We start from the raw sequence: 57,671 nt of genomic DNA, 5'->3' as shown, positions 1-57,671 counted from the left end.
ACAAAGTAGCTGCTGACCTGTATCGTTCTTTTGGCTTTGAGGAAACAGGAGAGATGGACGGTGAAGAACTTATAGCAGTTTTGAAATTGTGATAAAGAAAAAGTAACATGGGGAGGACATGATGGCGGATTTTTCTATAAATGAGATGCAGGAAATGCAGAGGCTTCTGCAGGATAAGTATAAAGATAAATGGGAACCTATTGGGCCAGAGACCGGGAAGAATAAGCTGCTGTGGATGGTTGGCGAGATAGGTGAAGTGGTGGATATCGTCAAGAAAAATGGTGGCACGAAAGCGTCAGAAGATCCTCAGTTGAGAGAACACCTCGTTGAAGAAATGGCTGATGTTCTCATGTATTACAATGATGTTATGCTCTGCTACGGAATTACAGCCGATGAGCTGAAAAAATCCTATGAGCAGAAATTTGAGAAGAACATGAAGCGTTGGTAATTTCATGTTTGATTCATGATAAGCGGATGAGGATAGAGGATGAATAACTGTAGTTGGTGTAATCTTACGGACGAAGACAGGAAATATCTACTGTATGAGAATCAGTATTGGTCAGTATACCTTGCAGATGAGCAGGATTATGTTGGACGATGTATCGTTGTTTCAAGGAGGCACTGTGCATCTTTAGCAGAACTGGATAGCACAGAATGGGAAAGTCTCAGAACAGTTATTCAGATGGTTGAAGGCTGTCTAAAAGAAGTCTTAGGCGCGGATGTTTGTAACTGGAGCTGCCTGATGAATGATTTTTATAAAACGTCAGAGCCTGATCCACATCTTCATATGCACTGCAGACCGCGATTCGGGAAGCCAGTGATTATCAATGGTAATGAATATACTGATGAAGAATTTGGCCATCATTATGCACCTCGTAAGAAGACGCAGCTACAGGATGCAGATAGAGAGAGTCTATTTGCGATATTAAAACAGAGGTTTGGAACATGAAAAGAAAATCCGTTGATCCTAAATTTTCCATGTGTGTTCAGCCATCGTTTATTATTGGAACTAACAATGAGGATGGTTCACATAATTTTGCGCCTATAACATGGGTTAGTGCTACCTGTGAACAGGGCGATGAATATCTGCTTGTTGTGAGCATGTTTGGAACGAAGAAAACCAAGCAGAATGTTATACGAACTGGCGTATTTAGCGCGAATCTCGTAAACACACAGATGCTGCCACTTATGGATTACTTCGGCACCAAGCATGCCAAGGATGGAGATAAGAATGGTATCACGTATAGTGTAAGTCGTGGAGCTGTTTTGGATGTTCCAACCCTTGATGAAAGTCCATGGGTATATGAATGTGAGGTGGCAAGATCAGTAGAAACAGGAGATTCAACGACCTTTTTCTGCCATATTCGAAATGTTCAGATGGACGAGAAGCTCTCACCAAAGGATACCTTCGATATCGATCTGACAGTATTGAATCCAGTTATATACTCAGGAAAATATCATAGCCTTGGCAAACTACTTGGAGAGATTGGTGATTTTTCAAAATGAACCACTAACCCCGTCCCCTAGGACCATTAGGAGAAAAACAAATGAGAAAAGAATTTACGGCAGCATTTAGCGGATTTCCAGATCATCATTTTTCGGAAGAAATAGCAGATAGGCTACGAAAAGAGCTGACTGACAGGAAGAGTATTGTTTTTATCACAGCCTGTCCACTTGATTATGCGCAGAATGACGATGATTGCGATGGCATGCATGAAATGTTTGTTGAGCAGGGGCTGGCGTTTGAGAAGCACTGCGTGATAGATAATCGAACAGAACCATCTGTGGCCAAAGAGCTGGTGGAGAAGGCAGGCTGTATATTCCTTATGGGCGGCGGAGCATGCGAGGATCAACTTAATCTGATTCGGGAAAAGAACTGCTATGAGGCGATTCTTAATTCTCATGCTGCTATATTCGGTGTCAGTGCAGGTTCAATGAATATGGCAAAAGATACCGTGGATTTCTTTGATTCCTTTGAACCCTTTGATGGACTGGGATTTACTGACTTTACAGTTAGTTGCCATCATGACCCTGAAGATAAGTGGCGCTTGGAACAGACACTTCGAATGTCTGAAGACCGCGTGGTGTATGCTATGGAGGATATGAGCGCATTCTTTATAAAGGATGGGAAAGTAGACATTGTCGGAAATATCTACCGCGTAGAGAATAGAGAACTTCGATTACTTACAGAGAAAGTGGACCACTAACCCCGTCCCCTAGGACCAAAAATTATGTTAAAAGATAAAGATATACGAGAACCGCTTTTTGACTTCCTGGAAGATACATATGGGAAGGTTCGAATAATTGAAGAAAAGACTATGGGCCGTTCAAGGGCAGATATTGTGATGGTAACAGAAAAGAGCCTTTTTGGCATTGAGATTAAAAGTGATGCTGACACCTATGCAAGGCTTTCGTATCAGGTCAAAGATTACGACAGATTTTTTGACAGCAACATAGTCGTTGTGGGCTCAAGTCATGGAATGCATATAAATGAGCATGTTCCGGCGCATTGGGGCATTATTACTGTAGAAGAGGCGGATGGAGCACTGGATTTTTATATGCTAAAGAAACCTTCTCGGAATCCCAGTGTTATGCTGGAAAACAAGCTCAAGATATTATGGAGACCTGAGCTCTTTCAGATTCAGCAGAAATATGGAATGGCCAAGTATAAGGAAAAGAGCAAGGACTTTGTAATAGGCAAAATCTGCGATCTTGTTCCTGATACCATTCCTGAGAATGAGCTTTCTGAGACTATCAGCAATATTCTCTTTGAACGTGATTACAATCAAGTGGAGGAGACTCTTACTGAATACAGGAAGAGTGAGTTTCAGAAGAAGATAGAGAAAGAGACTGATTCCAAGAAAAAGCTTGAGCTTATGATGGAGCAGACTGAAAAGAGTAAAAACTTTGCCAAAAGAAATCGTAAACGGCGAAGACGTAGATAGATATGGAAATTGGAGGAGAATGTATGAATGACAGACTGAGGGCAGGAGGCCCGGATTACAATCGTTGTCTTGTAAATCTGTCAAATTCCATTTTAAAGAATTTTGGGGCTGAAACTACTGCAAATACGCTTGATATAGCAGATAAATATCTTGATAAAGGCTACAAGAACGTGATAGTTCTTTTGCTGGATGCCATGGGAGATTCTATTGTTAAGAAGCATCTCAAGGAGGATGGCTTTTTCCGCTCGCACCTAGTAGATACATATTCTTCTGTTTATCCGCCTACAACGGTTGCTGCTACAACATCGCTCCTTAGCGGCCTTTATCCCAACGAGCATGGATGGCTTGGATGGGATGTGTATTATCCTCAGATAGATAAGAATGTTACAGTGTTTAGAAATTTTGAGCAGATTACTGAGGAGACTGTGGAGTCAGAACCTGTTCAGGCGGCTGATTACAACGTTGCTAATAAATACACTCCATACAAACAGATTCAGGCCAAGATCAGTGAAGCAGGCAGCAGGGGTAGTACTTCAATGCCTTATATGGAGCCTTACCCTAAGACTTTTGATGATGTTCTGGCTAGGGCAAAGAACCTGTGTGAGGATCCTGGAAGACAGTTCGTTTATATTTATTGGGATGAGCCAGATTCAACTCTGCATAGAACCGGAACTACGAGCGAGGAGTCGCATGCTGTGCTGGTTGATATTGAGGAGAAGGTAAAAGAATGGGCAGCAGGGCTTTCAGATACGCTTCTTTTCGTCACTGCTGATCATAGCCATATTGATAGTAAGAACCTGTGTCTTATGGATTATCCAGAGGTGCTTGATTGCCTTGTTCGCATGCCTTCGCTGGAGCCTCGCACTATGAGTTTTTTTGTAAAAGAGGAATATCAGAAGGCGTTTCCTGAGATATTTAGAAGGAATTTTGGGGATGACTTCATTCTTTTGACGAGAGAAGAAGTCCTGGAAGAGAAGCTGTTCGGGCCAGGAGAGGACAGACCTGGGCTTTCGGATAGTATTGGCGACTATGTGGCTCTGGCAACATCTGATACTTCAATCTACATTACACATAAGGGCGCTCAGACAATGCCTGGTGCCCACGCAGGCCTGACCGCAGAGGAGTCAAGAATTCCGCTGATTGTTGTGGAGAGTTGAGAATGTTGTTAGATGGTGGAAGCTGACGAAGAAGCTGACGGAGGTGGCAACTTGGCATCGGAAATCAAGAGAAAATGAATTTCCGTTGTCTCGAGTGAACCGGATATGGTTGGCTAGGCATCGAAAATTAAGTAAAAGTGAGTTTTCGGTGTCTTGAGTGGGCTGTATTAGGTCGACCAAGCATCGGAAATTGAGAAAAAAGAAATCCCGATGCCTAGAGTAGATGAAATCTTACTGGCTTGGCAACGAAAACTAGAGAAAGTGAAAATCCGATGCCGGAAAGGATTGAAATTCGAACGAAGCAGCATCGAAAATCAAGAAAAACAAAAATCCCGATGCGGTAGATGGAAGCAAATAGGATTATATGCTTCAGGAAGGATATATAGAAAGGAACATAAGAGCCTACAGCGTATTTAAGGGTGAAGATTGAATGATGATAGAAACAGAAAGACTCATACTAAGAGAGTATACTTTGGATGATTTTGATGCGTTATATGAAATAATGTCTGACGCTGAGACGATGCAGCATTATCCGGCACCGTTTGATGAGGCAAGGACGAGACGCTGGATTGAATGGAATCTGGACAACTACGCCAAGTACGGATTTGGACTATGGGCAGTTGTTTTGAAAGAAACAGGCGAGTTTATCGGAGATTGTGGAATCACAATCCAGAATATAGACGGAGAGAGCTTGCCTGAGATCGGATACCACATTCACAAGAAGTATTGGCGAAGAGGCTATGCCAAGGAAGCAGCGCAGGCAGTCAGGGACTGGGCTTTCGAGAACACAGATTATCCATCATTGTATTCCTATTGCAAATATACAAATGAAGCATCCTACAAGACAGCAGAAGCAATAGGTATGCATTTTGAAAAAGAGTACCCTGACGAGGTTAACAAGATCACTCATGTTTCAGTGATTCACAGGACATAACAACTATGGATGAGCTTTAATAGGATGCGGATACATTTAGAAATTGGGATATGACAATGGAGGGATATACTATTGGACAAATTTCTTGAAGATGCTAAGAATCTGTATAACTTAGAGGGATATGTAATCAGTAAAGTGCCTGGACATGAAGGTGGGCGTAATCTTGTTTATGTATGCGACAGAGAAGGGAAAACGGAATATGTATTAAGGCTTTCGATTCTTGGCGACAGAAGTGCTGAAGAGTATTTGGCTGAAGCAGAGTTTGTGCATTATCTCGCAGAAGCTGGCGCTCCTGTGGTAGATGTGATTTCTTCTATAAACGGAAAGCTTGTCGAGTCATTTTATCAGGATGAGAATGAGTGTTTTGCAATACTCTTTTCATATGCAAGGGGAATGCTGATTTCAGATAATGGCTACAGATACAGAGATGGTGCGCCACTTTCGGAGTATTTCTATAATACTGGAAAAGCGCTTGGAGCTATTCACAGATTGTCTAAGGAATACAAGCCTGAGAACAAAAGACCTGAGTACTTCGACAAATATAACGTGGAATATATCAATGCTCTGATACCTGATGAGTATAAAGAGCTGAAAAAGGTAATAGGAGAGCGCTTGGAAAACTTCCATAAGCTTCCTATGAATAAAGATGCTTACGGACTTGTTCACTTCGACTTCAGCGACGGAAATTATCATATAGACATGAATACCGGAGATATCACAGTCTTTGATTTTGATAACTGTATGTATTGCTGGTACATGTTTGACCTTGCTAATCTCTGGATCCATGGAACCGGATGGTACCAGAATGAGCCGGATCCTGAGAAACGCATGGAAGGCATGAAAAGATATTTTGATACAGTGCTTGATGGCTACAAGAGCGAGACAAACATTTCTGACGAGGAGCTTTCAAATCTACAGCTGTTCATTGATATGGTACTGATCGAGAATATAGTCGATGAATTTGAGTGCAGCGCTCGCGAAGGAGAAGAACTTGATCCTGAAGATATCGAAGACGCTACAGAATGCTTGATAAATAATGTGCCATTTGCGGGATTTGGGGAATAGTAGATTTTTTTGAAGAGGAGAATATGCACAAGTTAATAATATTACGAGGAAATTCAGGCAGTGGAAAAACAACAGTATCCAGGGAATTACAAGGTATGTTTGGACGCAACACTATGCTGATTTCTCAAGATGTAGTTAGAAGAGAGATTCTTAACGTTAGTGATGGAATTGATACTTTGGCGCTGCCCTTGTTAAAAGAGCTATTGAAATATGGCAGCGAACACAGTGAAATAGTGATACTTGAAGGAATAATGGTGGCGGATTGGTACAAACCGTTATTTGAGCTTGCCAATGACTTGTATGGTTCAGAGGTTTTTGCGTATTATTTTGATATTCCTTTTGAGGAAACTTTAGTCAGGCATCAGACAAGACCAAAACATAATGAGTTTGGTGAAGAAGCCATGCGTAGTTGGTGGGTTGAGAAAGATTACTCAGATGTATTGGAAGAAAAGTCTGTAACCGAAGAACTTAGCAAGGATGATATAGTTAAGACAATATATGAAGCAGTAATTGGGAGTTAAAGGAGTATCTATGTCAGATAATGCACTTGTATATATACATGGAAAAGGTGGTACAGCCAGTGCTGCTGGGACTTTTAAACCTCTTTTTCCTGAATATGAGATATTCGGTTTTGATTACAAAGCAGAAAACCCATGGGAGGCGGAGCCTGAGTTTAGGGAGTACATTACAGCGCTGTATAAAGAATATGGCCCACTTACTGTTATTGCCAGTAGTTTAGGAGCATACTTTTTGATGATTTCGGGCGTTGGCAGCATGATAAAGAAAGCGTTCTTTGTTTCTCCTATTGTTGACATGGAACGTTTGATAAAAGATATGATGGTTGGGGCAAATGTTACAGAGGAAGAACTTAAAGAAAAAGGTATTATATCGATTTCCGAAGATATGATTCTTTCATGGGACTACTTAAGCTGGGTAAGGGAACATCCGGTTACATGGAATGTACAGACCTGTATTTTATATGGTGAAAGAGATCATCTCCAATCAATAGATACAATGAGGGGATTTGCAGAATCTATAAATGCTGATCTTACCGTTATGCCAAATGGTGAGCATTGGTTTCATACAGAGGAACAGACTGAATTTAGGGAGAAGTGGCTTAACAAAAGTAAGTAGTTCACACAAAATCCTTAGGCGCTATTGGAGGATAAGAAGATGGATAGAGAAAAAGCGAAGGAATTATTTGAAAAATACTGTAAGAAGTTAAGAATATCTCCACAGTGGGATGTGAAGTTGGAATTTGTAGAAGACCCGGATTGGCGAAAGACGGGAGATGTTCGAAGAAGAAATCTTTCAATGAATTATATGATGGGTTGAAAGACCTTGAGTAGAGTTCGTGAAAAAACTTTTTTCAACTCAACTAGTGATAGAACAAACTAAAAATACTATCGATTGTATCATACAAAATCTGTGCCTATAATCTGATTATAGAAAAGAGATGGCCATTCCTTTATAGAAAAATTCAACACTGGGTTGAGGAAGGATTATATATGATAGGCAAACAGATTAAGTATTTTAGATTACAAAAACAGGCAAAGCAGGAGGAGCTGGCTGAGTACCTCGGGGTATCGTATCAGGCGGTTTCCAAGTGGGAGACAGGAGCAAGTGCCCCGGATATATCCCTGCTTCCAAAGCTTGCAATATTCTTTGGTGTCAGCATCGATGAGCTTTTTGAGCTTCCTTACGAGGAACAGATGCAGCGCATTGAGAACATGATCTTTAACGAAAGAAGAATTCATCCTGATACATTCAGGCAGGCAATCAGCTTTTTGGAAGATAGGCTTAAACAGGATCCAAAGGATATACGAGCTATTGGAAACCTTGCAAGTATATACAATCACAGAGCACGTAGTGATCACGAACTGGCTTCGGACTATGCACAAAAAGTATTGGAGATGGATCCGGATGATAAGGGCGGATGGGTTGATTTCCTTGAAGCTAATGGTGGTGTCTGCGGCGATGAGTGGTATGATAATCATTTTGAAGTGATTCGCTTCTTTAAAGAACTGTTAGAAAAACATCCGGGAAATTATCGATGCCTGTACGCTCTTTTGGAAAACATGATTGCCGATGGTCGATATGATGAAGCAATTCCGTATATTGAGCAGATGAAGAAAGCCAAAAAGAATCATCAGTATCTCTTGTACACAGGCGATGTGGCATTTGGGAAAGGCCGTTTAGAAGAGGCAAAAGAAAACTGGGAAGCAATGGTAAAAGAGTTTCCTGATGTGTGGCAGGCATTTTGTGATTTGGGCGATGGATATGTCAAACTTGGCATGTATGATAAGGCTCTGGAGGCTTACGAAAAGTCTTTTGACATGCAGGAAAAGCCCAGAATCGCTGAAGGTCTTTGCTCAATGGCGCAGCTCCATGAATCACATAAGGAATACGATAAGGCTATCAAAGACTATCAGAGACTGATAGAAAACCTTAGGGAAGACTACGACGTGACCGAAGGTGAGCAGGTGGACAGATATGTCAGAGAAATTGCCAGGTTAAAAGGAATCAAAAAGAATAGATAAAATGCGAAAGGGATGTGATTGGTACGAGTCACATCCCTTGTATGAGGTAAAGTTTAGATGACAATTGGACTGGTTTCATACAGATGTAAGGATAAAGATATTTCTTTTAATATGAGTCAGATTGAAAGAGCATTACGATATCTGAAGGGAAGATAATAAATAATTACAGAAGAATTTCCAAAGGCTGGAAGAAGTATACCAAGACAGATGAACATTATCAGGAGGGGACATCTGTTGATAGCTTTTGTCTTCGTGGCGAGGAAATCACTATTGCATTATGTGGAGATTTATGGGACTATCCTGAAAGATTCAAGACCGATAGCCTGCTGATTTGGCCGGTCTATGTAACATTTACTACTGATGACTGGAAACAAGTAGAAAGTGATGAATATGCCAAGCAGTCTTTTCTTGCGGCTAAAGATGTGCTGATGATCAATCCAATTGACATAGAAGGCCAGAATCATGGAGGATCTAGCTATTTTCATGACGGAAAGCTGGTGGAGAGGACATCATACGATAAAGAGCAGATAATAATAGTAAATTATGGAGAGAATAAATAATGGTTGGGGAATTTATTATGAAGACAAAGGGCATAAGTTTACAGACGCTATGCGCACCATGCAATTGTCATTGCAGGTATTGTCTTCTTTCATGGGAGAAGAATCCGGTTGGATTACCCTATGAGGAAAGTGAAGAGTTTGCACAATCTTTTTATGATTGGATAAAGACAAACAGGCCAGAGTTGGATTTTAATTTCTCTTATGGTTACTCTATGGATATGCCGCAGATGTTTAGGGCAATCGATTTCATGAACTCTATCGGTTCTATTGGCGGAAAGCTGATGCAGTTTGATGGTATGAGATTTAGAGAAGAAAATGAGATCATATCACTTATGCATAAGCTATGTGAACATGGGATAGAACATCTGAATTTTACTTTTTACGGAACGAGAGATTATCATAACAAGTTTTGCGGAAGATCAGGCGATTATGAATATATGCTTTCGCTTATTGAGGCTACGCAAAAAGAAGGTATTGAGGTTAGTTGTGGTATTCCGGCGACACATGAGAATGCTTCTCAGATAGATCAGTTATCAGAATGCCTTCGTGAGTGTGGCGTGGCACAGCAAAGACTGTTTGTTCCACACGAAGAGGGACGTGGAGCAACTTTAGCAAATATCAGACTTTCGGCAGAAGATTTGGCTCTTTTACCAAGCACCAAGAAACTGCTTAATACAAATGTTTTCAAGACAGAGGCAGAATGGTGCACGAGTGAATCATATAAGCAGGAAGAAAATAGGCTCCTTATCATTTCGCTTACACCGGAGAATATAAATGAGTACAGAGAAATGGGCTTTGAGGCGCTGATTGCACACGTGGAAAAGCTTGATGACGCTTTCTATAACTCCACCCCATCATTTATGGAGTTGGCAGAAAAGTATGGCAATCCAAGCAGTACACTTCTTTATAGTCAGAGGGATATGTACAATCATTTCCAGAGACTATATATCAAGGACCATGGCCTGGACATCTATGATGTGACAGATGAAAGATACAGCGGCAGTAGGAGATATTGAGAGATGGACATTACAAGAATAGATACTTATGATGACAATAGATTTTCTCAAAATGTTCTTAATCAGCATGGAGCTTATATCATTGAAGATGAACCTTATGAAATTGAGATAATTACTAAGGATTCTGCAGTAATTAGAGGAAAGAATAAATCTGTATATGGAGAACTTATTGAGCAGTTTCGTTTTCATGCACCTCATATATGCATATTTTTAGATGCAGCTGGGACAATAATAAAAGAGTATCCTAATGAAGAGGAAATCAAGATAAAACTGGAGGATATTCAGCCGTCACAGTTTTTTATAGATAAGGATAAGTTGGATGCAGTAAAAAGCTTTGTAGATTGCGAAGACGATATTGTTATTCAAGTCATACCATGGAATGACAGATATATAGCATTGGATGGACATACTCGCTTATATCTAGCGAAGTTATCTGGATTTTCTTATGTTAAGGCTGTTATAGCTGAAACTGAAGACTGGGCATGGCAGTTTGTGGGTGAGGCGCAGAAAAGAGGAATCTTTACGCCAGGAGATATGACTCTTCTTGAACACAAAGATTATGATATTAAATGGAATCAGTTCTGTGATGAACTTTTTGCCAGCGAAGAAGAGGAAGAATATCGCGAAGCATTCACAAGAGATGGTGTAAGCCAGAGACGTATTGTTCCAAAGCATGCGCCTGTAAGTGAAGGAGATTACTTCAAGCAGATTCTTGTAATACTTAAAACTAACGACAGCCCAGCGTCTGGAGAAGGTGCTGGAAAGTATATAATGCAGCAACGTTCACTAAAAGCCAAGTACTATGCTGGAATGTGGGATGCTACCGGTGGAGCTGTGAAGGCAGGGGAAACACCTGAGGAAGCTGCTGTAAGAGAAGTGAAGGAAGAACTGGGATTGGATATTACAGTTGAGGATCTTGTTCCAGCTTGGGATTTTATAGCAGAGTGGAATCCGGGAACTGGACTTCTTTTCTCTGTATTTGGATGTAGAGCAAAAGTCCCAGCAGGTGGATTTAGCTGTAGTAAGCGTGAAGTTAATGATGTTAAGATTGCCTCTTTCGATGAATTCTATAAATGCATGATGGAGCATAACGATGAGGCATTCGGAGAAGAACTTAAGAAACTTGAAGCGAGGCTGTAACTAATGGAACCAATCATAAAATACATAAAAGAAAAATATTGCCCAGAAGCAATTATAGTTTACGGTTCATTTGCAGACGGAAGCGCTAATGAAAACAGCGATTTTGATGCTTTAATAATTACGGATAACGTTAAGACACATGATGCATCAATAGTAGATGGCACAGTACTTGATGTCTGGGCATATCCAGCACAGACCTTCAAAGAAGAATATGATCCAGATGAGTTTATTCAGGTCTTTGATGGTCAGATTCTTATGGACAATAATGGAACTGCATCAAAACTGAAAGCAGAAGTAAACAACTATATAAGTAACCTGCCATTAAAAACTGACGAAGAGGTTAGGCGGGAAGTAGAGTGGTGTGAGAAAATGCTTCTTCGTACTCGAAGAGGAGATGCTGAGGGTTTTTACAGATGGCACTGGCTTTTGGTTGATAGTCTGGAAATCTACTATGATGCCAAGAAGCTGCATTACTTTGGACCCAAAAAAGCTCTGAAATACATGGAGAAAGAGGATTCTAACTCATTTCAAAGATATAATGCGGCATTGAAAGAGTTAAGCGATGAACAATTGACAGCTTGGATATCACATCTTAGGGAAATAGTGGCAACGAAGAGTTAATTGTTAGCGGCTGTTTTACTGTTATATTGTCGAAAGATGAGGAACAAGATGGTAATTTGGATTAGTGGACCATATGGTGTTGGAAAGTCAACACTTGCGGAATATATGCAGGGTAAGATGAAGGATGCATTGATATTTGACGCGGAAGCAGTGGGAAATGCAGTGCGCGACAATTATCCTGACCATCCGTATGGTTTTATTTTTGAAGACTATGAGCTTTGGGGAGATTTTTGCTACAAACTTATAAAGGATATTCATGAGAATTTCCATAAGAATGTTATTGTACCTATGACACTTCTTAGGCAGAACTCTTATCGGATCATTGAGAATCTGCGCAAAGACGGTATTGATACACATTTAGTTGTGCTGGAAGCTGATCACCAGACTGTTCATGACAGAATTCTGAACAGAGGAGAAAAAGAAGGCTGCTGGTGCATGGAGAATATTGATCTGTCCCGTGAGGGAACAGCTGCTTTACCGGGAATTCATGTTGCTACAGACGATAAGTCGGTAGTAGAATTGTATGAATGGATTTGCAATAAGATAGGTATTTTGGATGAGCAGCGTATACAAGATAGCAATCTGTGATGACACAGAGATAGACAGAAATTTCATAAAAGATATCGTAACTGATTGGGCTAATAAGAGCGGTGTTAAGCCCGATATTCACATGTTTTCATCGGCAGAAGAGTTCCTTTTTGAATATGAGGACTGTAAGGATTATCAGATTCTTTTGCTGGATATTGAGATGGGCCAGATGGACGGTGTTTCTTTGGCAAAAGAACTTAGAAAGACCAACGACAGTGCTCAGATCGTATTCATAACGGGGTACTCAGACTATATTGCTGAAGGATATGAAGTATCGGCACTGCATTATCTTATGAAGCCTGTTAGGGAAGAGAAGCTTAGCGAAGTGCTGGACCGCGCTGTAAGTAAACTCGGCAAAGATGAAAAGGCACTGATGCTTGAGAGCGGCGGTGAAACTAATCTTGTTCCTATTTACAGAATCAGGTTCATCGATGTAAGAGGCAACTACACCACTGTTCATGCGGATAAGGAGTACACCATCAAGAAAACTTTGAGTGATGAGGAAAAAGAGCTTGATGAGAGGTTTTACAGAGTTGGACGCTCATGCATCGTCAATCTTACACAGATCAGCAAAGTCACAAAGACGGATATTTTCTTCAATTCAGGAGAAACAGTACCGCTTCCCAGAGGAAGTTACGAGAAGGTTAACCGTGCAATAATAGAATTCAATTAAGCATGTTGGGGAATGTATGAGATTTTTTTCTAAGAAAATCGACAATCAAATAGAACTGTACCAGAGAGAACTTGTTGAGACCCATTATAAGGAAGTCGACAACATGTACAAGAAGATGCGTGGTTGGCGCCATGACTACCGCAATCATATTCAGATGATGAAGGCTCTTGCATCAAACGGCGACATGGAAGGCATAAAGGCGTATCTGGATGAGCTTGATACTGATCTCAACACAGTAGATACAGTCATTAAGACTGGAAATGCCATGGCTGATGCGATTCTTAACAGCAAGATTTCCCTGGCCCAGTCAAAGGACATAAATGTAAGTGTAGACGCTCATATACCGGTTAAACTCAAGATGTCGGAGCTGGACCTATGCTGCATCATAGGAAATCTTTTTGATAATGCAATCGAAGCAAGCATGGAACTTCCTATAGAACAACGCATGATTCGCGTATATATGGATATGAAAGGCAGTCAGCTTTATATTTCTTTCACCAATCTCACAGCAGGAAAAAAGCTAAAGAAGATTGGAAAGCTCTTTGGAACTACTAAGGGTGAAGGACATGGTCTGGGGCTGATCAGAATGGATGGCATAGTTGACAGACTTGGAGGATACCTTAGCAGAAACAGCGAGGATGGAGCATTTACAACAGAAATACTGATCCCTCAAGAGTGATTGACCACAAACCCCGTCCCTTGGTACCATGGCTGCATTACAATTCGTCACCCAAAATTGACAATTCATCCCCAAAGTGATTTGGGGGTGTTTTTGTATGGTAGGATAAGAGCGTCACAGAAGGGGAGAAATATTCAGTACATGAGGAGGCGTAGGGAAATGAGTGACAGTGGAAAAGAGAAGAAACCCAAATACAATATGTGGCAGAATCTCTTATATATGCTTAGGAAAGCATGGAAAGTAAATAAAAAGGTTATCTGGGTGGTATTGACAATCGGCGTTGTAAAAGCTTCGCTTACTGTAACGAGACTATTGGTGACTCCGGTTATATTAAAGAAAGTTGAGCAGGCAGAGAGCTTTTCATCTCTTATAGGAGCGATACTCCTGTTTAGTGGACTACTCATTGTTTTTTCATCGCTAATTGGATACTTTATTGCAAATAAGATATTTGGAAGAATTGATGTAAGGTCAAGTATTATCTATGATTTAACCACAAAGTTCTCAGACACGTCCTATGAAAACATCTTGGATACTGATTTTATGGCTGCACATTTAAAAGCGAGGAGTGCTACAAATGGAAACAGCGATGCCACTGAACATATCTGGGAGACTCTTCAGGAACTAATTAGTAACATTTTGGGGTTTGTTGTTTTTATTTTTATTGTGTCAGGGCTTGATCTGATACTTATGGCAGTTGTTGTTTTGACAACAGGTATCAGTTATCTCATCAGTAAAAGAATTGATGAGACGGCAATTGATCCTGAATATGAAAATAATCTGTATATGGAAATGGATTATTTGATGAAGAAAGCTACAGACAGGGCACTTGCCAAGGATATCAGGATTTTTGGGCTCAAGAACTGGGTAGATGAACTTAGTGTCAAGGCTGAGAAGGCATACAGGGAATATCTTCTTGGTTGTCAGAAGAAAAGATTTGTTGGAAATATCTGTGATGTGATTCTGACTTTTTTGCGAAATGGTATTGCATACGCGATCCTTATCAAAATGACTTTGGATAAAGGGTTGTCTGCTTCAGAGTTTTTGCTATATTTTGGCGCGATTGGTGGTTTTACAGAATGGGTAAAAGGAATTCTTGAAGGCTTTTTGACATTTCACAAGGAGAGCATTGATATTTCAAGGGTTAGAGAATTCATAGAATGGGAAGAACCTTTCAAATTTGAAGATGGCAAGCCACTTGATACAGATTCTTTTGATAAATATGAGATTACTCTGGAAAATGTAAGTTACAAGTATCCTGAGGCAAAAGAATTTACGATTAAAAACCTGAATCTGACCATAAAACCTGGAGAAAAGCTGGCAATAGTAGGTCTTAATGGTGCAGGAAAAACAACCTTGATCAAACTTGTTTGCGGACTTTTGGATCCAACTGAAGGATGTGTCCTTTTAAACGGAGAGGATATCAGGGATTATAACAGAAGAGACTATTACAAGTTGTTTTCTGCAGTATTTCAGGATTTCTCAGTCCTGGCAGGAAGTATCAGTGAAAATGTAGCGCAGAGAAAAGATGATTTCGATGAAGACAGAATAAAGGATTGTATTGAAAAAGCAGGCCTTGAGGAAAAGATAGTTGAGTTTCCTGAAGGTTACAACACAAAAGTTGGACGAGATGTATATGAAGAAGGCGTTGATCTTTCCGGAGGTCAGATGCAGAGGCTGATGCTGGCAAGAGCGCTATACAAAGATGGCCCTATACTTACTCTTGATGAGCCTACTGCAGCACTTGATCCTATAGCTGAGAATGATATCTATCTTAAATACAACGATATGGCAAGGGGAAAGACTTCCATTTTTATCTCCCACAGACTTGCATCCACCAGATTTTGTGATCGTATCATTCTCCTTTTAAATGGCCAGATAGTGGAAGAAGGAAGTCATGAAGAGCTTATGAAAAAAGGCGGTAAATATGCCGATTTGTTTGAAGTTCAGAGTAAGTACTACAAGGAAGGGGGAGACGAGGATGGATACGAAGAAGACAAGGTATGTTGATGCTTGGCGTAATAATCTCAGATCCTGGAAGATACTCTGGAATTTAAGAAGTCTTTTCTTTGTTTCAACTGTAATAGATGAATTTTTGGGAGCGCTGCTCCCCTACACAACCATATGGATTTCAGCAAGAATAATTGGAGAATTGGCAGGAGAAAGAAAACCAGAGGCTTTGACGAAATGGGTTATACTGGAGATTTCACTTGCGCTTGTTCTGGGGCTTTTAAAGTATTTAACATCCCGTTGGGCTCAGTATGAGAATGGGATAGTAACAGAAACAGCATTTAACAATAAGCCATTAACAGATAAGTTTTATACTATGGACTTTGCAGATATTGATAAGCAGTATGTTCATGATCTGTTTAATCGAATCAGGCAGAATGCAATGTTCAGCAACTACGGATTTGAAACCAGCATTTTTGTGTTTACAAGCTTTACTAAGGGAATATTTGAAATTGTCGGAGGGATAATACTTTCTATCAATCTGTTTCTGCTTCCGGTGCCCAAAGAGAGCTCATTATCTGTATTAAACAACCCTGTATTTATTCTGATTCTATTGATATGCATGGTAGCAGCTTCAATTATAGGCGGCAAACTCGATTACAGAGGTCATCGTTATTGGATCGATTATGCAGACAAAGCACGATTTGGGAATAGATTCTATTCTTTTTATGGCTTTCAGATGACAGAGAGAAAAAGAGCTGTCGATGTAAGAATGTATGAGCAATACAGAAATGTTGCAGGGCGATATATGCAGAAAGAAAGTGTATTTGGTGGCAACTCAGAAATTGCCGGGAATGCCAGAGGCCCTATGGGATTTGTTCATGGGTTGGCCGAAGGTGTCACAATGCTTCCTACGGCCGCGATTTACCTTTTTGTCTGCCTCAAGTCCTACGGAGGTGCTTTTGGAGTGGGACTGGTAACACAGTACATTGGCGCATGCACATATCTTTTTACCGGAATCAAGGATTTTATGGAATGCATCAGCAGAATGCACGGAAACAGTGAATTCCTTGACCTGATATTTGAGCTGATCGACCTTCCCAATAATATGTATCAGGGAAGCCTGACTACAGAAAAGCGTATGGATAATAAGTATGAAGTTGAGTTTAAAAATGTCTCCTTTAAGTATCCCGGAACAGAAAACTATGCGCTTAAAAACGTGAATGTAAAGTTTACTGTTGGGGAGAAACTAGCAGTTGTAGGCATGAACGGAAGTGGAAAGACGACTTTCATAAAGCTCTTATGCAGACTATATGATCCTGATGAAGGTGAGATTTTGCTTAACGGCATCAACATCCGCAAGTATAGATATGATGAATACATTAATATCTTTTCAGTTGTATTCCAGGATTTCAAACTTCTTGGATATCCTTTGGGAGAGAACGTTGCAGGAAGAAGCTCATATGACAAAGAAAAAGCTCTTAGATGCCTTAAGGAAGCCGGCTTTAATAACCTCGATGATAAGATGAAGAATGGTCTTGATACATATCTTTATAAGGATATCGATAAGGAAGGAGTTGAGATTTCAGGAGGCGAGGCCCAGAAGGTTGCCTTAGCAAGAGCGCTATACAAGGATGCACCGTTTATTATTCTCGATGAACCGACAGCGGCACTTGATCCAATCGCCGAGGCTGAAATCTATGAGAAGTTCAATGATATCGTAGGTGGTAGAACAGCAGTATACATTAGCCACAGGCTTTCATCCTGTAAGTTCTGTGATGAAATCATGGTGTTCCATGAGGGTAACATTGTTCAAAAGGGTTCTCATGCCCAGCTTCTTTCGGACAAAAACGGAAAGTATTATGAGCTGTGGAGTGCACAGGCCCAGTACTATAACGATGATGTGAAGGAAGCATGCTGATTATTTGGTTATTTTTCACTATGCTCCGGTTACTAAGTTCCTCGATGTTTACATGAGATGATGATCTCAGCAGGTTTAGGCTTGCTGAGATTTTTTTATAGCACTGCAAAAGCTAGTTCAATAGTAAAATCTGTTTTGTCAGTGTGGATTATGCAATCACCGCCCATTTTCTTCATCATTGAGCTAACGTTCTTTAACCCGATGCCATTGCTGGAACTGTTATCTACGTGATCAGAAACAGCGTTATGTATAGAGATATAAAAGTTTTTTCCATCGCTTTTGGTATTGAGATTAACGGGCTTTGCGGTATCCGCATATTTAACGATATTCGACTGTATGTTATTCATGATCCTGCCAATGTAGTCGAAGGAGATTGATACATTCTGGTGAGGCCATGAGAGATCAGATACTGCTACATTAAAACCCTGTGCGCCCAAGTAATTGCAGAGTTCAGACAGATAATCGTTAAAAGCATATTCTATGCTGACTACCTCGAATTCATCTTTTTCTCCTGAGTTTATGAGAAAGAAATCAAATAATTGGTCAGAGAGATTCTTTATTTCTCCGGCTTTCTGTAGGGCTTTATCTGAATACTTTACGACCTCTTCAGTTTTATCCTGACGTTTGACAATCTCGATATATGCAATAAGGCTGGTAAGTGGTGTTCTGAGGTCATGGGCCATGCCAAGAACAAGATTATCCTGAGCCTTTTTCATCTCAAGTTCTTTGTGCTCTTTATCTATAAGTGATGTCCGCATATTCTCCATTGCATTTGCAAGATCGGATATCTCATCATCGCCAACTATGCGAAACGAAGCATTTTCGAGGCCAGAACTCATTTTGTCCACTTCATTTCCAAGCTCAACGATGTAGGATACCTCTTTTCTTATTCCTAAAAACATGATCATAAAGCCAACACATACGCATAGTATCGCTATCAGGGCATAGGTGACGAAATAATAGGTGCGCTCAACATTCTTGTAAACACGGATAGTAGCAGCGCCGTCAGAAAAGTTCACATTGTAATCTGGTAGCAGAGCGTAGTTTAACTGCTCAAGCCTTGTATAGGGACGCTTTATAAAACTTGAGTGATCATAAACGTAAGCATTGTCTTTAACTATTACGAGATAATCGACTTTTTTATCTTCAGCCCATTTACGGATTGCTAAAGTATCACCTGATCGAAGGCTTTTTTCAGTGACATAGTAATGGAACTGGCTTGCCAAAGGCTCTGATATTTTTCTTGTAGAATAGTCATTCCAGAAAGTCTCATCTAACTTAAAACTTGCTATGGAAAAGAGAATAAAAAATAGTGCTAATGAGGCAACTGCACTGATGGCAAATAGTATGATTATCTTATGAGTTATGCTCTTAATATGAAATCTAGCCAATTTTGTAACCCTTTCCCCATACAGTTAAGATTATTTGCGGTTCCTGCGGATTTTGCTCGATCTTTGTTCGCAGCTTTCTTATGTGTACCATTACCGTATTAGCAGAATCGGCACGGTAAATCTCATCCCAAACTGTTTCATAGATTTCCTGAGCTGAAAATGTTTTATCAGGACTATCAGCCAGTAAAAGAAGTATCTGATACTCAGTTTCGGTTAGAGTTATTTCTTTTCCATCAATATAGACTTCGTTTTTGGTGGCGCTTATGCGGATATTTTTGTGTTCCACCCACTCTTTTGAATTATTGGAGATAGCGGCAGATAAGGGGTTGTATTCATGGTGCCTTCTGAGCAAAGCCTTTATTCTTGCTGTCAACTCCACATATGAAAAAGGTTTTACAAGATAGTCGTCACCGCCTCTGGCAAATCCGAGAACTTTGTCGCTTTCGGTGGATCTGGCAGTTAAAAAGAGAATTGGCAGTACAGAGGTTTTTCTAATTTCCTCGCACACTTTATAACCTGACATGCCCGGGAGCATGTTATCCAGAATTACAAGGTCTGTATCGTTACTTAGCAGGGAAAGTCCCTGTTCTCCTGAAGAAGCGTCAGTTACAGAGAATCCTTCGCTTTCCAAAAGTATTTTTACACTTTCACGGATGCTTTCATCATCCTCGATAATTAGAATATTTGCAGTATTCATGAGTCTTCCTTGATATCTTTTTTCTTAACTATATCACATAAATCTGGCATCTTAAGAAATCTTAAGAATTAATAAGAATTGTTAAGGCGAAATCACTGATATGATGGGCATAGCAAGAAATGCGATGTTGGAGGTGAGTTGGGGATGAGAAGAATATTGGCAATAATATGCGTTACCACACTGATAGTGGGAGTGATGCTAATTTGCGGAGCTTGCGGTTGTAAAGAGAATAGTTTTCCTGAGCCTGACGTTATAGTGGTCTATTATGAGGGAAGGCAGATTGTATTAACAAAAGGAGATAAAGACTTTTTAAAGGTTTATGCACTATTCAATGCAAAACTTCCAGAGAGAAAACTAGACGCATTTGCTGATGATGAAATAGTAAATAGCGTGAAAAAGAAATTTGCTGCTGAGTACATATATAATGACGCACAGCTTATTCAGACAAAAACTGGTACTGAAAACATAGCGAGAGCACTTTTCTTTTTAGCAGAAAATAGTGAAGGAAAGGTTGCCTTCTACAGGAATGGCTATTATAAGTCCGGAAGAGTTGATTTTTCCTATGACAGGAGCAGAATCAAGGAAATAGTAATCTCGTATGAGGACGATGTCTTTACTATGCCAAAAGCTGGATGGGTTACAGCGCTATAACTTATAAATGATCACAAAAAAGGGGAGGAATTACCATGAGAAGAATTATTATTATGCTATCAGCAGTAGCTTTTTTGATTACGTGTATCACAGGATGCGGGAAGGAAACAGGCGCATTCGGTAATGAAAATGTAAATGAGTCTGCTATATACGAGCAATCAGAGAACATGAATACAGAGAAGGAGCAGATTGTTCTTGCTATGCTTTTTGAGGATGACGAGTTATCAAATGATGCTGACGAAATACTACAAAAGCAGATTGATAAATTTAATCAGGCCCATAGTGATTATGAAATAGTCATAAAAGAGTATCGCCGTGAAGAGGACATGTATGATGGAAATGTGACTCTTTTGCAAAGAGAAGTTGTATCAGGGGAGGGGCCGGATATAATAAATTACAGATGGGATTACAATGTTGCTGCTGTTACCGGGAAATATACCGTTGATCTTAGGCAGTACATTGATAACAATCCAGAGATTAAAGAGAATTTATTTCCTAATATTCTTGACGCACTTTCTGTTGAAGGTGGACTTTATGCACTTCCATCAACTATACGTCTTAATACGCTCGTAGGATGTAAAGCTGAGATAGGAGATATCAGAAGATGGGACGTTGAGACTATGTTAGGCATTTTTGAGAAAAGTGGCAAGGAATATCCCCTTGGACATCTAAATAAGCTTGCTGTATTTGATAGGATATTTTGTGCGCTTACTAATGAATATGTAGACTGGGAAAAAGGGACCAACTCTTTTGATAGTGATGAGTTTAGAAGTATTTTAGAATATGCTGACAAGTTCGATCTTAATTATGGTGATGAATCTTGGAATGGTTTTGGGGTAAAAGACTATGTGGTCAATGGATATATAGTTGCAGATGTTTTTGATACTGCCAGAATTGAATGCGAGTTTCAAACGGAAGATGTAAATTATGTTGGATTCCCTTGCCATGATGGATGCGGAACAATAGTTGAGCCTGGAGATAATGTTATGGCTATATCCATGTCTAGCAAACATAAAGATCAAGCTTGGGAGTTTATGAAACAACTAATGTCTGATGAATATCAGCTGGATATGGCAGAAAGTTTTAATCTTCCTATAACCAGAAGTGCTATGGATAAAATGCTAGATAAAGCTAAGAAGGTTGAATATAATGGTGATGAAATGGTGGCAAAAGCTATGTATCAGCCTGATGAAACCTATGAATCATTTCCAATCTACTCCATAACAGATAAACAGGCTGAAGATCTGATATCACTAATTGAAAGTGTAGATAAGTCGTATTCTTTGAATCCAAAGGTGGATTACGTTATATATGAAGAGGCAGATGCTTTCTTTGCCGGCCAGCAATCGATTGATCAGACAATTGACAACATTGAAAATCGTGTTTGGCTATATATCAGTGAAAAAGCTGCATCATGAGATGTACTTGATTTAGAAAAATGAGTGAAGCGTAGAAGTAAGAGAAATAGTAGAAAAAAGAAATGTAGAAAACGCAAAAATTTGAACTAAACGTTTCTGTTTCAGCCGGTGAACTTTATAATCTTTATAATCTTGGATTCAACTAATTCATGGCGATTTGCTGACAAATTAACACGCGAATATGCTTGTAAATATATGTGCATTGAACTATAATTTGTTTAAGGAAAAGTTTGTTTAGATTAAATAGATTGAATAGGAGGGATGTTATGCCAGCAATCATGCCAATATCTGATCTTAGAAATTATACAGATGTATTAAAGGAAGTAGACGCTAGCAACCGTGTATATTTAACAAGAAATGGTCGTGGCGCTTATGCAATCATGACTGTAGAAGAGGCTGATGAATTAGATCGCTTAAGAGCTGTACATGCTGTATTGTCCGATCTTAAAAAGGCTGAAGAACGCTCCAATCTTGAGGGATGGGTAAGCGATGAAGAGATGCAGAAAGAGATGGGACTTGAGGATTGAAGAAAATAAAGTATTCCCAGGATTATAGAGACAAGATCAGAATAATTAAAAAAGATCTTGATACTCGCTTTGATAAAGATGTAAGACTTGCCGTATTCAAAAAGATAAACGATAGGATACAGTCCATTAAGGAAAATGAAGAAATTGGAATATCAGTACGAGAAATGTTTGGTGTTGATACTGATTACCAAGTAATATATGCAGCTAAAAACTATATTTTCTTTAGGATTGAGCTTGATGAAATATTCATTGTGAACATATACAATGAGAGAGAGGACTTTATGTGGAAGTTGTTTGGAATCGGAACCACTTCACAGGAAACAGAAGATTATTGGAAAGAATAAACCTTCATTATTGAATCTAGTTTGTGCCAATCTGGCGGTTTGCAATCGATCAAAAAGGTTGTAAGCCGCCTTTTTGCTGATAGAAGATTTTGACAAAAATGTTTTGCAGCTAAATTCAAAGTAATAATTGTGCACAATGCATCTTTTTCCAGCGTAAAAAAATAGTATTTTTATAAGAATCAGCATATTTCCTGCTAATACTGATGTTCTCATCATTGTTCATGATCACATGATCACTTCCTGTCTTTTTTATAGCATTCAGATTGATCACGTAGGAATTGTGTATCTGCAGAAAGTAATCCGGCAATTTCTTTAATTCATCTGATAATTTGCCATAGTACTCTATGATCTCATCCCTGCAGACTATGCTGATCACTCGCTTGTTGCTCATGAAATAGAGAATCTCTTTACAGCAGATTGTGTTATTGGTTCTCCCAGACTTATATGAAAAATAGTCCTCTGATTCCCCAATTATCTCGAGACCACGCTTTATTGCCTTGAACAGTTCTTCCTTTTTGACAGGCTTAACAAGAAAATCCAGAGGCTGAACGGAAAAAAGCTTCATGGCATGGGGAGAAGATCCTGATAGTTCTCATGGACTTCATTGATGGGGACGAGCCGGAACTTGAAAAATGTGCATCCGAAGTAGGCAGGCTTGTAGGCAGATTTCATCAATTGATGGAGGACTATCCCTCGGAGCTTGTCTACCGCGACAAAGAATTCTTTATAGGTCGATATATTGAGTCCCTTCGTAAAAAGAAATACCCACGTATCAAAGAGTATGAGGAACTGGGAGAGCGTTTGTGGGATAAGGTAAAAAATCTTCCGCAGGGGAATTGCCACGGAGATCTTCACAGGGGGAACCTGTTGCAGAATGCGGATGGGAAGACAATGTGGAAGCGATCAGAAGCATAGTGTTTCATAGGCTTACTATACGCGTTTTTCTATATTCTGAGGGTGTCAGATCAAATATTTTTTTAAATACTTTTACAAAGTAATTGTTGTCAGAATATCCGACGTAGCTGCTGATCTCCTGGACCGGAAGATCTGTCTTTTTCAGGAGTCCGGCAGCTTTTTTGCAGCGCATAAGTGCGATGTACTCCGTCATGGTCCCGCCGGTTTCTTTTTTGAACACCTTAGACAGGTGAGAGATGGACATACTGGCATTTGCCGCCAGATCATCGTTTGATATATGGTCCCCCAGATGAAGATTGATGTATTCCATTACCCTCTGAATGGGGGGAGAATATTTGTCCAGAGACAGCTTGTGGTTGTGAACAGCTTTTGTCAGCTCAACGATCATATCGATCGGATAGCGCGTCTGAAGCTCTGCATTGTTTGTAGCTGATGAAAGCTGGGTGTATTTTTGGGTTATCTCATCTATTGTAATGACTGAAAGACCTGATTCTTCCGCAGCTTTTCTGGAAAGAGCTTTAAGTATTGCGAGGCCATAACCCGAGGCATAGTAGTTAAGAGTCTCTTTGGAAAAATCGGAAAGAGCCTCCGGACCGGACAATTTTTCAAATGCGGACAGGATGTTTTTGGTATCCCCGTTTCTTATCATCGAAAGGAACTGCTTTTCCTGATCATATCTCCTGTAGATTTTACTGTAATTCTTCTCGGACAGTTCTGTCTTATCATCTTCTTCAGATACATCCTGAATAAATCCCGATAGTCTTCTGTATGAATACTCACTTTCCGTAGGGGAAAAAGAGATTATGCATTTATTTACAACACTGGTGATCTGCTCGGTATACACAATGGGAAATGCTGTGTAATACAGCTTAAACGCCAATGATTTGGATGAGGATTCATCGTTTTTTGCAAGTACGGTTTCTGTCTTAAGCTCTGAATATTTCTCTTTTACATAAGGTCCGATTATATAAATCCTGTTATCAAACGTAAAAAAGGACAAGCAGATACCGAGTTGGTCTATGAGCTCATAGATCATGCTTCCTTTGGATGAGGCCAGAAGATAGCGCAGAGCATCGCCTGTAAACATGGGCTGCATCTTTATGCTGAAGCAGTATTCCTTTTCAAAGGCGTAAAGAGAGCTGTCCATGTCTGTTGCATCCGTGACATCCACAGAGAGCAGGTTTTTTAAAAGAGCTGAAAAAAGAGTGTGGTCCATATTTATTCCTCAAAACAATAAAATAATGCTAATTAGGATATAATAATTCTAACATATTACAAAACTAAATGATACTATGACCATAACAGGAAAGCTTTCAAAGATTATCATGCAACTGAAAGGGGTTAATAATGGGTAAAGACAAATCTCTGATAAGAGAAGAAAATGGGGTAACTTATAAAAGAGCTAAAACCTGGCATATTGCGCTTGCGATGATGACAGGTGCAGGGCAGATGGCATTTTATCTGCTGATGAATGGTGCAACATATATTGGAAATTCCAACTTTGGAATACTTGTTGCAGTTACAGGACTTATTATCACAGGATCAAGGCTTTTGGATGGAATTACAGACCCGGTAATAGCTTTTTTCCTGGAAAGATTTAATTCAAGGTTTGGAAAAGTAAGATTCTCAATCATGTTTGGATGGCTTCTTATGGTCATTGCTACGACGCTGATGTGCAATATAGGGGCAAAGCTGTCACTTACGGGCGCAGCAGGAATAGCATTCTTTGTTCTCTGTTATGTGATCTATATCATTGGTTATACATTCGTAAGTATAGCCGGCCAGATCAACATGAACATTCTGACCAACGATCCTAAGCAGCGTCCTACAATCGGTGTCTGGAGTACAGCATATTCATATCTGGTTCCGATGATCATGAGCGTTGTGGCATCGGCTGTGATTCTCCCAAGATTTAATAACATTCAGGGAACAGAATACTTCGCAACTTACAATGTAGTGGTAATACTTGTTTCACTCTTTTTCTACATTCTGGCATGCATAGGAATTGCTCCATATGACATTCCCGAGAATTTCGAAGGAATCAAAAAGGATGGCGAAACCGATGAAAAGCCAAGCTTTAAGGATATGCTGGCTCTGATCAAAGAAAACAAAGAGCTTCAGAGATTCATCATGGCTGCAACATCCGATAAGCTGGCTCAGACAATAGGCTCTGCAGCGGTAGTAGCCACGATGCTTAACGGAATCATGCTTGGATCAATGGCTATTTCATCAATTCTTTCTGCTGTGGCAATGCTTCCATCCATTATTTTCGCGATCATAGGTGCGAAGATTGCCGGCAAACAGGGTAGCCGAAAGGTCATGATCGACTGGACCAAGAATTGTATCGGACTGAATATCGCATTTGCAGTATATCTTTTATTCACACCTACAACTCTTGTGGGAACAGTATTCGGTGGCAACTTATCAACCGGAGCAGTTCTCATGGCAATCACTTATGTACTCTTTACATTTGGAAATAACGCAATGAAGATGGTTGTTTCTGTATCAACAAGCGCGTTCAGAATGGATGTTGTTGACTATGAGATGGATCGCTCAGGAAAATACATGCCTGCGACAGTATCCGCTACTTACAGCTTTATTGACAAAATAGTTTCATCCTTTGGTGCAACTATCGCAACACTCATGATCGGGCTTATAGGATATACAACTACAGCGCCTCAGCAGGGTGATCCGCTTACCTTCGGCGTCAGAGTTATGACCGTAATACTTCTTATCGGATTCCCTATAGTGGGATGGATCTGCACACTTCTGGCAATGAAGAATTCTGAGCTCACATACGAGAAGATGGAAGAGATCCAGAAGAGTATCGGCGAGAAGAAAAAGGCTGCAATGGGTCAGTAAAAAACTGGAGAGGTGAAACATGCGAACAACAATTCTTTGGAATGATAACTGGATATTTGAAAAAGAGGGAAAGAGCAAAAGCATAACTCTTCCTCATACCTGGAATGCTGTTGATGGACAGACGGGGCCTGAGCAGTATTACAGAGGAACCTGCCTTTATAAAAAGACATTTGAAAGACCGGTAATGGAAGAGGGACAGCGGGTGTTTGTGGAATTTCGAGGCGCTAACTCCTCTGCAAAAGTTGTTTTAAACGGCCGTGAGGTAGCGAGCCATGATGGCGGATATTCCTGCTTTAGGACGGACATTACAGAGGCACTTTCAGATTTAAATGAGATGGTAGTTTCTGTTTCCAACGAGCCCAATACAAGGGTGTATCCACAGAAAGCGGATTTCACTTTCTATGGTGGCATTTACAGGGATGTTTATCTTGTGGTTGTGGATGAAAAGCACTTTGACATGGACTATTATGGTGGAAAAGGACTGTACGTCACACCAAGACTAAACGGAAATGATGCTGAAATTGAAATAAAGGCATACACATGCGGCGGAGAGCGCGTAAGAATATCAATTGACGGTGTAACAGAGCAGGAGTTTGAGGTGGTTCCGGCAGAGGATGCATCCTGTGGATATGTTGCCTGCGGTAAGATCACGATAAAAGAGCCACATTTATGGAACGGTCTCAAGGATCCGTTCTTGTACAACATAACAGCAACTCTTTTGGATGGAACAAAAGAGTGTGACAGAATCTATGACAGGTTTGGAGTAAGGCAGTTTCATGTTGATCCTCATAAAGGATTTTTCCTCAATGGAGAAAGCTATCCGCTTCGAGGCGTTTCACGACATCAGGACAGGGCAGGAGTTGGCAATGCACTGACAAAAGAAATGCACAAGGAGGACATTGATCTCATCCTCTCCATGGGTGCCAATTCCATAAGGCTTGCACATTATCAGCATGATCAGTACTTCTATGATCTTTGTGATGAAAAGGGAATAGTAGTATGGGCTGAGATTCCATATATCACTGTACATATGGACAGTGGAAGAGAGAACACCATATCCCAGATGAAAGAGCTGATAAGCCAGAATTACAATCATGCATCGATAATGTGCTGGGCACTTTCAAATGAAATCTCTTTGCAGGGTGTTACTGAAGATCTTTTGGAGAACCACAGGATATTAAATGATATTGTCCACGAGATGGATCCTATCAGATATTCTGCCATGGCAAATCTGTTCCTTCTTGAGACAGACTCGCCTCTTGTAACACTGCCTGATATTCGCGGCTACAACCTCTACTATGGCTGGTATGTAGGCGAGATGGAGGACAATGACAAGTGGTTTGACGATTTCCATAATCAGCATCCCGATGTGGCAATAGGACTTACGGAGTATGGCGCAGATTCAGTAATTACGCTTCAGTCTCCAATACCTGAAAAAGGCGATTATACAGAGAGTTATCAGGCTGTTTATCACGAGCATATGCTTGAAATGTTCAGCACCCGTCCATATATCTGGGGAACATATCTTTGGAATATGTTTGAATTTGCTGCAGCAGGACGAGATGAGGCAGGAGATCCGGGCAAAAACCACAAGGGTGTCATCACCTTTGACAGAAAGCAGAAGAAAGACGCCTATTACATTTATAAAGCATGGTGGTCAGATGAGCCTTTCATCCATCTTTGCGGAAAAAGATATCACGACCGCATCGAGGATAACACAGAGATTAAGGTATATTCAAACCAAAAGTCCGTAACTCTCTTTGTTGACGGCGTAGAGGTAGGAAACGCAAGTGGAGAACATATCTTTAAGTTTAATGTTCCCATAAGCGGAGTTCATACCATAAAGGCTGTGAGCGGAGAACTTTCGGATGAGATGGAGATAACAAAGGTTTCCGAGCCCAATCCGACATATTTTGCACCGGATAAAAAGGTCAGGAACTGGTTTGACAAGAAAGATGAGCCTGAGGAAAAAGAGGGATATCTCTCCCTTTCAAGTACAATGGCAGAGATTCAGGCCATACCTGAAGGAAAAGCAATTCTCGACAGGATGATGGCAGCAATGACATCAAGAACAGCAGGCGGAATGGGAGAAGGCGTAGAGATTTCAGAAGCAATGCAGCAGATGATTGCCCGACAGCCCCTTAAGAAGCTCCTGCAACAGAGCGGAATGGATATAGAATCTGACGAGATTAAGGCACTTTCAAATGCCCTTATGAATATTAAAAAGCAGTAAAGAACACAAGAGGTGTTAGATGGAAGCGGCTAAGATTTTTGAAAAAGCAAAGTGGATATCACCTGAAACCGTGACAGAACCTGATAAGAGAAAGGGAGCAGGCTATTTAAGGACCACATTCTCTTATAAAGAGGGGAAAGTTAGCATATATGCTACGGCCCATGGCTTGTATGAAATATTGATAAATGGCCAGAAAATTACGGATGCACGACTGACACCGGGATGTGATGAGTATGATAAAAGGCTTCAGTATCAGGAGTATGAGATCACTGAAGTGCTAAAGCCCGGTGAAAACGAGATATTTATAACGCTTGGTGATGGCTGGTACAGAGGATGCAACGGAATTGACGGCGTGAGAAACCTCTACGGCGAGGATATTTCATTTCTGTGCGCAGTGATAGGCGATGGAGACATGGAGAATCCGATACTTGTCACGGATTGCAGCTGGGATGCCTGTGAAAACGGGCCCATTAAGCTTACGGACCTTGAACTGGGAGAAACTTGTGATGCCGGTGCGGGCTTTGGTGAGTGGCATAAGGCCGGGGAGATGTCTTTTGACAAAAGAAATCTGACAGCCCAGAAGGCGCCATTTATCACTGAGCATGAGGTGTTTGAAGGAAGGCTCATCACTACTCCGAGCGGAGAGAGCGTATTTGATTTCGGACAGAACCTTGCAGGTTATACGTCTTTTGTTGTAGAAAACGCCAAAGGCGGTGAGAAGATCTGCCTCGTCCACGGTGAAACCTTGGATGAAAACGGAAACTTCACGATTAGTAATTTCCAGCCCGGAGACAGGAACAAATCAGGCGGAATAAAACAGGAAATAAACTATATCTGCAAGCCGGGCAGGAATGAGTTTAAGCCTCATTTTTCGATGTTTGGATTCAGATATGCAAAGATAACGGGTGAAATTTTGCCGTCTGACATCCAAATAAAGAGCATTGCTGTTTATTCGGACATGAAGGAAACAGCGAGGTTTGAATGTGGCGTGGATGAAGTAAACAAGCTCTTTAAAAACAGTGTATGGTCTATGAAGTCAAACTTCTGTGACATTCCTACTGATTGTCCCACAAGGGAAAGAGCAGGCTGGACAGGCGATGCAGCGGTCTTTGTGAGGACCGGTGCGTACCTGATGGACTGCAGGGGAGTTTACGAGAAATGGCTTGCGAACGTGAGGATAGGGCAGCATTCAGATGGCAAGATGGCGTATATCTGTCCCAAGAACTCAAAACCGGGCAAGATAGCAGAGATGTTCTCGGCGTCTGTTGGCTGGGGCGATGCGGCGGTTCTTGTGCCCTGGAATCTGTACAGAATATATGGCGATGAGCAGATACTTAGAGACAACTATGAAATGATGAAGAAGTGGGTGGATTTCCTCGGAAGAAGGGCCGGAAAAAGCAAGCTCAAGAACCGCTTTGGAAAGAACCCTTACAGAAAATACATCATCGACACCGGAATGGACTACGGTGAGTGGTGTGAGCCCGGAACAGATGTTATGAAGACCATGATGGCTGCATTCAAGGATGGCCAGCCTGAAGTGGCAACAGCTTACTATGCATATTCATCGGGGATTCTCGCTAAAATATCAGAGTTCCTTGGAAATGGCGCCGATGCGGATAAGTACAAAGAAATCTCGGAAAAGGCGACTGAGGCATACAGATATCTGGTTCTGAAAGACGGGCGTATAAGATCTGACAGGCAGTGCGAATACGTAAGGCCTCTTGCGTTTTGTCTTTTACCTGAAAAAGAGGCAGTGGAAGCTGCTAAGGACTTAAATGAGCTGGTAGTGAAAAATGACTATCATCTTAATACAGGCTTCCTTTCAACGCCTTTCCTGTGCAGCGTGCTTGCAGATTACGGTTATGTGGATACTGCATACAGACTGTTGTTGCAAAAAAGCTATCCTTCGTGGCTCTATGCGGTGGAGAAAGGTGCTACCACTATCTGGGAGACGTGGGATGGTATCAGGGAAGACGACACTGTACATGATTCACTGAATCACTATTCCTACGGAGCTGTTTCTGGATGGCTTTTGTCAGGTGTCTTGGGAATCAGATACGATTTTGACAAAGTCATGATAAAGCCTCTGCCGGATGAAAGACTTAAGTTTGCAAAGGGCTACTATGATTCGCCGAAAGGCCGCATAGTTTCTGAATGGAAATATATTGAGAACTCGAATTCTTTTGCCTACCGTTTTGAAATTCCTGAAGGAATGGAAGCAGAGTTAGAGCTCCCCGATGGGGAAAAGAGAATTCTGACAAGCGGAAGTTATGAGATTTAAATTATGGAGGATAGGAAAATGAACAAGTTCGAGAACGGATTTATGCTGGGCGCTTCTACTGCAGCCCACCAGGTTGAAGGAAACAATACAAATTCAGATTACTGGGTAATGGAGAATATGGAGTATTCACAGTTTGTTGAGCCTTCACTGGATGCTGTGGATCACTATAACAGATACGAAGAAGACATCAAGATGCTTGCGGATGCAGGCCTTAACACTTACAGATTCTCTGTTGAATGGGCACGTATTGAGCCTGAGCAGGGCAAGTTTGATGAAAAGGAGATCGAGCATTACAGGAAGATGATCAAATGCTGCAGGGACAATGGTGTTGAGCCGGTTATTACCCTCATGCATTTCACATCACCTGTGTGGCTTATAAAAATTGGAGGCTGGGACAATGAGCAGGTTGTAGAGCTTTTTGCCAACTATGCAAGGTTCGTCACAGAGCAGCTTGGAAGCGAGATAAAGTATATCTGCACCATAAATGAGGCCAACATGAGACTTCAGATAGGCGCTCTCATGGAGAGATTTAAGAAGCAGATGATGGCGAAAATGGCAAATGCAGCCAAAAGCAGTGGTGACTCCATGGAGGGACAGGTTCAGGTTGGACTTAATCTCTCTGACCCGATGGAGAAAATGAAGCTGGCAGCAATGGAGAATGCCAAAGTATTCGGAGATCCTCAACCGCATACATTTGTTTCTGCAACAGATGCAAATGGCGATATGATAGTTATAAAGGCGCATCAGGCAGCAAAAGAGGCAATCAAAGCTATAAATCCTGATATTAAGGTTGGCATCACACTTTCTCTGCATGACTGCCAGTATATTGAAGGTGGCAAGGAGCGTGCGGATAGCGACTGGAACGAGGAGTTCAGTCATTACATTCCTTACATCAAGGATGATGATTTCTTCGGTCTTCAGAACTATACCAGAACAACTTACGGCCCTGATGGAATAGTGCCTGTTCCGGAGGGAACACCCATGACACAGATGGATTACGAAGTATACCCTGAAGCCCTTGAGCATGTAATAAGACGTGTACATGGAGAGATGCCCGAAATTGCAATCCTTGTAACAGAAAACGGAATTGCAACCTCAGACGATGAGCAGAGGATACAGTTTATCGACAAGGCACTGGAGGGCGTACAGAACTGTATAGATGATGGAATTCCTGTTATCGGATACTGTCACTGGTCCCTTATCGATAATTTCGAGTGGCAGAAAGGATATGCGCTGACATTTGGTCTTTGCGGAGTTGACAGGACAACACAGATCAGGACACCAAAGAAGAGTTTGAAGCATCTTGGAGGCTATTTAAAATAATGAGCGACAGAATACTGACGGGTGTGCAACAGATAATGATCGGAAGCAGGTGCAACAGCCATGAGAGTGCATTTAGCACACTAAAAGCAATTAAAGATGCCGGATATGACGGCATTGAGCTAAATGAGTTTATGATAAAACCAACTCCCTTTATTGTGAGGCTGCTTACTAAATTTGCCGGCATGCCCACGGGAAGTGGAGGGAAACTTAACTGGAAGGAGCTGATCGCTGAAAGTGGGCTGAAGGTTATAAGTCTGCACAGCTATCTGAACAGCATTGAAGAAAACCCTGAGGTTGTTGCTAAAGAAGCCATGAGCTTTGGAACAGATACCGTTGTTATAACCGGTATGTACAGGTTTGATTACGGGAATGCTTCTGAGGTAAAAAAACTTGCTGAGAGGCTTAATAAGGCGGGAGAAGCTCTTTTACCCTATGGAGTAAAACTTCTTTATCATAATCACAATGTCGAGTTACAGAAGGTCTCAGAAGAAAAAACTGCATTGGACTTTATCGCCCTGAACACCGACCCCGGGTATGTTAACTTCGAACTTGATACCTACTGGCTTGCAGACGGAGGAGCAGATGTTACTGCTCTGGTAAAAAAGCTGTCAGACAGAATGGTAATGTGGCATATAAATGACAGAGGCTGCAGAAAACAAGGACCGTTCATTACGCCTATTCTCAAGGAAGATGCGGCCGAACTAGGAACAGGGAATATGGCCCTTGGCAGTATTTTGGAGACTGTACAGGAGGCTGCCAAAGTAAAGGCAATTGTATTGGAAACTCATAAAAACTGGATTGACAATGATCCGATAAAAAGTTTGACTCTTAGCGCGCAGTGGTTTAAGAAAAACAAATTGATTTCCTCATGATTTTACAGCGTGATATGGAAATCACACGTCGGTAAGATTACGCCTCATGTTTGCCGCCATACATTTTGTAGCAACATGTCGTTAGGGTAATCGGGTAAACAACAATAATAAAAATGTCGGTTGACTGTATAGTTGATCGACATTTTTTATTGATAATACGCAATGCGTATAAAGGCATTGGATGAACGGGGTGACTTGATTACGGAAATGTAGATCTTGAGATTGTGTATGAAGCGCTTAAATACGATATCCCGGAGCTTATGGAGCAATTAAAAGACAACTAGATAAAACGTTGTTTACAGGAAGGCTAATCCAAATTGATTTAGGATTGGCCTTTTCATTTCTCTGAATATCTCAGAATCACCAACCACGCCTGACTACTTTTTGACTACTTTTGATGTCCATGATTTTCCCAGATATTCGTAGATATTACGCAAACTGTGATATGATAGTTCTGTCACCGTGATATATGAACACAATTTTTATCCTGCAACGGTGCGCATTACAGGGAATAACTCAGAATTTCAAGGAGCCAAAATCAATGATAAGAATATTATTCGTCTGCCACGGCAGGATTTGAAACGCCCTAAAGAAATGACGGAAATAAGCCATTTGTGAGCAGAGCGGTATCTGATTTACACCTTGTTTACATCTTTTGATTTGGGAAGGGACACACCTCTGAAAGAGAGAACCAAAGATATGATAAAAATACTGTTTGTCTGCTGGGGCAAAAGATTTCAGTAGAATGTTAAACCCTTAAAATAGGGGATTTTAATGGCTTTTTAAACGGATTTACACCCTGTTTAAACCTTTTGAAGGTGAACTACCCGATGAATGATGAGAGCACTCTGTGTGATGCAGGGTGCTTTTTTCTTTGGATTGAACGCTAAATATATCGGTAGAAACTCCGGTTTGGATATAAAACCGTTGGATTAAAAGAGAAATCCAAGGAGTGAATTATTAGTTTGGGGATTTAGGAAACACAACCTGATGTTTGTATGGAAAATATAATATTTGCAGTTGGCGTTGTTAAATTGGGAATGTAGTTCTTTATTCTGTAAAATGTCGGTTTATATGTTGGTATAGTGTCGGTTTAAATGCAAAACGATATTGTTCTGTCCCAAATATATTGACTTCTGTCCCAAGTTCAATTATAATAATGCTGAAATATAAGAGCATCCGTCAGAGAGGAATAAAACTATGAAAAAGCAAAGTATTATGAATTTGGTTAGATATCATGTAGAAAAGAATGAGGAAGCTTTTATCTCTGAGGTTGCTGAGATAGCAAGAGAGTTTGATCAGAGTGGTGATTCAGCTATGGCAAACTATCTCATGGAATTAGTATCTAATGCAAATTATTATGTGCCGCAAAGATCATACAAAAACCTGCGCTATTTATCAAAAGTTGATTATGCAAATACACCGTTATTGTTACCTGAGATTATCGAGGAAGACATCTTGGGAATTACTAGGGCAATCAGCGAAAAAGCTGATTTAACTAAATTTTTGTTTTATGGGGCTCCGGGAACAGGTAAGACTGAATCTGCATATCAAATTGCACGTATTCTAGGAAGAGATCTTTTGCGTGTCGATTTTGAGCAACTTATAGATAGCCGACTTGGAGAGACTGCCAAGAATGTATCTTTACTATTTGACGAAATAAACCATTTGGCATTCGGAAAAATAATCGTCTTAATGGATGAAATTGATGCATTGGTGCTGGACCGGGTTAACGCCAATGACTTGCGAGAAATGGGGAGAGTTACTTCTACATTCATAAAGGAATTGGATAGGTTAAATGAAAACACTGTCGTAATAGCAACTACTAATCTGTTTAATATCTTTGATAAAGCTATAGTCAGAAGATTTGATGCCACAGTATCGTTTGATAGATACTCTAAAGAAGACTTGATTGAAATAGCTGATTCACTTCTTTCCTCAACCTTGAAGAAAAACGCTAATTCAAGGCAAGACATGCGTCTATTTAATAAGATTCTTAATAATCTTAATAATATTCCTTACCCGGGGGATTTGAAGCAGATTATTAAGACCTCTGTAGCATTTTCAAGTGAGGCTAATGAGTACGATTATCTGAGAAAGATTTATTTTGCATTAAACGATAATAGAGAAATAGATATACAAAGACTTAGTGATGAGGGGTTTACAACAAGGGAAATTGAGATTTTATCACGTATTCCAAAGAGTAGCGTGTCACGGAAACTGAAGGAGAACTAAGATGAATCCATTACTTCAGGTAAAACTGAGATTTACAGGAGAAAAAAATAATCAAAAGCCTGGTGCAAGAAATCTACGTGCCAAAGCAGAAACTTCAATAGAGAAGATAGATGAGTTGATTGATAGTTTAAGAGCAGTTCTTAGGTTTTATAAAGATAATCCACGTATTACTGACAAAATGATGATTGATGTTTGGTATAACGACATTATTGCGAAATCTAATCGAGTAAGAGAATTGTTGAAACCAAGTAGACAAACAACTAATGATACTGTGGTTGGCGCACGATTTTCGGATGCACCTGAGGGGGAAGAAAACCATATTATTACTCATTATGTAGATGAAAAAACTATCAATAAAACGATAGAAGAATTACAGGTGGCAAGGGGATTTCTGCAAAAAAGATTAGGCGGGAAGGCTACGCCTACGAACTTTGCAGAACCTAACAGCAATATTGATTATGAAGGATTTTCACTTGGAAAAGGGAAACTTCGGGATTTGATCATTGATTGTTCGGTTGTGGAAAAGTTCGATGTTCCTCGTGTTACGGAAGTTCCTGACAGAGATACATTTTTGATCACGTTTTATAAGTCCGAGCTATCTTTATCGCTTTTGCTTGAAAAGCTAAGAGTTGATGATGCTCAATTGCCTTACACAGCATACGGAGATGATACTATTTCTGTCACAAGAAACTTGTTTGAAATCATAAATGACAAGATTCCATACATGATTTCTATGATCTCGACAGATCTTTCATCAATTACTTTAGAGGATATATCTCCGAAAAAGAGAGAAGAGTACGATATCCCCACTCCTCAAAATGAGCCTGTCATTGGAGTTATTGATACTTTCTTTGATGAAAGTGTGTATTTTGGAAGCTGGGTTGATAATAACGATTATATAAGTGATTTGGAAAAATATCAGAACGATTTAGATCTTAGAGATCATGGAACTGAGGTTACTTCAATTATTGTTGACGGTCCCAGAATGAACCCTTGGCTTGACGATGGATGCGGAAGATTTAGAGTTCGCCACTTTGGGGTTTGTTCCAGCAGAATTTCAACGATACGATTGGTTAAAAAAATCAAGGATATCGTGAATGAAAATCCGGATATACATGTATGGAATCTTTCGTTAGGAACAGATGATGAGGTGTCAAGAAACTTTGTATCATTCGATGCGGCGGCTTTAGATGAAATACAAGCAAAAAAGAATGTAATCTTTGTAGTTTCCGGAACAAATGACAATCGTGAAACTCAAGAGGGAATCTTAAGAGTGGGTTCGCCTGCGGACTCGTTGAATTCACTTGTAGTAAACTCTGTCAGGAGAGACGGACAACCGGCAAGCTATTCCAGAAAGGGAAATATTCTTTCATTTTATAATAAGCCGGATGTTTCTTACTATGGCGGAGATTACGATGACAGAATTACAGCATATACATCCTATGGAACTGAAGGGGTATATGGCACATCATTTGCTGCTCCCTGGATTAGTAGGAAAATGTGTTACCTGATAGATGTAATGGGAATGCCAAAGGAGGTTGCCAAGGCATTAATAATTGATTCAGCGGCGGCATGGGATTACAAAACAATGGCTACAAGAAGCAAGTCCATTCTAGGATATGGTGTGGTTCCTGTGGATATCCGGAAAATCGTGGAAACAGAAAGCGACGAAATTCGATTTGTTGTTTATGGCACTTCGGATTCATACCGCACTGCTAACTATGCAATTCCAGTGCCGAAGGATGATGATAATAAGTATCCTTATGTTGCCAGAGCAACATTGTGCTATTTTCCAGAATGCTCAAGAACACAAGGTGTTGATTATACAGACAGGGAGTTATCTTTGAAATTCGGAAGAATTGTGGATGATAAAGGAAAAATCAGTGATATCAATGATAATGTCCAGGATGATGCGGATACTAGGATGGATGAAAGACAGTCAAGAAAAGAATTCCGCAAATGGGACAATACAAAGTTTATCTCTCGAATAGTTAAGAACAGTAACAAACCTGTGAAATCATATGATGATCGTTTGTGGGGCCTTTCTGTAACATCAAAGGAAAGACTTAGTACGCAAATGAGGGGGCCATTGAATTTTGGTGTTGTTGTTACTTTAAAAGAAGTAAATGGTATTAACCGGATAGAGGATTTTATTAAAGCATGTACACTGCGCGGCTGGATTGTAAATAGGATAGATGTTCAAAACCAGTTGGATATTTATGCGTCCAGTCAGGAAGAGATACACTTTGAGTAGTATGCGAATCACTTTGCATGAACTGATAAAATGGCATTGTATTAAATAATCAGGAGGGAGTTATGAATAATTATCGAGTATCAGTCGGTATTGAACCGACTGATACATATGAAAAGGCAAAAAATGATTTGGTACAAGCATTAAAATCGATACAATCGCTTACACCTGCTCAACAAAAACTGTTGGCAGAGGAACTGTTTGGTGCCGCAAAGGTGGCGAGTATCTGTAGATTGCTTAGCTATTATTATAATAAGATGTAAAAGAGTATTAGCGGTACAGTATTATGAAAAATGACACAAGGTATAGTATGCATACTGGTATAAATTTATAATAGGTGTCTGATAGTTGAAAAAACAGGGTTATTAAAAAAGGAAGATAAAGATAGAGGAGCATTATTTAAGGTGGATATGGAAGAAATAATCAATAATCTTTTATTAGGCATTATTAGCGGAATAATATCTGGTATTTTAGTATCGAGAATCTTTCTTATTCAAGCAGAATATCAAAATCAAATAGATGGTTTTGAAAATATAATCAAAGCTTTATCTAGTGCAAGAATGTCAATGGAAATGTGTCGAGCTGTACTTGAACTAAAGTACGATACTAGTTCGAAAGCCCAAAAAGAAGCTAAGGATAAAAAGTATAATAACATAGAACAATATTATGTAAATCATGCTGAGGAAGATTGGATTTCGGCTTCTGATGTTATGAACGTTATTACAGGACATATGGATGATTATATTGAGCGAATAAGAAATATAAACGTCGTTTTAGATATCAAGGAAAATGAACTAAAAGGATTATATAATAGAGCAATTTCGGTACTTTCCAAGGTTGAAAAACCTAAAGATATAGATTTTGCTAAAATAAAAGATAATATAAGTATGATCAAGCAGATAGAGTCTGATTACGAGGAATATAAAAAGCGTATTGGTTCTAAATTGTTCAAGATGATATTAGAAGATAAAGTAATGCTACTGATTTTGGCTGTGTTTGTAATTGTAATAATCACATGTGTAGTAATCAACATACTGTGAGAATCAAAATAACTTGAACGAAAACTAAGAATCGATGAGGATATAAGATGAGCCTGTATGTTGTGAATAGATGATATTAGGATTTTTCACGAAGAAATATTAGTATTAGAGAGTCCAGTATCCTGAAAAAGGGTACTGGAAAAAATACATCTCAAACAAGTCATACAGATGTCTTGTTAGCTTTGATAAGATAATCAGGAAAGGTGAGCATATGAAGATTGACAGGTTGATCGGAATATTATCGATACTATTGCAAAAAGAGATGATAACGGCACCTGAGCTAGCGGAGCATTTTGAAGTGTCCCGAAGAACGATAGGCAGGGATATAGAAGCTCTTTGCAAAGCGGGAATACCAATCCACACGATGCAGGGAAACGGAGGCGGGATTTCCATTATGAACGGATACCGCATGGACAGGACTCTTTTGACATCCCGTGATATGCAAATGATCTTGGCCGGGCTTCGGAGTCTGGATAGTGTGAGCGGAAGCAGATATTATGGTCAATTGATGGAAAAGATACAGGTCGGATCGTCAGAACTTATCAGTGGCCGAGATTCTATTTTGATCGATCTGTCCTCCTGGTATAAGACTTCGCTTGCACCCAAGATAGCTACTATACAGGATGCGATTGAAAACAGACATATTCTAGAATTTAACTATTATGCCCCGTCAGGAGAGAGTAAGCGCTCTATAGAACCATATTATGTTGTTTTTAAATGGAGCAGCTGGTATGTGTATGGATGGTGTCTGAAACGCAAGGATTATCGGCTGTTTAAGCTAAATCGAATGGACAAGGTAAGGAAAACAGAACAGGGATTTGCATGCAGAAATGCGCCTGTTCCTGACCTTACTTCCGAAGCGGTATTTCCAAGAAATATAATTCTCAAGGCTTTATTTGAACCTGACGTGAAATGGAGGTTGATTGAGGAATTCGGACCGGATTGCTATAAAGTTCAGGAAGACGGAAGACTTCTTTTGATTCGGGACTATAGCAATATGAATGATCTTACCATATGGATGCTTACCTTTGGTGATAAGGTGGAAGTAATTGAACCACTAGAACTAAGAAAAAATCTGAGAACTATGGCTGAATCAATGCTCAAAAAGTATGGAGAAAAGAAAGTGGGAGACTATGAAACGTGAAGTACGAATGGATCGATGAATACTTACTGAAAATGCCGGGCGTTACCCAAAATCTCCAGAAAGATTGGAACTGGATACGTTATCAGATCGGTGGAAAGATGTTCGCAGCAATATGCCTGGATGATAATGACAAGCCTTATTACATAACTTTTAAATTGGAGCCACTGGAAGGGGACTTTTGGCGCAAGCAGTACGAGCATAATTCCCGGCTATTACATGAATAAGACACATTGGAACTCCGTAAAAGCGGATGGAAACGTGCCGGATGAAGTTTTAATGAATCTACTTGAAAAGGCATATAGGATTGTGCTTGAGAGCCTCAGTAAGAAAAAGCAGAAGGAGATATTGGGAGATGAGTGATCTTAATGAAATGATCAGTTGCTGTGGTTCAGACTGTAGTGCCTGTTATTGTTACGGAGAAATGTGTAAGGGTTGTCATGCGGTATGCGGAAAGGTGTTTCATGCACCGGAAGGTAAGGAGTGTCCAATCTTCTATTGCTGCAGGATTCAGAATGGCTTTCATTCCTGTGGAGAGTGTGGCAATTTACCGTGCGATCTGATATTGGGAACAAATGACCCCCGTATGTCGGAGGAAGAGTTAATGAAGAATGTAGATGAGAGAGTAAAACGACTCAGGAGGTAAGGACTATGGCATTTGACTTTAAGAAAGAGTATAAAGAATTTTACATGCCTAAAGGTAAGCCTGCAATCATCACGGTTCCTAAGATGAACTATATTGCGGTTCGCGGTAAAGGTGATCCAAATGATGAAAATGGTGAATACAAAGCAGCAATTGGATTGCTGTATGGGATTGCTTTTACTATAAAGATGAGCAAAAAAGGCAATCATCAGATAGAGGGATACTTTGATTATGTGGTTCCGCCGTTGGAAGGCTTTTGGTGGATGGAAGGTAAAGATGGCATTGACTATGCGCGCAAGGAAGATTTCCGATGGATATCAGTGATACGCCTTCCGGATTTTGTGAGCGAATATGATTTCAATTGGGCAGTAAATGAGGCGACAAAAAAGAAAAAACTGGATTTTTCTAAGGTTGAATTCCTGACTATTGAAGAGGGGTTATGTGTTCAGTGTATGCATATAGGTTCTTACGATGATGAACCTGCTACGGCGGATGCTATGCATGAGTTTATGGAAGAACATGGGTATGAGCTTGATATTACTGATAAGCGTCTGCATCATGAGATATATCTTAGTGATGCAAGAAAAGTTGCTCCGGAAAAACTGAAAACGGTAATTCGTCACCCCATCAGAAGAAAGGATACTTGACAAACACGAACGCATATTCTATATTACTGGTGTGTTTACTGCACCTAAAATTCGGTAAACACGATTTTGAATAATAATAAGCAAAAGCTCAGACTCCTTGTAGTTTGGGCTTTTTTTGATGCCCGAAATTGTCCACAGAGAATGATCGTTTCTTTCAAAATAGTAAAATGCCGGGAAGAGGTGGACAAAACGTGACCAATTATATGGGTAATAATTCACAAAAATGGTTGTGCAGATATAACAAAAAGAAAGGCGGTGATGATGTTATGAGGAAAACATAGCAACCACGAGTATGTGGATAACTTACTCTCGTGTGTCCAAATCATACCATAGTAGTCTTAAAAGGACACGCGGGAAGTATGAAAATCAGACTTCAGGAAATGTCTTTTGGAAACGTAAAGAAATGTCAAAAAGACAAAGTAATAAGACTGAGAGAAACAAAACTGACTTAAGTAATACTAATCGTATCCTATCTGTAGTATGTCAAAACTACACTACGGTTGATTGGATGAGATAAGGATAGGAGGTGATCACCTTGAGAGGATCATAGAAAAGAATATCGGTAACTATTAACGCAGGCATCCTTATGGATGTCTTTTTTATTTCATGAAGGAGAGAAAGAACAAATGTATAAACAAGAGTATTTTCCAAGTAACAGACAGATTCATATCAAGCTTTCTGATGAAGAATTGGAAATGATCCGGGACAGGATGGAGCAAATGGGATTCAAGAATATGAGTGCCTATATCAGAAAAATGGCAATCGATGGGTATTGTATTCATATTGATTTTACTGAAATCCATGAGCTTGCAAAGATGATGTGTGTTGATAGCAGGAACATCAACCAGATTGCAAAGGCAGCAAATACTTATGGCTGGGTTGATGAAAAAACCATTGCTGATATGAAGGTTGAGCATGAGAAAGTGCTGGAAACGGTAAAAGAGTATTTTGACAAATTACTTGAAATCATGTAGTTCCGGAAAAGTGTTTTTAGCCTGCTTGCAGGCGTAGCTTGACGATGAAAATCGGCAATCAGGGGGATTGGGGGGCGCAGAACCGGAGTGGAACGGAGACGCTCCCCAACAAGCAAAATCGCATCAGGTGTACACCGATGCACTGCTTGCCAGTTTATAAACAACATAATTTTCTATATGAAAAAAGAAAGGAATAAAGAAAAATGACTATGACAGAATATGAAGAATTAATGAATGACACGAGATTGTTTTACAGGCTTCCGAAGAGGCTCTTCGATGATACTGCGTTTGCAGATTTGTCGGTTGACGCAAAAGTGCTGTATATGATTTTGCTTGATCGCAGATGTCTCTCGGAGATCAATGGAAGTGATTGGAGAGATGATCACGGGTGCGTGTTCATTTATTTCACCGTTGAAGAGATGATGAGCCTTTTGAACTGTGGGAACAAGAAGGTTAATGAACTTTTGAAAGAATTGGAGAAATGTAATCTTGTTCAGAGAAAGCACCTAGGTCTCGGAAAGCCAAACAGAATATATGTGTATGATCTGCTTGCACCGCATAATCCGAACTGGAGACCCGGAGCAAAAACTGATGAGGAAGGAGATAAGAAATATGCCTAATTCTAATCTTGATCGTAGCAACTCTAACGGAATAACTGTAATAAATGAATTCACAGCAAAACCTGCAAAGGTACCGGCTATGGTTCCACTTGCATATGGAATCCTTTGTGAGCTTAAGAAAACGGTAAAAGAAGCTGAAACTGTAAAAGAGGAAAAGGATAGCCCCTCAGTATCCATAGCGGACAAGTATTCTCTATCGATACAGGAAGCTGCTGAGTATTACGGGATTGGAGAAAAAAGACTTAGAAGTATTATATCAGAGCACTATAATGAGCCGTTCATTCTTGAAATAGGATCGCATCAGCGCATTAAGCGAAGACTCTTCGAAGAGTTTCTTGATCAGGCAACGGCGGTATGAATAAACACATGAAATAATGAAAACAGAACAAAAATTACGTGGCAGGCGAATAGTCCGATTGATATAATGTCAATATCGGGTAGTTCGCCTTTTTATTTTGACAAGGAGGACTACTAATATGAGTGAAAAAAGAAAGGATAACAGAGGAAGAGTTTTACACAACGGAGAGATCCAGCGTAAGGACGGAAGGTATCAGTTCAAGTATATAGATGCCAACGGAAAAGAAAAATTCGTTTACAGCTGGAGGCTTGACCACAATGATGCTACGCCACAGGGAAAAGTCAGAACTTTATCCCTAAGAGAAATGGAACGTCAGATTCAGGCTGATCTGTTTGACAACATCGTTTCAAATGGTGGCAATATGACCGTACTGGAACTTGTGGAGAAATACATTTCTACGAAGACCGGTGTGAGGCCTACAACGAAGGCGGGGTATAAAACGGTGATCAATTTCCTGAGTAAGGATCCCTTTGGCAGAAAGCGCATTGATACAGTGCGTCTCTCAGATGCAAAATGCTGGCTTATCAAGCTTCAGGCAGATGGAAAGAGTTATAGCTCAATTCATTCTTTAAGAGGCGTCTTAAGACCGGCTTTTAAGATGGCTGTGGATGATGATTTAATCCGCAAGAGCCCGTTTGATTTCGAATTGGCATCCGTGATAGTAAATGACAGCCATACAAGGCTTTCGATAACCAGGGACGAAGAGAGAAAATTCCTTAAGTTTGTAAAAGAGGATCCTCATTTTTGCAAATACTATGAAGGAATTTATATTCTTTTCCATACGGGGCTTCGCATCTCGGAGTTTTGCGGACTGACTCTTGGGGATATCGATTTTGATAATCACAAGATCAATGTGGACCATCAGCTTCAGAAGCGTGCGCATATCGGATACTACATCGAGAGCACAAAGACTACTTGCGGAACCAGAGTGTTGCCTATGACAGAAGATGTTGAGGTTTGCTTTAGGAAGATCATCTCTGAACGCAACGCACCCAAGGTTGAGCCGATAGTAGACGGGTATACCGGATTTCTGTACTACGACAAGGATGGAAGCATTTCATACTCGCTTCACTGGGACCATTACTTTAAGCATATAGTGGACAAGTATAATTCCATCTACAAGCTTCAGATGCCCGAGATTACACCTCATGTGTGTCGTCATACCTACTGTTCCAACATGGCAAAGTCCGGGATGAATCCAAAAACGCTTCAGTATCTCATGGGACATGCAGATATCGGAACCACGCTTAATGTCTATACTCACGTGAATTTTGAGGATGCAAAAGCAGAGATCGAGAAGCTGAATGCTGTGTGAAAATCTTAAGGTGTAAACGAAAAATAATTACACCTTACTTTACACCTTTTGCCGGTGTAAATATGCCAAAATATGCATATATTATGCCGGCAAATGAAAAATGAAAAAGGTGTCTAAGCCCTGATAAAACAAGGAAAACCGATATGATAAAGATACTATTCGTCTGCCACGGCAATATTTGCCGTTCGACAATGGCTGAATTCATTATGAAAGATATAGTCAACAAACAGGGGCTGGCAGAGGCCTTCCATATTGAGTCATCTGCAACACATACTGATGAGATATGGAATGGCGAGGGAAGTCCGGTGTATCCGCCTGCGAGAGCGAAGCTAAGAGAGCATGGGATAGGCACGGATGACAATGAACTTGGAGTAAGTGAGAAACGTGCAAGACTCACTTCCAGGAAGGATTACGACAAGTTCGACTTTATAATTGGAATGGACAACGCTAACATCAGGAATCTGAATGGAATATTTGGCGGAGATCCGGATAAAAAGATATTCAAGATGCTGGAGTTTGCTGACAGAGATGGGGATGTAGCTGATCCGTGGTACACAGGGAACTTTGATGCTACCTGGAGAGATTGTAGTGATGGATGCCACGGGCTGTTCAGACAGATCATGATGGATCCTCGTTTCGCTGGTGACCTTGGTGATGGAGGTTTCTCGGATTCAGATGATGAAGGTTACTATAGCGACGGGCTCAAATATGACGACTTCCCTCGAGGATAATGATCATAGATATTGACCGTTTTCAATGGTAATTAAACAATACGCAACATATTCTCCAAATGACATGTTAATTAATTAGAAAACGTTAATTTAGCACATATCTTTTGGGGGGAACAAATATGTTTTTTGTAGATCTTGTATTATCTTTTTTACCAATGTGGTGTCTGATTACGCTGGTTAAAGTCAGGAAACATAGTGTATATACGGCTATTGTGTTTTGTGCGACACTCATACTGATAGGCTTTGATATTATCGTATCTGTGACGTCATCAGATTTTCACGACGCTGCATTTATATTGCAGCTCTTTTTACCGGCGCAGGTGATCTTAGCAATCATTTCACTTCTGGTCGGAAACCTGTTTCTACTGATCATCAATAGACGTGCGAGGAAACATTCGCAGATAGAGGAGTAATCCTATATATGAAATACGACAACATAACCAAAGCGGTCTTTGTAAATCGCCCTAATCGTTTTATTGCAGAAGTCGATATCGATGGGAAAAAAGAAATTGTCCATGTCAAGAATACTGGCAGGTGCAAAGAACTTCTGATTCCAGGATGTGAGGTGTGGCTGACTGAGCCGGGAACCCCAGATAGGAAGACGAGATATGACCTGGTGGCTGTAAAAAAGGACAATGGAATCCTATTTAACATAGACAGTCAGGCCCCTAACAAGGTGGTAAAAGAGTGGCTGGCAACTCAGAATTATGACAAGGTTATCCCTGAGTTTAAATATGGGAATTCCAGGATCGATTTCTATATGGAGCGCGGAGAGGAGCGCTATCTGATGGAAGTTAAGGGCTGCACCCTTGAGATTGATGGAGTAGGATATTTCCCAGATGCACCTACAGAGCGCGGAGTCAAGCATTTGCATGAACTGGCTGACGCCATAGCAGAAGGATACAAGGCGATGATCGCATTCGTGATCCAGATGGATGGTGTATCGGAGGTTAGAGCAAACATCACAACTCATCCTGAGTTTGGAGTAGCTCTGGATGAAGCTAAGGCAACTGGAGTTCAGGTTATCTTTTTAAAGTGCCACGTAGAACCTGACACTCTAATAATTACAGATAGTAATGAATAAAAATATGCGGAGCATAGGTTATTGCAACTTTCTCCGCATTTATTTATCTACGTATTTATTCCTGATTTCTTCTATTTCACTATAGTTTTTAACAAAAGCTTCTACAACTCTCGGAGAGAACTGAAATCCTTTTTGCCTTACAATTTCTGTAAAGGCTTCCTCAGGTGGCCAGGCTTCTTTGTAGGAGCGCTTGCTGGTTAAGGCGTCGTAGACATCTGCTACTGAAACAATCTGTGCATAAATGGAAATCGCATCGCCTTTAAGACCTCTTGGATACCCTTTGCCATCCCAGCGCTCATGGTGCTCATGAGCAATCTCTCGGGCTATGGTCATGATCTCGCCTTCATTATGCGATAGGAGACTGTCTCCATAGGAAGAATGTGTTTTGATGATCTCATATTCGTCTGCAGTCAGCTTTCCCTTTTTTTCTATAATATTATTTGGAATCATGAGCTTACCAATGTCGTGCATCATGGATGCGACTTTGATATAGCTTATTATCTTTTCATCGTCAAAAAATTCTTTGGCCAGAATAGCTGTATATTCAGAAACTCTCCTGATATGTTCGCCTGTTTCGCCGGACTTTGCCTCTGAAATGGAAGCAAAATCACGAATGATATCTGTCTGGCTATCCTGGAATTTCTGCATGTATTCAAGTCTGTTGCTGTGTTCCTTGGACAAGTGGACATTGAGCTTGGCAAATCCAGAGGCAAAAATGCAGGCAATGATGATTATGGAATCCAGCCATATCATGGGAATACTGAGCTTGTCGTATTGCAATTCAGAGAAAAAGTAATAGGCTCCGTAGCAGGTATCGATCAGTACGAAAAGAGCGATATTGTACAGGAGCACAGGCATCCAGTTGAGGGAATCCAGGTGCTTGGAAATGTAATCCACATCTCTTCCGTGAACAAAGGCAATTATCAGAAAAGCGATCGCATATATGATCACATAGCCTTTTGCATCCTGTGATATTACATATGCAAACCTGTCCTGTAGAACAAATTGTATATATGTTGTGGCGGATATTATCAGCACATCACCAAGGATCTTGGAATATAGATATATAGGAATAATAAACGCCAGAACGTCGAGGACTATACAGTAGAGACCGAAAATGGCAATTACGGTGGAGTTTTCAAATTTAAGATTTGGCTTTATAAACAAGTTGAAGGTCCTGTAATTAAATATCTCGGAGAAAATGCTGACTACCGGACCAGATAAAAGGAAAAAGATAATTCCCCTGACAATCTGTCTGGGCACAGAATATTTAACCTTTGACACACGTAGTGAGAAAAGGGCAAATAGAAGAGAAACTATTAATCTTGGCCAGTAATATATGATGACGTCTCCCATTGGATACCTCTTGGCAGTGTATACAATTCCACATTTGATTATATACTATAACAATAATTAAGTGACGCAATTACATAATTAATTATGAATATTAATAGAAAGTTTATTATATCTGACTGTCATTTTGACAGTTTTTTTGATGGGCAAAAGAGAATAATTATGCAATAATTCTTTGAATTGTATTCGATTTATTTGAAAATACAGAATTTAGTGAAAAAATGTACAAAAACAGCAATATTTGCGAGTTATCAAGCAATATCTGAAAGGTTAAAACTAGACATAATTGCTATGATTATTGTGCTCGAGCAAGCATGGATGCACTTATTTTTCTTATTTCATATGGGGAGGGGAACTTATAAGAATTAAGAAAAGGAGAAGGTATGAAAAAGATAAGTTTTAAGTGCTTATTCGCTAGGCTCATGGTACTTATTTTCCTTGTAAGTACTCTGGGAGTGTCTTTTAAGACAGAAGTTAAGGCAGCAAGTTACAACTTCATGGAAACCTATGGGGCTAAGTATGGATACTCAGGAAACTGCGTTCATACATACATGCTCAGGGACCAGAACACTGTTAATGCGATCAAGAAGGATTCTAACATTGTTACTCTTGGCAACGAGTTTAAGCCGGATTATCTTCTTGGAAGCAGACAGGCAACTCTTATTTCAGTAGCTGAGGCAAAAAGACTTGGCTATTATATTCCATCTAATTATTCTGAGCAGTATGTGCCCAAGATCAACTTCAGCACAGTTGATGAGGCTATGAGGCTCTGCTATCAGAATGGTCTTAAGATGAGAGGTCATACATTTGTATGGCATTCACAGACTCCTACATGGTTCTTTAGAAACGGATATTCAGGAAATGGCGGCTTTGTTAGCCAGTCAACAATGGATGCTCGTCTTGAATTCTATGTAAAGAGCGTTCTTAATCATGTTTATTCAAGCCAGTATGGCAGCGTTGTTGTATTCTGGGATGTTGCAAATGAGATCATGCACGCATCAAACTCAGGCTGGGAGGCTGTTTACGGAAACAACAAGACAAATGCTACGTATGTAAAGAAGGCATTTAACTATGCTTATGACGTGCTTGAGCAGTACAATCTCACTAATTCAGTTAAGCTTTTCTACAATGACTACAACACATACATGGTTGTAAATGACGAGATTGCGCTTGTTAACTATATCAACCAGGGTAAAAAAGTATGTGCCGGAATTGGTATGCAGTCTCACCTTAGCACAAGCTATCCTTCAGTAGACTACTATACTCAGGCTCTTAACGCATTCATCAGAGCTGGTTTTGAGGTACAGATCACTGAGCTTGATATCAAGAACAAGGGTGATCAGGATCTTAACAATTACACATACAATCTTTTCAAGAACATCAATACAGCCAAGAAGAATGGTGGAAACATCTCATGCATCACATGGTGGGGACCTTCAGATGCTGAGACATGGCTCCGTGGTGAAAAGCCACTTCCATGGTCCAATATCGGTGTTAATAAGGGAGCATATGATTCTCAGGTAAATGCTTATCTTGATGTATTTGGTAAGCCAGGCAGCTCAAGTTCAGGCAGTGGATCAGGTTCGTCATCAGGCTCAGGATCAGGTTCATCATCAGGCTCATCAAGCCAGACTGATACTAATAGCGCAGCAAGGATCGAAAATGGCTGGTATTACATCAAGGGCGTTCAGTCTCAGAAGTACCTCACAGTTGAGGGTAACAGAGCAAGCGGCTGGACAAATGTATGCATCAGTTCAGGTACAGGTGTAGATGGACAGAAGTGGTATGTTACAAATACTAATGATGGTTACATCAACCTCACATCAGGACTAGGCAATTTTATGCTGGATGTAGCTAATGGTGAAGATATCGATGGCGCAAATGTTGGTATTTACCAGGGCTATGGCGGAAATGCCCAGAAGTTCGTAGTTAAGAATACTAATACAAATGGTATCTATACAATCGCAACAAAGTCTTCAAATGCAGCACGCGTTCTTGATGTTAATGCGCACAAGACAGATGATGGCACAAATGTAATCCAGTACAAGTACAACGGTAACCAGAATCAGCAGTGGCAGTTCGAGAAGGTTGACGGAGGTCAGAGCCAGACAGGTGGTCAGGAACAGGGACAGACTGGTGGACAGGGACAGCAGGAACAGCCACAGCCTCAGCCTCAGCCAGAACCAGAACCAACTCCAGAGCCTACGCCAGATCCAGAGCCAATCTTCTTTGATTCAGGACTTGAGCTTACATATTCAATCAATAGCTGGGGTTCAGGCTATCAGGTAACCTATAAGATATCTAACAATACAGGAAACACTGTTGATGGATGGACTCTTAAAGTTAATAAGAATCAGGTCAACCTTGATTCATGCTGGAATGTAAATGTAACAACAGATGGTGATTATTATGTGATCACACCAGTTGACTGGAACAAGACAATTGCTAATGGACAGAGCGTAGAGTTCGGTTCGATTGGTGTTGGACAGGTCGGAGATTCTTTTGACTATGTATTAGAATCTGCAGCAGGAAGTTCATCAGGCAGTCAGGGACAGACGGGTGGTCAGGAGCAACAGGACCCTAATCAGGGACAGACAGGTGGCCAGGAACAGCAGGACCCTAACCAGGGGCAGACAGGTGGCCAGGAACAGCAGGATCCTAACCAGGGACAGCAGGAAGAGCAGCATCAGAGCGGTATTGATCTTTCCAAGGTTCAGTATTCAATTCCTCAGCAGTATAAGTCAGCCAGATATGATCAGGCTTCAGGAACAATCGTGAACATTTCCTATACAGCTCATGACTATTCAGCTAACAACCGTACATATACCAAGAGGGCTAACGTTTATCTGCCAGCTGGCTACAGCGCAGACAAGAAGTACAGCGTATTGTACCTCCTTCACGGAATTGGCGGAAACGAGAATGAATGGGGAATGACAGGAAACAACTCACAGGTTAAGGCTATCATGGATAACCTTGCGTACTATGGCGATATCGATGGATTCATCGTAGTTACACCTAATGGTAAGGCATCAGCCAGTGGCTCAGTAGATTCTTTCTATAACTTTGGAAAAGAGCTTAGAAATGATCTGATTCCTTATATTGATTCTCACTACAGCACCTATACAGACAGAGACCACAGAGCATGTGCAGGTCTTTCAATGGGTGGAATGCAGACCATCAATATCGGTATCGGAGAGTGTGTTGATCTGTTCAGCTATTTCGGAGCTTTCTCAGCTGCACCTACAAGTAACACCGCAGCTACAACAGCTTCTAAGTTAAATGGCAATCAGTATCCGATTCACTTCTTCTACAACATTTGCGGACTTCAGGATGGAACAGCTTATTCAAGTGCATCAGCTGCAGCCAAGAACCTTCCTTCGGTTTGTAACCAGTTTGTAGACGGTCAGAACTTTATGTGGCAGGAACTTAACGGTGCTCATGATTTCAATATTTGGTACCTTGGTTTCTACAACTTCGCGCAGATTGCATTCAAATAATATAGGATTTACAAAGAGCGGTGTGCAGAAAATGCACACCGTTTTTTTACAATTAAATCTATCACAATATAGTGTACAAATATGCTATTATAAGATTAATGAGGGGTAAGCAGATATGGTACAAAAAAAGTATTCATTTCACACAATGGATGAACTTGCCACTATAATTGCGGAGATTAATGGAAGTAAGTCTTACGAGAATGCTTCCGGTGTTCTTATGCAGTTATACAATCCCAAGATAGATGCGGATGATGAGGCTATAGTGGATTATATCAACGCGAACTGTAGCAATGCATGCCTTGTTGGTCTGACTTGTGCCAATATAGCAGACATAGAATATGACATCAAAGATAAGCCAATAGAGCTTAATGTCACGTTCTTTAAAAAGACAAGACTCATAGAATATGACTTTGACCTTGATATAGCTACAGGTTTCGTTGCAGGTCGTATTATCAATGAAGTACTTGATGATATCCAGGACGCCAAGTGCATGCTGGTATGCTATTCATGTGGCAGTGCTGTCATACATTCTTTTACCAGTGAGTTCAGGCACCATAATCTGCCGATGTTCGGGGCTAAGGCAGGGCGTAGTATCAGAGCTCTCAACACAGCCAAAGCTTATGGACAGAGAGCAGGGGCTAATAAGATTGTTGCAGTAATATTTTCAGGAAAAGACCTTCATTTATATATGGATAATTGCCTTGGCTTTAAAGAAATTGGAGTTGAGATGCTTGTGACCAAGACTAACGGCGACAACATCATTTCTGAAATAGACCACAGACCAGCTACTGAGGTTTACTCCAAATATCTCAAGGTTAGTCCTGGCAAATATTTTGTACAGAATGTCTGCGAGTTTCCAATGATCTTCCATAGAAAAGGCTGCGTTATAGCAAGAGTTCCTTCAGCCTATGGAGAAGATAATTCAATACATTTTACCTCCGATGTTGTTAAGGGTGAGACCTTGAGGCTTTCTTATGGAAGTGCGGACAATCTTTTAGATACGATCAGTGAATCAGTTGCAGGTATGAAGGATTTTAAGCCGGAAGCAGTTCTTTTGTTTGAGTGTGGTAACAGAGTCAGATTTCTTAAGGAAAAGGCAAGCAGTGAAACTTCCTGTTTCAGAATTCTTTATCCTGAAGTATCCGTGGCTGTGGGCTATGCGGAATTGTTTATGTCGGCTGATGGACATGGTGGTGTGCAAAATAGCGCATTAGTTGCTGTTGGACTAAAAGAAAATACTGATGCAGAAGATAAATACAGACCTTGTGTCAATTATATTGATGACTCGGAAATACAGGAGGACGAAAGAGAGTACATTCCGTTTGTGGATAGAATTCTGAATTTCCTGGAGAGAACATCCATAGAGCTGGACACTGTTAATAAAGAGCTGGGCAAGATTGCCTATACAGACCAGCTCACCAAGATATATAACAGGTGGGAGCTTGAGAACAAGATAAATGAAGTGCTGGGATTCTGTGCTGCGGACAATACTCCGGCTTGTCTGATATTTATGGATATTGACCATTTCAAGCATGTCAATGATACCTATGGTCATGACGTGGGAGACATGGTACTTAGAGCATCTGTCGATATTGTCAAAGACAATCTCAAACCTTCACATGTATTTGGTCGCTGGGGCGGCGAGGAGTTCCTTTACGTTTTGCCGGAGACTGACATGGACAAGGCACTTGAGTTTGCAGAGAGCCTTAGGTCGCAGATTGAGCAGAGTTGTTTTACTACAGTTCAGCACATAACTATGAGCTTTGGAGTTACCCAGTACAAGGCCGGAGATACCATTGATTCTTTTGTCAAAAGAGCTGACGAGGGGCTTTACAAGGCCAAAGAGAGCGGCAGAAACAGAGTAGTAGGAAATTGATAAACATATTATCTGGAAGATAAGGGCTAGTTATTGCAGCCCTTATTTTTTTGTGCTATTCTGTAGAACAGTTTGGAAACTAACGATATACAAAATGGCCAATAGTCAGTTTTTGACGCTATTATCAGGAAACCGATTGTATAAAATGATTTTATGACAATTATATTTTGATTTGATAAAAGGTTTGGGAGGAGAAGAAAATGGCAGTTAGAATAATTACGGATTCAGCAAGTGATATACCACAGGAGAAGGGCAAGGAGTGGGGAATAACAATTCTGCCTCTTAAGGTAAGATTCGGGGAGGAAGAATACCTTGATGGTGTTACACTTTCTGCGACAGATTTTTATAAGAAGCTTGTAGAGACTGATGCAGTTCCCAAGACAAGCCAGATTACTCCTTATGAGTATTCTGAAGAATTTAGAAAAGCAGATGAGTGTGGTGACGAACTCATATACATTAGTATTTCTTCCGGAGTTTCTGGTTCTTATCAGAGTGCATGTATGGCAGCTCAGGAGTATTCAGATAATATCTATATCGTGGATAGCAAACAGTTCTGCATTTCGCAGTACATCATTGTTCAGAGAGCAGTCCAGCTAAGAGATCAGGGCTATAGCGCTAAAGAGATTGTCGATATCATGGAGCCAGAGATCAAGAAAGCTCATGTTATCGCTGTTTTTGATACTTTGGAATACTTAAAGCTTGGTGGTAGAATTTCAGCTGCTGCAGCTTTTGCTGGAAATCTTTTGATGATCAAGCCTGTTATCACTATAGATGAAGGTGTGGTTAAGGTTATAGGTAAGGCCCGTGGCTCCAAAAACGGCCACAACATGCTCATGGAGTTCATCAGGAAATCAGGCGGAATTGATTACAGTAAGCCAACTTGTCTTGCTTATTCAGGATTATCTGATGAGATGTTAAAAAAATATGTTGAAGACTCCAAGGTACTGTACGAGGGGCATGAGGACGGCATTCAGTATGCAGTTGCAGGTGCAACTATTGGTACCTACACTGGACCTGGAGCTATTGCTTTTGCATATTTCGAGAACTAAAAATTATTCAAGATTTACCAGAAAAATTATCTTGTGTTTACGAAGTCCTGATAATAAAATGGTAAGGATGGAAAAAAGAAAATATTGGGAGGAGTATCATGGCACAAAGAACTGATATACACAAAGTTTTGATTATCGGCTCTGGACCGATTGTTATTGGCCAGGCGTGCGAATTTGACTATTCTGGAACGCAGGCTTGTAAGGCACTTAGGAGTCTTGGTTACGAAATCGTATTGGTTAACTCCAATCCGGCTACTATTATGACGGATCCGGAGATGGCAGATAAGACTTACATCGAACCACTTAATGTGGAACGTGTTGCAGCAGTTATTGAAAAGGAAAGGCCAGATGCTCTTCTACCTAATCTTGGTGGTCAGTCAGGCCTTAATCTGTGTTCTGAATTATACAAGGCCGGAATTCTCGACAAATTCAACGTAAAAGTTATTGGTGTCCAGGTTGACGCTATTGAGCGTGGCGAGGACAGAACAGAATTTAAGAAGACAATGGACATGCTTGGAATTGAAATGGCTCGTTCCAAGGCTTGTTACTCTATAGAAGAAGCTCTTGCAGAAGCTGATGAACTTGGTTACCCTGTAGTACTTCGTCCTGCTTATACAATGGGAGGCGCAGGCGGCGGTCTTGTTTATAACAAGGAAGAGCTTCAGACAGTTTGCGCTCGTGGCCTTCAGGCATCTATCATTCATCAGGTTCTTGTTGAGGAGTCAATCCTTGGCTGGGAAGAGCTTGAGCTTGAGGTTGTTCGTGACAAGGACAACAATATGATCACTGTATGCTTTATCGAGAACGTTGATCCTGTTGGTGTTCACACAGGTGATTCTTTCTGTACAGCTCCTATGCTCACTATTTCTGAGGATCTTCAGAAAGAGCTTCAGCGTCAGGCATACAAGATTGTAGAGCACATCGGTGTTATTGGTGGAACAAACGTACAGTTTGCTCATGATCCTGTATCTGGACGTGTCATCGTTATCGAGATCAATCCTAGAACATCACGTTCATCTGCCCTTGCAAGTAAGGCAACAGGCTTCCCAATTGCCCTTGTTTCAGCCAAGCTTGCTACAGGTCTTACACTTGCAGAGCTTCCAGATTCCAAGTTTGGAACGCTTGATAAGTATGTTCCAAATGGAGATTATGTTGTTGTTAAGTTCGCCCGCTGGGCTTTTGAAAAGTTCAGAGGCGTAGAAGATAAGCTTGGTACTCAGATGAGAGCCGTTGGTGAAGTTATGAGTATCGGCAAGAACTTCAAGGAGGCATTCCAGAAGGCAATCCGTTCTCTTGAAAAGGACAGATACGGCCTTGGATGCATCGAGAAGTTCGAGAAGATGTCCAAGGAAGAACTTCTTCGTCTTCTCAAGGATGCTTCATCAGAGAGATACTTCCTTATGTATGAGGCTATGAAGAAGGGCATTACAGTAGACGAACTCTTCGATATTACTAAGGTTAAGCATTACTTCCTTAATGAGATAAAAGAGCTTGTGGATGAAGAGACAGCTCTTTTGACTGAGTCCAAGGGTAGCGTTCCTGCTAAGGATGCCCTTGTTAAGGCTAAAAAAGATGGTTTCTCAGATAAATATCTTGCTAAGCTTTTGGGTGTATCTGAGGACGATGTCAGAAATTCCAGAATGGGCTTTGGCCTTACTGAGTGCTGGGATGGAGTTCACGTATATGGCACAGATGGTAGTGCTTATTACTACTCAACATATCAGGAGGAGAGCGCTCTTGAGAATCCTATGAAGCTCTCAGCTGGTGAGAACAAGAAGATCATGATCCTTGGCGGTGGTCCTAACAGAATCGGTCAGGGTATTGAATTTGACTATTGCTGCGTACATGCTGCTATGGCTCTTAAAAAACTTGGCTTTGAGACAATCATTGTAAACTGCAACCCTGAGACAGTTTCTACTGACTATGATACTTCAGATAAGCTTTACTTTGAGCCACTTACACTTGAGGATGTTCTGCAGATCTATCGTAAGGAGCAGCCACTTGGCGTAATCGCTCAGTTTGGTGGCCAGACACCTCTTAACCTTGCAGCCAAGCTTAAGGAAGAAGGTGTTAACATCCTTGGTACAACTCCAGAGGTTATCGACCTTGCAGAGGATAGAGATCAGTTCCGCATGATGATGGATAAGCTGGGAATCCCAATGGCAGAGGCTGGCATGGCATCTGATGTTGAGACAGCCAAAGAGATTGCTGCCAGAATCGGATATCCTGTTATGGTTCGTCCTTCATTTGTCCTTGGCGGACGTGGAATGGAAATCGTCAGAAACGAAGAAAATATGGAAGAATACATGAGAGCAGCTGTTGGTGTAACACCTGACAGACCAATCCTCATCGACAGATTCCTTCACAATGCCCTTGAGTGCGAGGCTGATGCGATTAGTGATGGCCAGCATGCCTTTGTTCCAGCAGTTATGGAGCATATCGAGCTTGCAGGTATTCACTCAGGAGACTCAGCTTGCATCATCCCTTCCAAGCATATTTCCAAGGAGCACCTTGCTACAATCGAGGAGTACACCAGAAAGATTGCTGTTGAGATGAACGTAGTAGGTCTTATGAACATGCAGTACGCTATCGAGGATGACACAGTTTATGTCCTTGAGGCTAATCCAAGAGCATCTCGTACAGTACCTCTTGTATCCAAGGTTTGTGGTATCAAGATGGTTCCTGTTGCTACAGATATTATTACAGCACAGCTCACAGGCCGTCCTTCACCAGTTCCTCAGCTCATTGCTGACAAGAAGGAGACAGAACCTGTATATTATGGCGTAAAAGAGGCTGTGTTCCCATTCAATATGTTCCCTGAAGTTGATCCTGTTCTCGGACCTGAGATGAGATCAACAGGAGAAGTTCTGGGACTTGCAAAGACTCCTGGTGAAGCCTTCTTTAAGGCTCAGGAAGCTGCTGGAAGTTTACTTCCACTTGAAGGAGCTGTACTTATTTCCCTTAATGAGGAAGATAAGCCACATTCAGTATGCCTTGCTAAGAGTTTTGCAGCTGATGGATTTAAGATCTATGCTACAGGCAGAACCTATGAGCTTATTACAGAAGCTGGAATTCCAGCAGTTAAGATAATGAAGAACTACGAGGGTGGAAGACCTAACGTAGAGGATGTAATCAAGAATGGTGAAGTTCAGCTGATCATTAACACACCTATCGGCCGCGGAGCAGAGCACGATGATGGATATCTTCGTAAGGCTGCTATCAAGGCACGTATTCCTTACATCACAACAGTTGCTGCTGGTAAGGCCGCGGCAGAAGGAATCCATGAGGTAAAAGAGAAGGGCTGCGGCAATATCAACTCCCTTCAGGAATATCACGCCAAACTGAACTAAAAATTATTAGAAGTCCGCAGAAATGCTTGTGTTCGTCTGCAAAGAGAAAAAGAGCCGGGAGCTTAGCTGATATGATTCCCCTAAAGTAGACAATGGAAATATCCAAAGTCTCCTTTAGGGGGATTTTTTATGGCTAAGTATCCTTTAGAAATCAAGATTGCTGCATGTAAAGATTATTTCGAGCGAAACATGTCAATGGGAGACATA

Annotated in this window: 53 protein-coding genes and 1 pseudogene (1 of these 54 running past the window's edge); 49 read left to right on the top strand and 5 right to left on the bottom strand. The window is 40.6% G+C overall.

What is annotated here, in order from left to right; all coding sequences use genetic code 11:
• The 21 genes from IJI01_RS09125 to IJI01_RS09025 form a co-directional block, all read left to right on the top strand.
• Positions 1-92 carry the 3' portion of a GNAT family N-acetyltransferase gene (locus IJI01_RS09125; RefSeq protein ID WP_292189098.1) on the top strand. It extends 391 nt beyond the left edge of the window, so only the last 92 of its 483 coding nucleotides appear in the window; its start codon lies beyond the left edge, outside the window; the stop codon is at positions 90-92.
• Between the two features lie 29 nt (positions 93-121).
• Positions 122-448 (top strand): MazG nucleotide pyrophosphohydrolase domain-containing protein, encoded by a 327-nt coding sequence (locus tag IJI01_RS09120; protein WP_292189095.1) that lies wholly within the window; start codon positions 122-124, stop codon positions 446-448.
• A gap of 39 nt (positions 449-487) precedes the next feature.
• A complete protein-coding gene (locus IJI01_RS09115) occupies positions 488-949 on the top strand; it encodes an HIT family protein (protein WP_292189092.1) in 462 nt (153 codons plus the stop codon).
• Positions 946-1,506, top strand: a complete 561-nt coding sequence (locus tag IJI01_RS09110; protein WP_292189089.1) for a flavin reductase family protein — start codon at positions 946-948, stop codon at positions 1,504-1,506. Before IJI01_RS09115 ends, IJI01_RS09110 begins: the two co-directional genes overlap by 4 nt.
• 41 nt (positions 1,507-1,547) lie before the next feature.
• Positions 1,548-2,207 carry a Type 1 glutamine amidotransferase-like domain-containing protein gene (locus IJI01_RS09105; RefSeq protein WP_292189087.1) on the top strand — a complete coding sequence of 220 codons (660 nt, stop codon included), beginning with the start codon at positions 1,548-1,550 and terminating at the stop codon, positions 2,205-2,207.
• Positions 2,208-2,231: 24 nt separating this feature from the next.
• Positions 2,232-2,945, top strand: a complete 714-nt coding sequence (locus tag IJI01_RS09100; protein WP_292189082.1) for a sce7726 family protein — start codon at positions 2,232-2,234, stop codon at positions 2,943-2,945.
• A gap of 23 nt (positions 2,946-2,968) precedes the next feature.
• Entirely contained in the window at positions 2,969-4,102 is a 1,134-nt protein-coding gene (locus IJI01_RS09095; RefSeq protein WP_292189069.1) for an alkaline phosphatase family protein, read from the top strand.
• Positions 4,103-4,532: 430 nt separating this feature from the next.
• Positions 4,533-5,036, top strand: a complete 504-nt coding sequence (locus IJI01_RS09090) for a GNAT family N-acetyltransferase (RefSeq protein WP_292189066.1) — start codon at positions 4,533-4,535, stop codon at positions 5,034-5,036.
• 72 nt (positions 5,037-5,108) lie between these two features.
• Positions 5,109-6,101, top strand: coding sequence for a phosphotransferase enzyme family protein (locus IJI01_RS09085; protein WP_292189064.1), 993 nt, complete (start codon positions 5,109-5,111; stop codon positions 6,099-6,101).
• Positions 6,102-6,124: 23 nt separating this feature from the next.
• Positions 6,125-6,622, top strand: coding sequence for an AAA family ATPase (locus IJI01_RS09080; protein ID WP_292189061.1), 498 nt, complete (start codon positions 6,125-6,127; stop codon positions 6,620-6,622).
• Positions 6,623-6,632: 10 nt separating this feature from the next.
• Positions 6,633-7,235: an alpha/beta fold hydrolase gene (locus tag IJI01_RS09075; RefSeq protein WP_292189058.1), complete on the top strand. Its 603-nt coding sequence runs from the start codon at positions 6,633-6,635 to the stop codon at positions 7,233-7,235.
• Positions 7,236-7,274: 39 nt separating this feature from the next.
• Positions 7,275-7,436 carry a hypothetical protein gene (locus IJI01_RS09070; protein WP_292189056.1) on the top strand — a complete coding sequence of 54 codons (162 nt, stop codon included), beginning with the start codon at positions 7,275-7,277 and terminating at the stop codon, positions 7,434-7,436.
• A 173-nt stretch (positions 7,437-7,609) separates the two neighbouring features.
• Positions 7,610-8,641 (top strand): helix-turn-helix domain-containing protein, encoded by a 1,032-nt coding sequence (locus IJI01_RS09065; RefSeq protein ID WP_292189053.1) that lies wholly within the window; start codon positions 7,610-7,612, stop codon positions 8,639-8,641.
• 577 nt (positions 8,642-9,218) lie between these two features.
• Positions 9,219-10,217, top strand: a complete 999-nt coding sequence (locus IJI01_RS09060; RefSeq protein ID WP_292189050.1) for a radical SAM protein — start codon at positions 9,219-9,221, stop codon at positions 10,215-10,217.
• Positions 10,218-10,220: 3 nt separating this feature from the next.
• Positions 10,221-11,357 (top strand): NUDIX domain-containing protein, encoded by a 1,137-nt coding sequence (locus tag IJI01_RS09055; protein ID WP_292189047.1) that lies wholly within the window; start codon positions 10,221-10,223, stop codon positions 11,355-11,357.
• Positions 11,358-11,360: 3 nt separating this feature from the next.
• A complete protein-coding gene (locus IJI01_RS09050; RefSeq protein ID WP_292189044.1) occupies positions 11,361-11,978 on the top strand; it encodes a nucleotidyltransferase domain-containing protein in 618 nt (205 codons plus the stop codon).
• A gap of 48 nt (positions 11,979-12,026) precedes the next feature.
• On the top strand, positions 12,027-12,566 hold the full coding sequence (locus tag IJI01_RS09045) for an AAA family ATPase (RefSeq protein WP_292189041.1): 540 nt from the start codon (positions 12,027-12,029) through the stop codon (positions 12,564-12,566).
• On the top strand, positions 12,535-13,239 hold the full coding sequence (locus IJI01_RS09040; RefSeq protein ID WP_292189039.1) for a LytR/AlgR family response regulator transcription factor: 705 nt from the start codon (positions 12,535-12,537) through the stop codon (positions 13,237-13,239). The genes IJI01_RS09045 and IJI01_RS09040 overlap by 32 nt, the downstream gene beginning before the upstream one ends.
• Before the next feature lie 16 nt (positions 13,240-13,255).
• The gene (locus IJI01_RS09035; protein WP_292189036.1) at positions 13,256-13,918 is read left to right on the top strand and encodes a sensor histidine kinase; all 663 of its coding nucleotides are present in this window, start codon (positions 13,256-13,258) and stop codon (positions 13,916-13,918) included.
• Positions 13,919-14,077: 159 nt separating this feature from the next.
• A complete protein-coding gene (locus IJI01_RS09030) occupies positions 14,078-15,925 on the top strand; it encodes an ABC transporter ATP-binding protein (RefSeq protein ID WP_292189033.1) in 1,848 nt (615 codons plus the stop codon).
• Complete coding sequence (locus IJI01_RS09025) at positions 15,897-17,786, top strand: ABC transporter ATP-binding protein (protein ID WP_292189030.1); 1,890 nt, start codon at positions 15,897-15,899, stop codon at positions 17,784-17,786. Before IJI01_RS09030 ends, IJI01_RS09025 begins: the two co-directional genes overlap by 29 nt.
• Before the next feature lie 95 nt (positions 17,787-17,881).
• On the opposite strand, the gene IJI01_RS09020 is transcribed toward IJI01_RS09025, so the two are convergent.
• Together IJI01_RS09020 and IJI01_RS09015 are read right to left on the bottom strand one after the other, a co-directional pair.
• Positions 17,882-19,177, bottom strand: coding sequence for a HAMP domain-containing sensor histidine kinase (locus tag IJI01_RS09020; RefSeq protein ID WP_292189028.1), 1,296 nt, complete (start codon positions 19,175-19,177; stop codon positions 17,882-17,884).
• Positions 19,170-19,874, bottom strand: a complete 705-nt coding sequence (locus tag IJI01_RS09015; RefSeq protein WP_292189025.1) for a response regulator transcription factor — start codon at positions 19,872-19,874, stop codon at positions 19,170-19,172. The genes IJI01_RS09020 and IJI01_RS09015 overlap by 8 nt, the downstream gene beginning before the upstream one ends.
• Positions 19,875-20,018: 144 nt before the next feature.
• Between IJI01_RS09015 and IJI01_RS09010 the strand changes: the two genes are divergently transcribed.
• The 4 genes from IJI01_RS09010 (at position 20,019) to IJI01_RS08995 (ending at position 22,814) form a co-directional block, all read left to right on the top strand.
• Positions 20,019-20,525, top strand: a complete 507-nt coding sequence (locus tag IJI01_RS09010; RefSeq protein ID WP_292189023.1) for a hypothetical protein — start codon at positions 20,019-20,021, stop codon at positions 20,523-20,525.
• Positions 20,526-20,560: 35 nt separating this feature from the next.
• Entirely contained in the window at positions 20,561-21,943 is a 1,383-nt protein-coding gene (locus IJI01_RS09005) for an ABC transporter substrate-binding protein (RefSeq protein ID WP_292189020.1), read from the top strand.
• 266 nt (positions 21,944-22,209) lie between these two features.
• Positions 22,210-22,470 carry a prevent-host-death protein gene (locus IJI01_RS09000; RefSeq protein WP_292189018.1) on the top strand — a complete coding sequence of 87 codons (261 nt, stop codon included), beginning with the start codon at positions 22,210-22,212 and terminating at the stop codon, positions 22,468-22,470.
• Positions 22,467-22,814, top strand: coding sequence for a type II toxin-antitoxin system RelE/ParE family toxin (locus IJI01_RS08995; protein WP_292189015.1), 348 nt, complete (start codon positions 22,467-22,469; stop codon positions 22,812-22,814). Before IJI01_RS09000 ends, IJI01_RS08995 begins: the two co-directional genes overlap by 4 nt.
• 115 nt (positions 22,815-22,929) lie before the next feature.
• Here IJI01_RS08995 and IJI01_RS08990 read toward each other — a convergent pair whose 3' ends face one another.
• Positions 22,930-23,379: a LytR/AlgR family response regulator transcription factor gene (locus IJI01_RS08990; protein WP_292189012.1), complete on the bottom strand. Its 450-nt coding sequence runs from the start codon at positions 23,377-23,379 to the stop codon at positions 22,930-22,932.
• Between the two features lie 29 nt (positions 23,380-23,408).
• Here IJI01_RS08990 and IJI01_RS08985 point away from each other — a divergent pair, with 29 nt between their 5' ends.
• A complete protein-coding gene (locus tag IJI01_RS08985) occupies positions 23,409-23,729 on the top strand; it encodes a phosphotransferase (RefSeq protein WP_292189009.1) in 321 nt (106 codons plus the stop codon).
• Positions 23,730-23,733: 4 nt separating this feature from the next.
• On the opposite strand, the gene IJI01_RS08980 is transcribed toward IJI01_RS08985, so the two are convergent.
• Positions 23,734-24,945 (bottom strand): AraC family transcriptional regulator, encoded by a 1,212-nt coding sequence (locus IJI01_RS08980; RefSeq protein ID WP_292189006.1) that lies wholly within the window; start codon positions 24,943-24,945, stop codon positions 23,734-23,736.
• 131 nt (positions 24,946-25,076) lie between these two features.
• On the opposite strand from IJI01_RS08980, the gene IJI01_RS08975 reads away from it, so the two are divergent.
• The 19 genes and pseudogenes from IJI01_RS08975 to sfsA all read left to right on the top strand — a co-directional run bounded on the left by IJI01_RS08975 (position 25,077) and on the right by sfsA (position 46,339).
• Positions 25,077-26,591 (top strand): MFS transporter, encoded by a 1,515-nt coding sequence (locus tag IJI01_RS08975; RefSeq protein WP_292189003.1) that lies wholly within the window; start codon positions 25,077-25,079, stop codon positions 26,589-26,591.
• A gap of 19 nt (positions 26,592-26,610) precedes the next feature.
• Positions 26,611-28,824 (top strand): glycoside hydrolase family 2 protein, encoded by a 2,214-nt coding sequence (locus IJI01_RS08970; protein WP_292189000.1) that lies wholly within the window; start codon positions 26,611-26,613, stop codon positions 28,822-28,824.
• Between the two features lie 70 nt (positions 28,825-28,894).
• The gene (locus IJI01_RS08965) at positions 28,895-31,105 is read left to right on the top strand and encodes an alpha-L-rhamnosidase (protein ID WP_292188997.1); all 2,211 of its coding nucleotides are present in this window, start codon (positions 28,895-28,897) and stop codon (positions 31,103-31,105) included.
• A gap of 18 nt (positions 31,106-31,123) precedes the next feature.
• On the top strand, positions 31,124-32,428 hold the full coding sequence (locus IJI01_RS08960; protein ID WP_292188995.1) for a glycoside hydrolase family 1 protein: 1,305 nt from the start codon (positions 31,124-31,126) through the stop codon (positions 32,426-32,428).
• Positions 32,428-33,300, top strand: coding sequence for a sugar phosphate isomerase/epimerase family protein (locus tag IJI01_RS08955; protein ID WP_292188992.1), 873 nt, complete (start codon positions 32,428-32,430; stop codon positions 33,298-33,300). The genes IJI01_RS08960 and IJI01_RS08955 overlap by 1 nt, the downstream gene beginning before the upstream one ends.
• Positions 33,301-34,500: 1,200 nt before the next feature.
• On the top strand, positions 34,501-35,535 hold the full coding sequence (locus IJI01_RS08950) for an ATP-binding protein (RefSeq protein WP_292188989.1): 1,035 nt from the start codon (positions 34,501-34,503) through the stop codon (positions 35,533-35,535).
• 1 nt (position 35,536) lies between these two features.
• The gene (locus tag IJI01_RS08945) at positions 35,537-37,789 is read left to right on the top strand and encodes a S8 family peptidase (protein ID WP_292188985.1); all 2,253 of its coding nucleotides are present in this window, start codon (positions 35,537-35,539) and stop codon (positions 37,787-37,789) included.
• 62 nt (positions 37,790-37,851) lie between these two features.
• Entirely contained in the window at positions 37,852-38,049 is a 198-nt protein-coding gene (locus IJI01_RS08940; RefSeq protein ID WP_292188982.1) for a hypothetical protein, read from the top strand.
• 141 nt (positions 38,050-38,190) lie between these two features.
• Complete coding sequence (locus tag IJI01_RS08935; RefSeq protein ID WP_292188979.1) at positions 38,191-38,826, top strand: hypothetical protein; 636 nt, start codon at positions 38,191-38,193, stop codon at positions 38,824-38,826.
• 211 nt (positions 38,827-39,037) lie between these two features.
• Complete coding sequence (locus IJI01_RS08930) at positions 39,038-39,970, top strand: helix-turn-helix transcriptional regulator (RefSeq protein ID WP_292188976.1); 933 nt, start codon at positions 39,038-39,040, stop codon at positions 39,968-39,970.
• 32 nt (positions 39,971-40,002) lie between these two features.
• Positions 40,003-40,330, top strand: a pseudogene (locus tag IJI01_RS14925) (MmcQ/YjbR family DNA-binding protein).
• Between the two features lie 288 nt (positions 40,331-40,618).
• Positions 40,619-41,257 (top strand): GyrI-like domain-containing protein, encoded by a 639-nt coding sequence (locus IJI01_RS08920; protein ID WP_292188973.1) that lies wholly within the window; start codon positions 40,619-40,621, stop codon positions 41,255-41,257.
• A 626-nt stretch (positions 41,258-41,883) separates the two neighbouring features.
• A complete protein-coding gene (locus IJI01_RS08915; RefSeq protein WP_292188970.1) occupies positions 41,884-42,231 on the top strand; it encodes a plasmid mobilization protein in 348 nt (115 codons plus the stop codon).
• Between the two features lie 209 nt (positions 42,232-42,440).
• Positions 42,441-42,851 (top strand): replication initiator protein A, encoded by a 411-nt coding sequence (locus IJI01_RS08910; RefSeq protein WP_292188966.1) that lies wholly within the window; start codon positions 42,441-42,443, stop codon positions 42,849-42,851.
• On the top strand, positions 42,844-43,209 hold the full coding sequence (locus IJI01_RS08905) for an excisionase (protein ID WP_292188963.1): 366 nt from the start codon (positions 42,844-42,846) through the stop codon (positions 43,207-43,209). Before IJI01_RS08910 ends, IJI01_RS08905 begins: the two co-directional genes overlap by 8 nt.
• A gap of 118 nt (positions 43,210-43,327) precedes the next feature.
• Complete coding sequence (locus IJI01_RS08900; protein ID WP_292188960.1) at positions 43,328-44,524, top strand: site-specific integrase; 1,197 nt, start codon at positions 43,328-43,330, stop codon at positions 44,522-44,524.
• A 143-nt stretch (positions 44,525-44,667) separates the two neighbouring features.
• A complete protein-coding gene (locus IJI01_RS08895) occupies positions 44,668-45,255 on the top strand; it encodes a low molecular weight protein-tyrosine-phosphatase (protein ID WP_330623109.1) in 588 nt (195 codons plus the stop codon).
• A gap of 119 nt (positions 45,256-45,374) precedes the next feature.
• Entirely contained in the window at positions 45,375-45,668 is a 294-nt protein-coding gene (locus tag IJI01_RS08890; protein WP_292188957.1) for a hypothetical protein, read from the top strand.
• An 8-nt stretch (positions 45,669-45,676) separates the two neighbouring features.
• Positions 45,677-46,339 carry a DNA/RNA nuclease SfsA gene (gene sfsA / locus IJI01_RS08885; RefSeq protein ID WP_292188955.1) on the top strand — a complete coding sequence of 221 codons (663 nt, stop codon included), beginning with the start codon at positions 45,677-45,679 and terminating at the stop codon, positions 46,337-46,339.
• A gap of 39 nt (positions 46,340-46,378) precedes the next feature.
• On the opposite strand, the gene IJI01_RS08880 is transcribed toward sfsA, so the two are convergent.
• Positions 46,379-47,695 carry an HD-GYP domain-containing protein gene (locus tag IJI01_RS08880; RefSeq protein ID WP_292188952.1) on the bottom strand — a complete coding sequence of 439 codons (1,317 nt, stop codon included), beginning with the start codon at positions 47,693-47,695 and terminating at the stop codon, positions 46,379-46,381.
• Between the two features lie 380 nt (positions 47,696-48,075).
• Here IJI01_RS08880 and IJI01_RS08875 point away from each other — a divergent pair, with 380 nt between their 5' ends.
• From IJI01_RS08875 to carB, 4 genes are all read left to right on the top strand, one after another.
• Positions 48,076-51,189 carry an endo-1,4-beta-xylanase gene (locus IJI01_RS08875; protein ID WP_292188949.1) on the top strand — a complete coding sequence of 1,038 codons (3,114 nt, stop codon included), beginning with the start codon at positions 48,076-48,078 and terminating at the stop codon, positions 51,187-51,189.
• Between the two features lie 115 nt (positions 51,190-51,304).
• The gene (locus tag IJI01_RS08870; protein ID WP_292188946.1) at positions 51,305-53,065 is read left to right on the top strand and encodes a sensor domain-containing diguanylate cyclase; all 1,761 of its coding nucleotides are present in this window, start codon (positions 51,305-51,307) and stop codon (positions 53,063-53,065) included.
• Between the two features lie 200 nt (positions 53,066-53,265).
• Positions 53,266-54,114, top strand: coding sequence for a DegV family protein (locus tag IJI01_RS08865; RefSeq protein WP_292188941.1), 849 nt, complete (start codon positions 53,266-53,268; stop codon positions 54,112-54,114).
• Positions 54,115-54,212: 98 nt separating this feature from the next.
• Complete coding sequence (carB, locus tag IJI01_RS08860; protein ID WP_292188938.1) at positions 54,213-57,464, top strand: carbamoyl-phosphate synthase large subunit; 3,252 nt, start codon at positions 54,213-54,215, stop codon at positions 57,462-57,464.
• Positions 57,465-57,671 lie beyond the last annotated feature (207 nt).

The organism is Butyrivibrio sp. (genome assembly GCF_017433805.1).
In the GTDB taxonomy this organism is placed as follows: Bacteria; Bacillota; Clostridia; order Lachnospirales; family Lachnospiraceae; genus Butyrivibrio.
Note: the sequence above shows the minus strand (reverse complement) of the source record. Positions and strands in the feature narration are given on the sequence as shown.

Coding starts and splice junctions, on each gene's coding strand:
- IJI01_RS09120 (WP_292189095.1), top strand. CDS start 122: ATGGCGGATTTTTCTATAAATGAGATGCAGGAAATGCAGAGGCTTCTG.
- IJI01_RS09115 (WP_292189092.1), top strand. CDS start 488: ATGAATAACTGTAGTTGGTGTAATCTTACGGACGAAGACAGGAAATAT.
- IJI01_RS09110 (WP_292189089.1), top strand. CDS start 946: ATGAAAAGAAAATCCGTTGATCCTAAATTTTCCATGTGTGTTCAGCCA.
- IJI01_RS09105 (WP_292189087.1), top strand. CDS start 1,548: ATGAGAAAAGAATTTACGGCAGCATTTAGCGGATTTCCAGATCATCAT.
- IJI01_RS09100 (WP_292189082.1), top strand. CDS start 2,232: ATGTTAAAAGATAAAGATATACGAGAACCGCTTTTTGACTTCCTGGAA.
- IJI01_RS09095 (WP_292189069.1), top strand. CDS start 2,969: ATGAATGACAGACTGAGGGCAGGAGGCCCGGATTACAATCGTTGTCTT.
- IJI01_RS09090 (WP_292189066.1), top strand. CDS start 4,533: ATGATGATAGAAACAGAAAGACTCATACTAAGAGAGTATACTTTGGAT.
- IJI01_RS09080 (WP_292189061.1), top strand. CDS start 6,125: ATGCACAAGTTAATAATATTACGAGGAAATTCAGGCAGTGGAAAAACA.
- IJI01_RS09075 (WP_292189058.1), top strand. CDS start 6,633: ATGTCAGATAATGCACTTGTATATATACATGGAAAAGGTGGTACAGCC.
- IJI01_RS09070 (WP_292189056.1), top strand. CDS start 7,275: ATGGATAGAGAAAAAGCGAAGGAATTATTTGAAAAATACTGTAAGAAG.
- IJI01_RS09065 (WP_292189053.1), top strand. CDS start 7,610: ATGATAGGCAAACAGATTAAGTATTTTAGATTACAAAAACAGGCAAAG.
- IJI01_RS09060 (WP_292189050.1), top strand. CDS start 9,219: ATGAAGACAAAGGGCATAAGTTTACAGACGCTATGCGCACCATGCAAT.
- IJI01_RS09055 (WP_292189047.1), top strand. CDS start 10,221: ATGGACATTACAAGAATAGATACTTATGATGACAATAGATTTTCTCAA.
- IJI01_RS09050 (WP_292189044.1), top strand. CDS start 11,361: ATGGAACCAATCATAAAATACATAAAAGAAAAATATTGCCCAGAAGCA.
- IJI01_RS09045 (WP_292189041.1), top strand. CDS start 12,027: ATGGTAATTTGGATTAGTGGACCATATGGTGTTGGAAAGTCAACACTT.
- IJI01_RS09040 (WP_292189039.1), top strand. CDS start 12,535: ATGAGCAGCGTATACAAGATAGCAATCTGTGATGACACAGAGATAGAC.
- IJI01_RS09035 (WP_292189036.1), top strand. CDS start 13,256: ATGAGATTTTTTTCTAAGAAAATCGACAATCAAATAGAACTGTACCAG.
- IJI01_RS09030 (WP_292189033.1), top strand. CDS start 14,078: ATGAGTGACAGTGGAAAAGAGAAGAAACCCAAATACAATATGTGGCAG.
- IJI01_RS09025 (WP_292189030.1), top strand. CDS start 15,897: ATGGATACGAAGAAGACAAGGTATGTTGATGCTTGGCGTAATAATCTC.
- IJI01_RS09015 (WP_292189025.1), bottom strand. CDS start 19,874: ATGAATACTGCAAATATTCTAATTATCGAGGATGATGAAAGCATCCGT.
- IJI01_RS09010 (WP_292189023.1), top strand. CDS start 20,019: ATGAGAAGAATATTGGCAATAATATGCGTTACCACACTGATAGTGGGA.
- IJI01_RS09005 (WP_292189020.1), top strand. CDS start 20,561: ATGAGAAGAATTATTATTATGCTATCAGCAGTAGCTTTTTTGATTACG.
- IJI01_RS09000 (WP_292189018.1), top strand. CDS start 22,210: ATGCCAGCAATCATGCCAATATCTGATCTTAGAAATTATACAGATGTA.
- IJI01_RS08990 (WP_292189012.1), bottom strand. CDS start 23,379: ATGAAGCTTTTTTCCGTTCAGCCTCTGGATTTTCTTGTTAAGCCTGTC.
- IJI01_RS08985 (WP_292189009.1), top strand. CDS start 23,409: ATGGACTTCATTGATGGGGACGAGCCGGAACTTGAAAAATGTGCATCC.
- IJI01_RS08980 (WP_292189006.1), bottom strand. CDS start 24,945: ATGGACCACACTCTTTTTTCAGCTCTTTTAAAAAACCTGCTCTCTGTG.
- IJI01_RS08975 (WP_292189003.1), top strand. CDS start 25,077: ATGGGTAAAGACAAATCTCTGATAAGAGAAGAAAATGGGGTAACTTAT.
- IJI01_RS08970 (WP_292189000.1), top strand. CDS start 26,611: ATGCGAACAACAATTCTTTGGAATGATAACTGGATATTTGAAAAAGAG.
- IJI01_RS08960 (WP_292188995.1), top strand. CDS start 31,124: ATGAACAAGTTCGAGAACGGATTTATGCTGGGCGCTTCTACTGCAGCC.
- IJI01_RS08955 (WP_292188992.1), top strand. CDS start 32,428: ATGAGCGACAGAATACTGACGGGTGTGCAACAGATAATGATCGGAAGC.
- IJI01_RS08950 (WP_292188989.1), top strand. CDS start 34,501: ATGAAAAAGCAAAGTATTATGAATTTGGTTAGATATCATGTAGAAAAG.
- IJI01_RS08945 (WP_292188985.1), top strand. CDS start 35,537: ATGAATCCATTACTTCAGGTAAAACTGAGATTTACAGGAGAAAAAAAT.
- IJI01_RS08940 (WP_292188982.1), top strand. CDS start 37,852: ATGAATAATTATCGAGTATCAGTCGGTATTGAACCGACTGATACATAT.
- IJI01_RS08930 (WP_292188976.1), top strand. CDS start 39,038: ATGAAGATTGACAGGTTGATCGGAATATTATCGATACTATTGCAAAAA.
- IJI01_RS08920 (WP_292188973.1), top strand. CDS start 40,619: ATGGCATTTGACTTTAAGAAAGAGTATAAAGAATTTTACATGCCTAAA.
- IJI01_RS08915 (WP_292188970.1), top strand. CDS start 41,884: ATGTATAAACAAGAGTATTTTCCAAGTAACAGACAGATTCATATCAAG.
- IJI01_RS08910 (WP_292188966.1), top strand. CDS start 42,441: ATGACAGAATATGAAGAATTAATGAATGACACGAGATTGTTTTACAGG.
- IJI01_RS08905 (WP_292188963.1), top strand. CDS start 42,844: ATGCCTAATTCTAATCTTGATCGTAGCAACTCTAACGGAATAACTGTA.
- IJI01_RS08900 (WP_292188960.1), top strand. CDS start 43,328: ATGAGTGAAAAAAGAAAGGATAACAGAGGAAGAGTTTTACACAACGGA.
- IJI01_RS08895 (WP_330623109.1), top strand. CDS start 44,668: ATGATAAAGATACTATTCGTCTGCCACGGCAATATTTGCCGTTCGACA.
- IJI01_RS08890 (WP_292188957.1), top strand. CDS start 45,375: ATGTTTTTTGTAGATCTTGTATTATCTTTTTTACCAATGTGGTGTCTG.
- sfsA (WP_292188955.1), top strand. CDS start 45,677: ATGAAATACGACAACATAACCAAAGCGGTCTTTGTAAATCGCCCTAAT.
- IJI01_RS08880 (WP_292188952.1), bottom strand. CDS start 47,695: ATGGGAGACGTCATCATATATTACTGGCCAAGATTAATAGTTTCTCTT.
- IJI01_RS08875 (WP_292188949.1), top strand. CDS start 48,076: ATGAAAAAGATAAGTTTTAAGTGCTTATTCGCTAGGCTCATGGTACTT.
- IJI01_RS08870 (WP_292188946.1), top strand. CDS start 51,305: ATGGTACAAAAAAAGTATTCATTTCACACAATGGATGAACTTGCCACT.
- IJI01_RS08865 (WP_292188941.1), top strand. CDS start 53,266: ATGGCAGTTAGAATAATTACGGATTCAGCAAGTGATATACCACAGGAG.
- carB (WP_292188938.1), top strand. CDS start 54,213: ATGGCACAAAGAACTGATATACACAAAGTTTTGATTATCGGCTCTGGA.